41 protein-coding genes and 2 pseudogenes (2 of these 43 only partly in view) are annotated in these 57,671 nt (G+C 72.7%); 21 read left to right on the top strand and 22 right to left on the bottom strand.

The window, feature by feature from the left end; genetic code table 11:
• Both glyA and AB6L24_RS32880 read left to right on the top strand, forming a co-directional pair.
• On the top strand, positions 1-968 hold the 3' portion of the coding sequence (glyA, locus tag AB6L24_RS32885) for a serine hydroxymethyltransferase (protein ID WP_405661431.1). It extends 295 nt beyond the left edge of the window; the window shows 968 of its 1,263 coding nt (coding positions 296-1,263); the start codon falls outside the window, past its left edge; its stop codon occupies positions 966-968.
• A 161-nt stretch (positions 969-1,129) separates the two neighbouring features.
• Positions 1,130-2,500: an L-serine ammonia-lyase gene (locus AB6L24_RS32880; protein WP_405661428.1), complete on the top strand. Its 1,371-nt coding sequence runs from the start codon at positions 1,130-1,132 to the stop codon at positions 2,498-2,500.
• A gap of 20 nt (positions 2,501-2,520) precedes the next feature.
• Here AB6L24_RS32880 and AB6L24_RS32875 read toward each other — a convergent pair whose 3' ends face one another.
• Positions 2,521-3,399, bottom strand: coding sequence for a phosphatidylinositol-specific phospholipase C (locus AB6L24_RS32875; RefSeq protein WP_405661425.1), 879 nt, complete (start codon positions 3,397-3,399; stop codon positions 2,521-2,523).
• Positions 3,400-3,641: 242 nt separating this feature from the next.
• Between AB6L24_RS32875 and AB6L24_RS32870 the strand changes: the two genes are divergently transcribed.
• Positions 3,642-4,193, top strand: coding sequence for a glycoside hydrolase family 25 protein (locus tag AB6L24_RS32870; RefSeq protein ID WP_405661422.1), 552 nt, complete (start codon positions 3,642-3,644; stop codon positions 4,191-4,193).
• Positions 4,194-4,208: 15 nt separating this feature from the next.
• Here the strand turns inward: AB6L24_RS32870 and AB6L24_RS32865 are convergent, their stop codons facing one another.
• Positions 4,209-5,246: a zinc-dependent alcohol dehydrogenase family protein gene (locus AB6L24_RS32865; protein ID WP_405661420.1), complete on the bottom strand. Its 1,038-nt coding sequence runs from the start codon at positions 5,244-5,246 to the stop codon at positions 4,209-4,211.
• 101 nt (positions 5,247-5,347) lie between these two features.
• Between AB6L24_RS32865 and AB6L24_RS32860 the strand changes: the two genes are divergently transcribed.
• Positions 5,348-6,283 carry an AraC family transcriptional regulator gene (locus AB6L24_RS32860; RefSeq protein WP_405661418.1) on the top strand — a complete coding sequence of 312 codons (936 nt, stop codon included), beginning with the start codon at positions 5,348-5,350 and terminating at the stop codon, positions 6,281-6,283.
• 45 nt (positions 6,284-6,328) lie between these two features.
• Here AB6L24_RS32860 and nadE read toward each other — a convergent pair whose 3' ends face one another.
• The 3 genes from nadE to AB6L24_RS32845 all read right to left on the bottom strand — a co-directional run bounded on the left by nadE (position 6,329) and on the right by AB6L24_RS32845 (position 8,994).
• A complete protein-coding gene (gene nadE, locus AB6L24_RS32855) occupies positions 6,329-7,159 on the bottom strand; it encodes an ammonia-dependent NAD(+) synthetase (protein ID WP_405661416.1) in 831 nt (276 codons plus the stop codon).
• A 49-nt stretch (positions 7,160-7,208) separates the two neighbouring features.
• Complete coding sequence (gene bla, locus AB6L24_RS32850) at positions 7,209-8,195, bottom strand: class A beta-lactamase (RefSeq protein ID WP_405661413.1); 987 nt, start codon at positions 8,193-8,195, stop codon at positions 7,209-7,211.
• Positions 8,196-8,283: 88 nt separating this feature from the next.
• Positions 8,284-8,994: a FadR/GntR family transcriptional regulator gene (locus AB6L24_RS32845; RefSeq protein WP_405661411.1), complete on the bottom strand. Its 711-nt coding sequence runs from the start codon at positions 8,992-8,994 to the stop codon at positions 8,284-8,286.
• A gap of 145 nt (positions 8,995-9,139) precedes the next feature.
• On the opposite strand from AB6L24_RS32845, the gene leuA reads away from it, so the two are divergent.
• On the top strand, positions 9,140-10,918 hold the full coding sequence (gene leuA / locus AB6L24_RS32840; protein WP_405661409.1) for a 2-isopropylmalate synthase: 1,779 nt from the start codon (positions 9,140-9,142) through the stop codon (positions 10,916-10,918).
• Complete coding sequence (locus AB6L24_RS32835; RefSeq protein ID WP_405661407.1) at positions 10,915-11,748, top strand: ABC transporter ATP-binding protein; 834 nt, start codon at positions 10,915-10,917, stop codon at positions 11,746-11,748. The genes leuA and AB6L24_RS32835 overlap by 4 nt, the downstream gene beginning before the upstream one ends.
• 78 nt (positions 11,749-11,826) lie before the next feature.
• Here the strand turns inward: AB6L24_RS32835 and AB6L24_RS32830 are convergent, their stop codons facing one another.
• Positions 11,827-12,039: an EF-hand domain-containing protein gene (locus tag AB6L24_RS32830; protein WP_030358919.1), complete on the bottom strand. Its 213-nt coding sequence runs from the start codon at positions 12,037-12,039 to the stop codon at positions 11,827-11,829.
• A 242-nt stretch (positions 12,040-12,281) separates the two neighbouring features.
• On the opposite strand from AB6L24_RS32830, the gene AB6L24_RS32825 reads away from it, so the two are divergent.
• Both AB6L24_RS32825 and AB6L24_RS32820 read left to right on the top strand, forming a co-directional pair.
• Complete coding sequence (locus AB6L24_RS32825) at positions 12,282-13,364, top strand: alkene reductase (RefSeq protein ID WP_405661405.1); 1,083 nt, start codon at positions 12,282-12,284, stop codon at positions 13,362-13,364.
• Between the two features lie 56 nt (positions 13,365-13,420).
• A complete protein-coding gene (locus tag AB6L24_RS32820) occupies positions 13,421-14,185 on the top strand; it encodes an SDR family NAD(P)-dependent oxidoreductase (protein ID WP_405661402.1) in 765 nt (254 codons plus the stop codon).
• 10 nt (positions 14,186-14,195) lie between these two features.
• Here AB6L24_RS32820 and AB6L24_RS32815 read toward each other — a convergent pair whose 3' ends face one another.
• The 7 genes from AB6L24_RS32815 to AB6L24_RS32785 all read right to left on the bottom strand — a co-directional run bounded on the left by AB6L24_RS32815 (position 14,196) and on the right by AB6L24_RS32785 (position 21,915).
• On the bottom strand, positions 14,196-15,131 hold the full coding sequence (locus AB6L24_RS32815; protein ID WP_405661400.1) for a LysR family transcriptional regulator: 936 nt from the start codon (positions 15,129-15,131) through the stop codon (positions 14,196-14,198).
• Between the two features lie 94 nt (positions 15,132-15,225).
• Positions 15,226-16,446, bottom strand: coding sequence for a hypothetical protein (locus tag AB6L24_RS32810; RefSeq protein ID WP_380831913.1), 1,221 nt, complete (start codon positions 16,444-16,446; stop codon positions 15,226-15,228).
• Positions 16,446-17,228, bottom strand: coding sequence for a polysaccharide deacetylase family protein (locus AB6L24_RS32805; RefSeq protein WP_405661397.1), 783 nt, complete (start codon positions 17,226-17,228; stop codon positions 16,446-16,448). Before AB6L24_RS32805 ends, AB6L24_RS32810 begins: the two co-directional genes overlap by 1 nt.
• A gap of 369 nt (positions 17,229-17,597) precedes the next feature.
• Positions 17,598-18,101: an ATP-binding protein gene (locus tag AB6L24_RS32800; protein ID WP_405661394.1), complete on the bottom strand. Its 504-nt coding sequence runs from the start codon at positions 18,099-18,101 to the stop codon at positions 17,598-17,600.
• Between the two features lie 264 nt (positions 18,102-18,365).
• Positions 18,366-19,136, bottom strand: a complete 771-nt coding sequence (locus AB6L24_RS32795; protein ID WP_405661391.1) for an enoyl-CoA hydratase/isomerase family protein — start codon at positions 19,134-19,136, stop codon at positions 18,366-18,368.
• 102 nt (positions 19,137-19,238) lie between these two features.
• Positions 19,239-20,480, bottom strand: a complete 1,242-nt coding sequence (locus AB6L24_RS32790; RefSeq protein ID WP_405661389.1) for an Ig-like domain-containing protein — start codon at positions 20,478-20,480, stop codon at positions 19,239-19,241.
• A 172-nt stretch (positions 20,481-20,652) separates the two neighbouring features.
• Positions 20,653-21,915: an Ig-like domain-containing protein gene (locus AB6L24_RS32785; protein WP_405661387.1), complete on the bottom strand. Its 1,263-nt coding sequence runs from the start codon at positions 21,913-21,915 to the stop codon at positions 20,653-20,655.
• Between the two features lie 156 nt (positions 21,916-22,071).
• Between AB6L24_RS32785 and glgX the strand changes: the two genes are divergently transcribed.
• From glgX to AB6L24_RS32770, 3 genes are all read left to right on the top strand, one after another.
• Positions 22,072-24,462 (top strand): glycogen debranching protein GlgX, encoded by a 2,391-nt coding sequence (glgX, locus tag AB6L24_RS32780; protein WP_405661385.1) that lies wholly within the window; start codon positions 22,072-22,074, stop codon positions 24,460-24,462.
• 61 nt (positions 24,463-24,523) lie between these two features.
• Positions 24,524-25,477: a LysR family transcriptional regulator gene (locus tag AB6L24_RS32775; protein WP_405661382.1), complete on the top strand. Its 954-nt coding sequence runs from the start codon at positions 24,524-24,526 to the stop codon at positions 25,475-25,477.
• 317 nt (positions 25,478-25,794) lie between these two features.
• Positions 25,795-27,207: a carbohydrate-binding protein gene (locus tag AB6L24_RS32770; RefSeq protein ID WP_405661380.1), complete on the top strand. Its 1,413-nt coding sequence runs from the start codon at positions 25,795-25,797 to the stop codon at positions 27,205-27,207.
• A 171-nt stretch (positions 27,208-27,378) separates the two neighbouring features.
• Here AB6L24_RS32770 and AB6L24_RS32765 read toward each other — a convergent pair whose 3' ends face one another.
• From AB6L24_RS32765 to AB6L24_RS32750, 4 genes are all read right to left on the bottom strand, one after another.
• A complete protein-coding gene (locus tag AB6L24_RS32765) occupies positions 27,379-28,011 on the bottom strand; it encodes a response regulator (RefSeq protein ID WP_405661378.1) in 633 nt (210 codons plus the stop codon).
• On the bottom strand, positions 28,001-29,440 hold the full coding sequence (locus AB6L24_RS32760; RefSeq protein WP_405661376.1) for a sensor histidine kinase: 1,440 nt from the start codon (positions 29,438-29,440) through the stop codon (positions 28,001-28,003). The genes AB6L24_RS32765 and AB6L24_RS32760 overlap by 11 nt, the downstream gene beginning before the upstream one ends.
• Before the next feature lie 68 nt (positions 29,441-29,508).
• Positions 29,509-30,396 carry an ABC transporter permease gene (locus AB6L24_RS32755; RefSeq protein WP_405661373.1) on the bottom strand — a complete coding sequence of 296 codons (888 nt, stop codon included), beginning with the start codon at positions 30,394-30,396 and terminating at the stop codon, positions 29,509-29,511.
• Positions 30,393-31,427: an ABC transporter ATP-binding protein gene (locus AB6L24_RS32750; RefSeq protein ID WP_405661370.1), complete on the bottom strand. Its 1,035-nt coding sequence runs from the start codon at positions 31,425-31,427 to the stop codon at positions 30,393-30,395. The genes AB6L24_RS32755 and AB6L24_RS32750 overlap by 4 nt, the downstream gene beginning before the upstream one ends.
• A gap of 207 nt (positions 31,428-31,634) precedes the next feature.
• Here AB6L24_RS32750 and AB6L24_RS32745 point away from each other — a divergent pair, with 207 nt between their 5' ends.
• Positions 31,635-33,500 carry an ABC transporter ATP-binding protein gene (locus tag AB6L24_RS32745; protein WP_405661368.1) on the top strand — a complete coding sequence of 622 codons (1,866 nt, stop codon included), beginning with the start codon at positions 31,635-31,637 and terminating at the stop codon, positions 33,498-33,500.
• Positions 33,497-35,488: an ABC transporter ATP-binding protein gene (locus AB6L24_RS32740; RefSeq protein WP_405661365.1), complete on the top strand. Its 1,992-nt coding sequence runs from the start codon at positions 33,497-33,499 to the stop codon at positions 35,486-35,488. Before AB6L24_RS32745 ends, AB6L24_RS32740 begins: the two co-directional genes overlap by 4 nt.
• 24 nt (positions 35,489-35,512) lie before the next feature.
• Here AB6L24_RS32740 and AB6L24_RS32735 read toward each other — a convergent pair whose 3' ends face one another.
• Both AB6L24_RS32735 and AB6L24_RS32730 read right to left on the bottom strand, forming a co-directional pair.
• A complete protein-coding gene (locus AB6L24_RS32735; protein WP_405661363.1) occupies positions 35,513-37,099 on the bottom strand; it encodes an FAD-dependent monooxygenase in 1,587 nt (528 codons plus the stop codon).
• Positions 37,100-37,223: 124 nt separating this feature from the next.
• Entirely contained in the window at positions 37,224-38,228 is a 1,005-nt protein-coding gene (locus AB6L24_RS32730; RefSeq protein WP_405661361.1) for an MBL fold metallo-hydrolase, read from the bottom strand.
• A gap of 77 nt (positions 38,229-38,305) precedes the next feature.
• Here AB6L24_RS32730 and AB6L24_RS32725 point away from each other — a divergent pair, with 77 nt between their 5' ends.
• The 3 genes and pseudogenes from AB6L24_RS32725 to AB6L24_RS32715 all read left to right on the top strand — a co-directional run bounded on the left by AB6L24_RS32725 (position 38,306) and on the right by AB6L24_RS32715 (position 43,311).
• Positions 38,306-39,055 carry a TetR/AcrR family transcriptional regulator gene (locus AB6L24_RS32725; RefSeq protein ID WP_405661358.1) on the top strand — a complete coding sequence of 250 codons (750 nt, stop codon included), beginning with the start codon at positions 38,306-38,308 and terminating at the stop codon, positions 39,053-39,055.
• Between the two features lie 613 nt (positions 39,056-39,668).
• Positions 39,669-41,348: pseudogene (locus AB6L24_RS32720) on the top strand (M4 family metallopeptidase); the annotation flags it as partial.
• A 319-nt stretch (positions 41,349-41,667) separates the two neighbouring features.
• Complete coding sequence (locus AB6L24_RS32715) at positions 41,668-43,311, top strand: M4 family metallopeptidase (protein ID WP_405661357.1); 1,644 nt, start codon at positions 41,668-41,670, stop codon at positions 43,309-43,311.
• 155 nt (positions 43,312-43,466) lie between these two features.
• Here AB6L24_RS32715 and glgP read toward each other — a convergent pair whose 3' ends face one another.
• Positions 43,467-46,097, bottom strand: coding sequence for an alpha-glucan family phosphorylase (gene glgP, locus AB6L24_RS32710; protein ID WP_405661355.1), 2,631 nt, complete (start codon positions 46,095-46,097; stop codon positions 43,467-43,469).
• Between the two features lie 199 nt (positions 46,098-46,296).
• Here glgP and AB6L24_RS32705 point away from each other — a divergent pair, with 199 nt between their 5' ends.
• Together AB6L24_RS32705 and AB6L24_RS32700 are read left to right on the top strand one after the other, a co-directional pair.
• Positions 46,297-48,894, top strand: a complete 2,598-nt coding sequence (locus AB6L24_RS32705; RefSeq protein ID WP_405661353.1) for a protein kinase domain-containing protein — start codon at positions 46,297-46,299, stop codon at positions 48,892-48,894.
• Between the two features lie 84 nt (positions 48,895-48,978).
• Positions 48,979-51,357: a protein kinase domain-containing protein gene (locus AB6L24_RS32700; RefSeq protein ID WP_405661351.1), complete on the top strand. Its 2,379-nt coding sequence runs from the start codon at positions 48,979-48,981 to the stop codon at positions 51,355-51,357.
• Positions 51,358-51,367: 10 nt separating this feature from the next.
• On the opposite strand, the gene AB6L24_RS32695 is transcribed toward AB6L24_RS32700, so the two are convergent.
• Positions 51,368-51,757: a VOC family protein gene (locus AB6L24_RS32695; protein ID WP_405663497.1), complete on the bottom strand. Its 390-nt coding sequence runs from the start codon at positions 51,755-51,757 to the stop codon at positions 51,368-51,370.
• Positions 51,758-51,841: 84 nt separating this feature from the next.
• Positions 51,842-52,324, bottom strand: a pseudogene (locus AB6L24_RS32690) (hemerythrin domain-containing protein); the annotation flags it as partial.
• A 707-nt stretch (positions 52,325-53,031) separates the two neighbouring features.
• Between AB6L24_RS32690 and AB6L24_RS32685 the strand changes: the two are divergent.
• From AB6L24_RS32685 to treS, 3 genes are all read left to right on the top strand, one after another.
• Positions 53,032-54,231, top strand: a complete 1,200-nt coding sequence (locus AB6L24_RS32685; RefSeq protein ID WP_405661348.1) for a S8 family peptidase — start codon at positions 53,032-53,034, stop codon at positions 54,229-54,231.
• Positions 54,232-54,520: 289 nt separating this feature from the next.
• Positions 54,521-56,635, top strand: coding sequence for an alpha-1,4-glucan--maltose-1-phosphate maltosyltransferase (locus AB6L24_RS32680; RefSeq protein ID WP_405661345.1), 2,115 nt, complete (start codon positions 54,521-54,523; stop codon positions 56,633-56,635).
• A protein-coding gene (gene treS, locus AB6L24_RS32675; RefSeq protein ID WP_380847568.1) for a maltose alpha-D-glucosyltransferase crosses the window boundary here: on the top strand, positions 56,632-57,671 show its 5' portion. The gene runs 679 nt beyond the window's last position; only the first 1,040 of its 1,719 coding nucleotides appear in the window; its start codon is at positions 56,632-56,634; its stop codon lies beyond the right edge, outside the window. The genes AB6L24_RS32680 and treS overlap by 4 nt, the downstream gene beginning before the upstream one ends.

Raw genomic sequence — 57,671 nt, 5'->3', positions numbered from 1 at the left:
CCTCCGCCAACCAGGCCGCCCTCTTCGCGATCGCCCAGCCCGGCGACACGATCCTCGGCCTCGACCTGGCGCACGGCGGGCACCTCACCCACGGCATGCGCCTGAACTTCTCCGGCAAGCAGTTCAACGTGGTCGCCTACCACGTGGACGCGGCCGGTCTGGTCGACATGGCCGAGGTCGAGCGCCTGGCCAAGGAGAACAACCCGAAGGTGATCATCGCGGGCTGGTCCGCCTACCCGCGGCAGCTGGACTTCGCCGAGTTCCGCCGCATCGCCGACGAGGTCGGCGCGAAGCTGTGGGTCGACATGGCGCACTTCGCCGGGCTCGTCGCCGCGGGCCTGCACCCCAACCCGGTGCCGTACGCGGACGTGGTCACCTCCACCACGCACAAGACGCTCGGCGGCCCGCGCGGCGGCATCATCCTGGCCCGCAACAAGGACTTCGCGAAGAAGCTGAACTCCGCGGTCTTCCCCGGCTTCCAGGGCGGCCCCCTGGAGCACGTGATCGCCGCGAAGGCCGTCTCCTTCAAGGTCGCCGCCTCGGACGACTTCAAGGAGCGACAGCAGCGCACCCTGGACGGCGCCCGCATCCTGGCCGAGCGCCTGGTGAGGGACGACGTCAAGGCCGTCGGCGTGGACGTCCTGTCCGGCGGCACGGACGTGCACCTGGTCCTGGTCGACCTCCGCAACAGCGAGCTGGACGGGCAGCAGGCCGAGGACCGCCTCCACGAGGTCGGCATCACGGTCAACCGCAACGCCATCCCGAACGACCCGCGGCCCCCGATGGTCACCTCCGGCCTGCGGATCGGCACCCCTGCCCTGGCCACCCGCGGCTTCCAGGACGAGGACTTCCGCGAGGTCGCGGACGTCATCGCCGAGACCCTGAAGCCCGACTTCGACGCCGAGGCCCTCAAGGCCCGGGTGTCCGCTCTGGCCGCGAAGCACCCGCTGTACCCCGGCCTGAAGTAGTTTCGTACGCTTTAGTTGGTACGGACTTCCGGGGCACCGCGCACACTGGACATGAGGACAGTGCGCGCGGTGCCCCGCACCACGTGCCCACCAGCACGGCAAGCTGCCCCCGCACCACCCGGCGGACAACGGCGTCTACCACCCATCATTGGAGTTCCACCGTGGCCATCTCGGTCTTCGACCTGTTCTCGATCGGCATCGGCCCGTCCAGCTCCCACACGGTCGGCCCGATGCGCGCGGCGCGCATGTTCGCCCGCCGCCTGAAGAACGAGGGCCTGCTGGCCCACACCGTCTCGATACGGGCGGAGCTGTACGGCTCCCTCGGTGCCACCGGCCACGGCCACGGCACCCCCAAGGCCGTCCTGCTCGGCCTGGAGGGCGAGTCCCCGCGCACCGTGAACGTGGAGTCGGCGGACGACCGCGTCGAGGAGATCAAGTCCACGGGCCGCCTGAACGTCCTCGGCATGCACGACATCGCCTTCGACTTCGACGCCGACCTGATCCTGCACCGCCGCAAGGCCCTGCCGTACCACGCGAACGGCATGACCGTCTTCGCGTACGACACCGACGGCGCCCTCGTCCTGGAGAAGACGTACTACTCGGTGGGCGGCGGCTTCGTCGTCGACGAGGACGCAGTGGCCGGGGAGAACCCGATCGTCCCGGACGACACCGTCCTGAAGTACCCCTTCCGCACCGGCGACGAGCTCCTGCGCCTCTCCTCCGAGACGGGCCTGTCCATCTCCGCCCTGATGCTGGAGAACGAGAAGGCCTGGCGCACCGAGGACGAGATCCGCTCCGGCCTCCTCGACATCTGGCGCGTCATGCAGGCCTGCGTGTCCCGCGGCATGTCCCGCGAGGGCATCCTGCCCGGCGGCCTGAAGGTCCGCCGCCGCGCCGCGAACTCGGCCCGGCAGCTGCGCGCCGAGGGCGACCCGCAGGCCCGCGCCATGGAGTGGATCACGCTGTACGCGATGGCGGTGAACGAGGAGAACGCCGCGGGCGGCCGCGTGGTCACCGCCCCGACGAACGGCGCCGCCGGGATCATCCCCGCCGTCCTGCACTACTACATGAACTTCGTGCCCGGCGCCGACGACGAGGGCGTCGTCCGCTTCCTGCTCGCCGCGGGCGCCATCGGCATGCTCTTCAAGGAGAACGCCTCCATCTCCGGCGCCGAGGTCGGCTGCCAGGGCGAGGTCGGCTCCGCCTGCTCGATGGCAGCAGGCGCCCTCGCCGAGGTCCTCGGCGGCTCCCCGGAGCAGGTCGAGAACGCCGCCGAGATCGGCATGGAGCACAACCTCGGCCTGACCTGCGACCCGGTCGGCGGGCTCGTCCAGATCCCGTGCATCGAGCGCAACGGCATGGCCGCCGTGAAGGCCGTGACCGCCGCGAAGATGGCGATGCGCGGCGACGGCAGCCACAAGGTGTCCCTCGACAAGGTCATCAAGACCATGAAGGAGACCGGCGCCGACATGAGCGTGAAGTACAAGGAGACGGCGCGCGGCGGGCTCGCCGTGAACATCATCGAGTGCTGAGGCCCACCGCGCGGCCGCCGCTAGTTGCGCGCGATCAGTGACTCCACCAGGCCGGCGCGGGTGTTGGGATAGTCCATCGGGACGATCCCGAGCCCGCGCCAGGTCCGTCCCTCCGCGCTCTCCAGGAGGGTGTGCGTCCTCGGGTTGAGGTCGTCGGAGTTCCAGCGCGGCGGGATCGCGGCGGCCGTGCTGACGAAGTTGATGTACTGCTTGCCGGGCTGGGCCGCGGCCTTCCTGAAGTGCGCCTCGATCTTCGGGAACTTGGCGGCGGGCACCGCGTTGTAGTCGTCCTGGATGTCGAAGACGCCGCCGTCGCCCCAGCGGATGCCGCCGGGCAGACCACCGTTGTCGGCGATGAGGACGACCTTCCCGCGGACCTCGCCGAGGCGCGGCCAGGCGTCGCCGATGTGGAACAGGGAGCGCCAGCCGCGCCGGTCGAGGTAGTCGTCGAAGATCGCCCGGAAGGCGGCGTCGTTCGCCTCCGAGTACTCCTGCTTGACGCGCATCAGCACGGTCTCGCTCGGCTGCCCGCGCAGAAAGTCCCGGCAGGCGCCGAGCACGTCGTCGAAATTCAGGTTCTGGTAGAACGCGCCGTGGTGGATGGTGAAGGACCCCTCGAAGGCCCGGCACCTGATGTCCAGGAAGCGTATGCCGGAGCCCAGTTGCTGCCCCAGCGTGGTGTTCTGGCACTCCACCCACCAGCCGCCGAAGCGGGCACCCGAGTCGTGCGTCCCGGGAATCGTGAGGCGCTGCAGCGGAGTTCCCGCGTCGATCCCGGCCATCCAGTTCTGCACGCCGAGCGCGCGCGTGCGGGTCCTCGCGGAGGCGGGGGCGGTGAGGAGGGCGGTGGCGGCGGTGGCCGTGACGCCGGTGAGGAAGGCGCGGCGGGTCAGGGGCATGTGGGGTCCCGTATCCGTGAGTGGGGGGTGGTGGTGGACGCGCGTGCCCGTACTCCATACACGCACGGAGGCAAGGAACGCCAGTACGAGGGTGGAACCCGCCCCTCACGGGGAACGGTCAAGTAACAGTCAACCTCTGACCGTTCACCCGTCAGACCTGAAACCAACCACCCGTCACGCGCCGGACCCTGCCACCCCACGGCCCCGGCGCCGGACCCACTCCCCCCACCGCTGGAGGCCCCATGCTGCGCGGCATCGACGTCAGCTCCCACCAGTCGTCCTTCTCCACCGACGGCCTCGCCTTCGTCATCATCAAGGCGACAGAGGGCCGCTCCTACATCAACCCCCGCCTCACCGCCCAGACAAAACTCGCCCGCGACGGCGGCTGCGTCGTCGGCTTCTACCACTTCCTCTGGCCGGGCAACATCACGGCCCAGGCCGAGTACTTCGTGAGCAAGGCACCCGAGAAGGCCGGGGACTTCCTGGCCGTCGACTGGGAGTGGACGGGCGACCACACGGCCGCCACAAACGCGGAGAAGGACCGTTTCATCCGCGAGGTGAAACGCCTGCGCCCGAACCATCGGGTGATGCTCTACTGCAATCGCGACTTTTGGCTCAATAGGGACACAACGTCCTATGCGGGCGACGGCCTCTGGATCGCCGACTACGTGACGGCGGGCAAACCCCGCATCCAGGCCAAGTGGCGCATCCACCAGTACACGTCGACGCCGCTGGACAAGAACGTGGCGGACTTCGCGAGCGAGGACGCGATGCGGGACTGGGCCACGCCGTAGCCCGGCTCCCCGCCCTTAGGGCCGCACCACGATCTTGCCGATGTGGGTGTTCGTCTCCATCAGGCGGTGGGCGTCCGGCATCCGGTCGAGGCCGTCGAAGGTCTGGGCGATCTGGGGGCGCAGGGTGCCGTCCCGTAGGCCCGAGTTGAGGTAGGCGGAGGCGCGGCGGCGGGCGTCGGGGGTGTCGGTGACGAGGGCGTTGTTGTAGCCGTGGACGGTGACGGGCCAGGTCATGGGGACGGTGGCGGGGCGGCCGTCGAGCCAGCCGTAGAGGATGTACGTGGCGTCCTCGGCCGCGGCTTCGCCGAGGGTCCGGAAGGCGGGGCCGCCGATCGCGTCCAGGACGATGTCGGCGCCTCGGCCTTCGGTGAGGCGTTTCGTCTCCTTCGCCACGTCTTCCGTGTCGGTGACTATGACGTGTTCCGCTCCCAGGTCGAGGAGTTGCCGGTGCTTGTCCTCGGTGCGGGTGGTGGCGATGGGGGTCGCGCCCGCGCGGCGTGCGACCTGGAGGGCCGCCGTGCCGACCCCGCTGGACGCGCCGGTGATCAGGACGTGGTCGCCCGGGCGCATGCCCGCGCGCAGGTGCAGGGCGCCGTAGGCGGTGGTGTACGTGAGCCAGACGGCGGCGGCCGTGACCGCGTCGACGTCGGCGGGGCGCCGGGCGACCGCGTGCTGCGGCAGCACGACGCGGTTCGCGTACACGCCGTGGGCGCTCAGCTCGAAGTTGCCGGTGGTGAGGACGGTGTCGCCGGGTGCGAACGCCGTCACGTCCGCGCCCACCGCCTCGATGACGCCCGCGGCCTCGTAGCCGTTGCGGGAGGCGGGCAGGGTGGGCGGGTAGTAGTAGGTGCCGGAGCGGAGGAGGGCCTCGGCGCGGTTGAGGCCGATCGCCTCGACGCGGATGAGGACGTCGTCCGGGCCCGGGGCGGGGAGTTCGACCTCGCGCACCTTCAGGACCTCGGGTCCGCCGATCTCGTCAAAGAGCACTGTCTGAGCGGTAGTTGCGGTAGTTGCAGTCGTTGATGTGTGCGGTGTCGCTTGCTTCGTCGTCATGGTGGACACGCTATGCAGCGGCTGCGAGACGTTCCATGCTCGCTTGTCTTGGTTTTCTGTCTGTACGTCTCGCTGCTCTGCGTGCGCGCTACGGTTCGGACATGGACGTACTCAGTGACGCGATCGCCGCCATGCGGCTCGGGCGGCCGCACTCCGCGATCTGGGACAAGTACGCGCCGTGGGGCGCGCGGTTCGGGGAGTACAGCGGGGCCGGGTTCCATGTGCTGCTGCGGGGGTCGGCCTGGCTGGTGCCGGGGCGGGAGGGTGCGGAGCCGATCGCGCTGGCGCCGGGGGACATCGTGTTCATCGCGCACGGCAGCGGGCACGCCCTGATGAGCGAGCCGGGGGCGCCCCTCGACCGGTTCGATCTTGAGCCGGACGGGTCCTGGCCGAAGCCGCCCGCGCGGTCGGCGGACGGGGAGTCGGGCGAGCCGCCCGCCGCGGTGCTCCTCTGCGGCGCGTACCACCTGGACCGCGTCCGCGCCCACCCGCTCCTGTCCGAGCTGCCCGAGGTGGTCCACCTGCCCGCCCGCGTCGGCGCCCACGGCTCGCTGCGCGGGGTCGTGGAGCTCCTGGGCGCCGAGCTGGACGACCCGAAGCCGGGCTCGGACACGATCGTCTCGTCGCTGCTCGACACACTCCTTGCGTACATCCTGCGGGCCTGGTGGCTGGGTGAGCGGCACGGCACCGGGCATCCGACGGGCTGGGCGGCGGCGCTCGCCGACCCGGCGGTGGCGGCGGCGCTGCGGGCCGTGCACGCCGACCCGGCGCACCCGTGGACGGTGGCGGACCTCGGCGCGCTCGGCGGGCTCTCCCGGGCGCCGTTCGCCCGCAGGTTCGCGGCGACGGTGGGGGCGCCGCCGCTCGCGTACCTGACGTGGTGGCGGATGACGACGGCGGGCCGCCTTCTGCACCAGGAGGACACGCCCCTACGCGTGATCGCGGAACGCTGCGGCTACGCCTCGGAGTTCGCGTTCGCCAAGGCGTTCAAGCGGCAGTTCGGGGTGACGCCGGGGCAGTACCGCAAGGCCGCGTAGTCCGCGTAGCCCCCGTAGTCCGCGTAGCCCGCGTGCGCCGGTCCCTCACGGGGCGACGGGCAGCTGCCGCTTGTGGTCGGTGAGGCGGTAGCGGCGGACGATGGTGTCGAAGGCGCGCGCGTCCACCGGCTTGCCCTCCAGGAAGTCGTCGACGTCGTCGTACGTGACGCCGAGGGCGTCCTCGTCGGCCTTGCCGGGGTCGAGGGTCTCCAGGTCGGCCGTGGGGGTCTTCCACACCAGCTCGGCGGGGGCGCCGAGGGCGTCGGCGACGGCGCGCACCCGGCGCTTGGTGAGGCCGGTGAGCGGGACCAGGTCGGCGGCGCCGTCGCCGAACTTGGTGAAGAAGCCGGAGACGGCCTCGGCGGCGTGGTCGGTGCCGACGACCAGGCCGTCGTGCGCCCCGGCGACCGCGTACTGGGCGATCATGCGCTGCCGGGCCTTGATGTTGCCGTGCACGAAGTCCTGGTGGTGGGCGTCGCGGAAGCGCACCCCGGCGGCCAGCGAGGCCTCCAGGGCGGCGTCGCTCGCGGGCTTGATGTCGACGGTGAGGACGTCGTCGGCCTGGATGAAGGAGAGCGCGAGCTGCGCGTCGTGCTCGTCGGCCTGGACGCCGTAGGGAAGGCGCATCGCGTGGAAGCGGGCCTCGTGCCCGGCGGCGCGGGCCCGCTCGACGGCGAGCTGGCAGAGCCGTCCGGTGGTGGTGGAGTCGACTCCGCCGCTGATGCCGAGCACCAGGGAGCGCAGCCCGGTGGCGGTCAGCCGCTCGGCGAGGAACGCCACCCGGCGCTCGATCTCGCGCTCGGCCTCGAAGACCTCGGCCACCTGGAGTTCCCGGGCGATCTCCTGCTGCAGGGCGACGGCCGCCGACTCGCTCACGTCTGGCTCCTTGTTCCGGTTCACGATGTGCCGTCCACCCTACCGAGCCCTACCGAGAGGGCTTCCCGGGCAGTACGGAGGTCACGTAGGCGGCGGCCTCGGCGAGCAGCGCCTGGTCGTACGGGGCGTCCTTCGCGGCCTTGCTCGTCATGATCGCGAGGAGCACGGGCGGCGCGGACCTCGGGGGCCAGAGGACGGCGATGTCGTTGAGGGTGCCGTGGTCGCCGGTGCCGGTCTTGTCGGCGATGGTCCAGTCGCGGGGCAGTCCGGCCTTGATGCGCTCGGCGCCGGTGGCGTTGCGCTTGAGGAGGTCGAGGAGGAAGGTGCGCTTGCGGCCCGGGAGGGCGTCGCCGATGACGATCTTCCGGTACGTGCCGCCGAAGGCGCGGGGCGAGCTGGTGTCGCGGGGGTCGCCGGGGGTGGCCTGGGTGATCGCGGGTTCGACGCGGTCCATGCGGGTGACCTTGTCGCCGAGGCCGCGGGCGTAGGCGGTCAGGCGGTCGGGGCCGCCGAGGTCGCGGAGCAGCAGGTTCCCCGCGGTGCCGTCGCTGTAGCGGATGGCGGCGTCGCACAGCTGCCGGATGGTCATGCCGTCGTCGACGTGGCGCGAGGTGACCGGCGCGTGCTTCATGAGGTCGGCTCTGCTGTACGTGACGCGCTGGTCGAGGTGGGACAGCGGGTTGCCGTCGAGGACGGCGGCCGCGGCGAGGGCCTTGAAGGCCGAGCAGAAGGCGAAGCGCTCGTCGGCGCGGTGGGCGAGGGTGGCGCCGGTGGCGGTGTCGAGGGCGTAGACGCCGAGGCGGGCGTCGAACTCCCGCTCCAGGTCGGCGAATCGGCGGCGGTGGCGGCGGGCGCCCGGGGCGGGGGACGCCGACGGGGCATCGGATGGGGCATCGGCCGGGGATTCGGTCGGGCCCACGTGCGTGCCGCGTGGGTGCCTGACCGGGTCCTCGTCCGTGGAGCACGCGGCCAGCGGGACGAGCGCCGCCGCCCCCAGGAGTCCGCGGCGCGTCAGGGCCGAGCGCGGCGACGTCATGACCATCCCCCGTCAGGCTTTGCGAACACAACGAGCTGAGGCGAACGATACCTCCGGCCCCGCCCCGCCCGGTGTCCGCCCGGCCCCCTCAGCCCCGGCCGTCCTCGCCGCCGATCCCCGTCAACTTCCCGAAGGTGGCCCGCAGTTCGGCGAGCGCCACCCGCTCCGCCACCTCCGGGTCCCCCGCCTCGACCGCCCGGACCAGCGCCTCGTGGGCCTCGTCGCCGTGGTCCGACTCCGCGCGGTGGATGTCGATGAGGTCGAGCAGGGCGATCAGGCCCTCGCGCAGGGCGGGCACGAACTCGCCGAACAGGTCGGTGAGGACGGGGTTGTGCGCGGCGGCGACGACGGACGCGTGCAGGGCGATGTCGGCGTCGATGAAGGCGGCGTCGGCGGCGGGGGCCGCGGCCCTGCGGGCGGTGAGCGCGGCGTGCATGGCCCGGATGTCGGCGGGGGTGCGGCGGGTGGCCGCGAGCCGGGCCGCCTGCACCTCGACCAGCATCCGCACCTCGTACACGTCGCCGATCTTCGCCCTGCGCAGCCGGGTCGGCCAGTCCTCGGCGGGTGCCGTGGCGATGACGAAGACCCCGGCGCCCTGCCGCGCCTGGACGAGCCCGGCCCCGGCGAGCGCGCGCAGGGCCTCGCGGACCGTGGAGCGGCCGACGCCCAGTTCCCCGGCGAGGGTCGTCTCACCGGGGAGCTTGCTGCCGACCGGCCAGTGGCCGGTGGTGATCTGTTCGCGCAGCCGCTCCGTGGCCTGTTCGACGAGGGGGCTGGGGCGGAGGGAGCCGAGCGGCATGCGGGGGTCACCTGTCTGTCTGCGGCGTCGGGAACGCACGCCTGGTCCGTCTGTTGTCGGCCTGCGGGCGTCAGGAGCGTACGCCGAGTGTACTTGTCTGAGGAGTACTTGTCTGAGGATCTGAGGTGTGTTTAGGGTGCTCCGCATGATCTGGAACCCGCAGCGCCCCGGACCGATGCCCTTCCACCGCTACCGCTCCCACGAGGACCGCGTCACCGTCCTCGCCCCCGACCGCGGCTGGCCGTCGGCGCGGATCGAGAGCGCCCCGCTGTGGGTCCCCGTCGACCTGCGCGACGGCAACCAGGCGCTCGCCGAGCCGATGGACACCGCGCGCAAGCACCGCTTCTTCGAGCTGCTCGTGTCGATGGGCTTCAAGGAGATCGAGGTCGGCTATCCGTCGGCGAGCCGCGCGGACTTCGACTTCGTGCGCCACCTCGTCGAGCGGGTGCGCGCGGGCGCCGTACCCGACGACGTCACGCCGGTCGTCTTCACCCCGGCGCGGACCGACCTGATCGACCGCACCTTCGCGTCGATCGACGGGCTGCCGCGCGCGGTGGTCCACCTGTACGTCCCGACCTCGCCGGTGTGGCGCGACGTCGTCCTCGGCCGGGGCCGCACCGCCGTGCGCGCCACCGTCACGGAGGCCGCCGCCCACATGGCCCGCCTCGCCGACGCCCGCCCCGACGCGCACACCCGCTTCCAGTTCGCCCCGGAGACCTTCAACCTCACCGAGCCCGACTTCGCCCTCGAACTGTGCGACGGGCTCACGGAGTTGTGGGACGCGAGCCCGGACCGCCCGGTGACGCACAACCTCCCGGCGACCGTGGAGATCGCCACGCCCAACGTGTACGCCGACCAGATCGAGTACATGCACCGGAACCTGGCCCGCCGCGACTCCGTCATCCTGTCCGTGCATCCGCACAACGACCGCGGCACCGGCGTCGCCTGCGCCGAACTCGCGGTGCTCGCGGGCGCGCAGCGCGTCGAGGGCTGTCTGTTCGGCAACGGCGAGCGCACGGGCAACGTCGACCTGGTGACGCTGGCCCTGAACCTGTACGCGCAGGGCGTCGACCCGATGCTCGACCTCTCCGACATCGACACGGTCCGCGAGACCGTCGAGCACTGCAACCGCCTCCCGGTGCACCCCCGCCACCCGTACGCGGGCGACCTCGTCCACACCGCGTTCTCCGGCACCCACCAGGACGCCATCGCCAAGGGCCTCGCCCACCACGCCAAGCAGGCCGCCGACCTCGGCGTCGAGCCGCGCGACGCGCCCTGGAGCGTGCCGTACCTGCCGATCGACCCGGCCGACATCGGGCGTTCGTACGAGGCCGTGATCCGCGTCAACTCCCAGTCGGGCAAGGGCGGCACGGCGTATCTGCTGCGCACGCACCACGGCCTCGACCTGCCCGCGGGGCTGCGCCGCGACTTCTCCCGGGCGGTGCAGGAGGCGACCGACGACAGCGGCGGCGAGGCGAGCCCCGACGAGCTGTACGCGCTGTTCCGCACGGCGTATCTGGCGCCGGGGCGGCCGGACTTCGAGGGCGCGGTGTCCGTGCTCTCCTGGGCGACGGACACCGCCGCGGACGGCGCCCACCGCTGCGTCTGCACGCTCCGGGCCGGGGGCGGGACGGGGGACTTCGAGGGCTACGGCAACGGCCCGCTGTCGGCGTTCGTGGACGCGCTGTCCGCCGCCGGGGTCGCGGTGGACGTCCTGGACTACAGCGAGCACGCCCTCACGTCGGGCGGGGCGAGCGAGGCGGTGGCGTACGCGCGGTGCCGGGTCGGCGGGGCCGAGGGGCCTGAGGGGCCTGAGGGGCCTAAGGGGACGGACGTCTGGGGCGTGGGCGTGGACACCTCGCTCCTGGCCGCGTCGGTGCAGGCGGTGGTGTCGGCGGTGAACCGGGCGGGGGCCAGGGGATGACGACCTCCGTCACCCGCACGCCTACTGCCGACCCGGCCACCCCCTCCCCCGTCCTCCACGCCGACTCCGTCTCCGTCGTCCGCGACGGCCGCCGCATCCTCGACGACGTCTCCCTCACCGTCCGCCCCGGCGAGCACTGGGCGCTGCTCGGCGCCAACGGGGCGGGCAAGTCCACCCTGCTCGGCCTGCTGGGCGCGCTCGGCCACCCCACGCACGGCGCGGTGACGGTCCTCGGACGCCGGCTCGGCACCGTCGACCTGCGCGAACTGCGCACGTACCTGGGCCATGTGAACCCCCGCCACCCCCTGCGCTCGCCCCTGTCCGTCCGCGACGTCGTCCTGACCGGCCTCACCAACAGCGTGGCCCGCGTGCCGCACCGGACGCCGACGGCGGCGCAGCGGGACCGGGCCGAGCTCCTGATCGCGACCATGGGCCTGACCGCCCGCGCGGACGCGCCCTGGCCGACGCTCTCGCAGGGGGAGCGCGGCCGGACCCTCGTCGCCCGCGCCCTGCTGCCCGACCCCCGCCTGCTGCTCCTCGACGAGCCCGCGACCGGCCTGGACCTGCCGGGCCGCGAACAGCTCCTGGAGAGCCTCGACGCGCTGCGCGGCGCGCGTCCCGGCCTGGCCACGGTCCTGGTGACCCACCACCTGGAGGAGCTGCCCGCGGGGACCACGCACGCGCTGCTGCTTCGCGCGGGCCGCGCCGTGGCCGCGGGCGCCGCCGCCGACGTCCTCACCACGGAACGGGTCAGCGCGTGCTTCGCGCACCCGGTGCGGGTGGAGCGGCGCGACGGCCGCTGGAGCGCGCGGGCCGGGGCGCGGGGCTGAGGCGGGACGTGCGAAGGGGCCGCACCCCGGACACCGGGTGCGGCCCCTTCAGGGCGCGGGGCGGCCGTGCCGCACGCGCTACTTGTTCAGGCTCGCCCAGAACTCGTCGAAGGACAGCAGCTTGTCGCCGTTCGCGTCCTTGGACTTGATGATGGCCTCGGCGACCGACTCGGTGACGTTCCAGTCCCCCATCTGCGCCATGGCCTGCTTGTACTCCGCGGCCGTGATGAATCCGTCGCCGTCCGCGTCGAACCGCTCGAACTGCTTGCGTGCCTCTTCGATGTCCGCCACCGGGTCCGCCCCTTCGTTCCGCACTACTGCGTTCTGCATTACTGACGGAGGTCAGGGTAACGGCCGGTCCGGGTGGCGACTGCAAGGAGTACGGCCATGGCCAGCGCACTGATGGTGATCATTCAGTCGCGCGCCGGGATTCTTGCGACATCGCGCGTTGTTCCGGCCGCGCCGCACGGCGACCTTTGAGGAGCGCCCCCGCCTCGACCGTGGCGGGGGCCTCTTCATGGAGGAGTGACGTCGTGGCCGGGTACTTCGAACCGTTGAGCATGGGCAAGCTGGAGCTGCCGAACCGTCTGGTGATGGCGCCGATGACGCGCAGTCGCGCGGACGAGCGGGGCGTGCCGTCACGGCTGACCGCCGAGTACTACGCACAGCGCGCGTCGGCGGGCCTGATCATCACCGAGGCGACGCAGGTCAACGAGCTGGGGCAGGGCTACATCCTGACGCCGGGCCTGCACACCGACGAGCAGGTCGAGGCGTGGCGCGTGGTGACGGACGCCGTGCGCGCCGCGGACGGCCGGATGTTCGCCCAGCTCGTGCACTGCGGGCGGATCGGGCACCCGAGCCTGTACGCGGACGGCGTGCTCCCGGTCGGGCCGTCCCCGATCGCGTCCGGCGAGCAGCTGTTCACCGCCGACGGCATGCTCGACCATCCGACGCCGCGCGAGATGACCGTCGACGACATCCGCGCGACGGTCGGGGACTTCGTCACGGCCGCGCGCAACGCGGTGGCGGCGGGCTTCGACGGTGTCGAGCTGCACGCCGCCAACGGGTTCCTGCTCCACCAGTTCCTCGCCGACGGCGCGAACACGCGGACCGACGCGTACGGCGGCTCGATCGAGAACCGCATCCGGCTCACCGCCGAGGTGGTCGCGGCAGTCGCCGACGCGATCGGTCCGGAGCGGGTCGGGGTGCGGGTCTCGCCCGGCATCACCTACAACGGGATCAGCGAGAGCGACACCGCCGAGCTGTACGTCGCCCTCGTGCGCGCGCTCGCGCCGACCCCGCTCGCGTATCTGCACGTCCTGGAGATCCTCACCCGCGACGTCACGCGGCTGATCCGCGCCGAGTGGCCCGGCCTGCTGATCCTGTGCGCGCACCCGGACGCCGAGTCCTTCCCCAGTACGCCGGAGATCGGCGCCGAGGCCCTGCGCGACGGCCTCGCCGACGCCGTCGCGCTCGCCGAGATGTGGCTCGCCAACCCCGACCTGCCCGCCCGCGTCCGGGCCGAAGGGCCGTACAACACGGCCGACAAGGCCACCTTCTACGGCGGTGACGAGCGCGGTTACACCGACTACCCGACGCTCGACGCGCACCGCTGACCCCACCTTTCCCGTCCCACCCGCGCACCATCCCGCGCACAACACAAGGAGAAGTCATGGATCTGCAACTCAAGGGCAAGACCGCCGTGGTGACCGCCGCCAGTGGTGGCATCGGGGGCGCGGTCGTGCGCACGCTGGTCGCCGAGGGCGTCAAGGTGCTCGGCGCGGACCGCACGGTCTCGGACGAGCTGAAGGCCACGGGGGCCGTGACCGTGGAGGCGGACCTCCTCACCCCCGAAGGCGTCGAGGAGCTGCGGCGGGTCGCCGAGAGAGAACTGGGCCAGGTCGACCTGCTGGTCAACGGCGTCGGCGGTCTGGCGGGCCTGGACCTGGGGCCGCTGCCGGACCTGGACGACGCCACCTGGCAGCGGGCGTTCGAGCTGAACTTCTTCGGGTCCGTGCGCATCACCCGTGCGCTGGTGCCGCTGCTGCGCGAGTCCGTGGTCAACGTCTCCACCAGCGTGGCGCACTGGCCCGCGTCGGGCCCGCACTGGTACGGGACGTCCAAGTCCGCGCTGACCGCCTTCGGCAAGGGGCTCGCCGACGAGCTGGGGCCGCGCGGGATCCGGGTCAACACCGTCTCGCCCGCCCTGATCCGCACCCCGCTGTGGGACGAGTACGGCCCGCGCGTGAGCCAGGCCCGTGGCGCGGACTTCCAGCAGGTCATGACCGACCTGCCCGACCAGATCAACGTCACCCTGGGGCGCTGGGGAACCCCGCAGGAGGTCGCCAACGTGATCGTCTTCCTCGGCTCGCCCGCCGCCTCGTACGTCACCGGCAGCGACTACGTCATCGACGGCGGGCTCCTGAAGGTCCTCTGAGTCACGTGAGTCACGCGCCGCCCGGGACGGGAGTCGTGCCGGGCGGCGCCAGCGGGGGCGCGATCTCCAGGACGATGTCGGCGAAGGCCCGCACCCGCTTGTCGGCGTCGTCGCGGGTCCGCCACACCAGGCCCTGCTCGACCGGCGGCATGTCGGGGGCCGGCAGGAAGCGGAGGTCCGGCCGCTGGTACAGCAGCGGCAGTTGCGCGTCGCCGGGCACGACGGCCCGCCCCGCCGCGACCAGGGCCAGGGCCTCGGCATAGGTGGCGCAGGGATCGGCGTGCCTCGCGATCGGCTGCCCGCCGGGCGTCCGCCGGGGCATGTGGAAGTCGATCCACTCGGCGGGGACCGTCCCGTCCACGGAGACGAAGGTCTCGCCCGCCAGGTCCTCGAACCACACCGCCTCGCGCTCCGCGAGGCGGTGGTGCGCGGCCACGGCCATGTATCTGGTGCTGTGCGTGACCACCGCGCCGACCTTCAGGTCCGGCTCGTCCATGGGCAGCGTGATCAGCAGCAGATCGGCGGTGCCGTCGCGCAACTGCGCCACGTGGTGGTGCAGTTGGGTCTCGACGATGCGTACGGCGCACGCCGGGTTCCGCAGCTCGAACACCTCACGGGCGGCCCCCACCCAGCGTCCGCTCTGGCTGCCCATGAACCCGACGGTGAGCGTGCCGGTGATGCCGCGCCCGGCGAGCTCCACGCGGTCGAGCGCCCGCCTGATGCCCTCGTACAGCGGCTGCAGTTCGTCGCGGAGCCCTTCGCCGACGTCGGTCAGCGCGACGCGTCTGCTGGTGCGCGCGAACAGCATCACGCCGAGGCGTCGCTCGGTCTTCTTGATCGTCTGGGTCACCAGGGCGGGCGACACGTGCAGCCGGGCGGCGGTGCGGCCGAAGTGCAGCTCCTCCGCGAGCGTCAGGAATATCTCCATCTCGGCGCGTTCCATCATCCGACTGATCCCCCCTTGATCACACAGCCGATGTACACGATTCTGCCGCATCGTTCACACTTCCTGAACGACGGCTGCCCCCCCCGGTGGCCGGTCAGCGGAAGATGCCGGTGTGCCCCAGTGAGTAGCGGCCCGGCTGCGGATACACGGCCAGGCCGTGCGGGCCGCCGCCGACGGGGATGCGGGCGAGCTGGACGCCGGTGCGGGTGTCGATGGCGTACACCTCGGAGTCGTAGCGCCCGGACAGCCACAGGACCTTGCCGTCCGCGGAGACGCCGCCCATGTCGGGGCTGCCGCCGTCGGGCAGGTGCCACTTCTTGGTGAGCTTGTTCCGGGTGAAGTCGAAGACCGACACCGAGCCCTCGCCGCGGTTGGAGACGTACATCTCACGCGAGTCCCGGCTGACGTACAGGCCGTGGCAGCCCTTTCCGGTGGGCAGCAGCTCGGGCTTGGAGAAGGTGTCGCCGTCCAGGACCCACATGCCGTCGGCCATCATGTCGGCGACGTAGAACTTCTTGCCGTCCGGGGAGACCTTGACGTCCTGCGGCATGGCGCCCTTGAAGGGCAGCTTCTGCTGGCCGACGACCTTCATCTTCTCGGTGTCGACCTTGAGGAGTTCGCCGGAGAACTCGCAGGACACGATGAAGTAGCGGCCGTCGAGGGAGAAGTCGGCGTGGTTGACGCCGTAGCAGCTCACCGGTTCGGTCTTGACGCGCTTCATGGTGTGCGGGTCGCGGAAGACCAGCTCGCGGTCGAGGGACGCCATGACGACGGCGTACTTGCCGTGGGGGGTGAAGTAGAGGTTGTAGGGGTCGTGCACCTCCACGGGCTTGCCCGCCTTGCCGGACTTGGGGTCGATGGGTGTGAGCGTGTGGCCGCGGTTGTTGTTGACCCAGAGCGTCTTCATGTCCCAGGACGGCACGACGTGCTGCGGCTGGACGCCGACCTTGATCGTGTCGATCACTTCGTACGTCTTGGGGTCGATGACGGAGACGGTGTTGGAGTTGGTGTTGGGGACGTAGACGCGCGAGGGGAAGTCCTTGACCACCGGGGAGAGCTTGTTCGGGCGGTCGGCGGCGTAGACGTCCTTGGGGTCGAGGACGGGCGGCATGCCGGGCAGGCCCTGGACCGCCTTCGGCTTGGCGGGCTCGGGCACGGCCTTGGTGGACAGGGCCTTGTTCTGCCGGTCGGCCTGCTCGGTGCCGCAGCCGGCGAGGGCGGCGGCGACGGCGGTCCCGGCGGCGAGCAGCACGGCGGTCCGCCGGGTCAGCGTCAGGGGCAGCGGGGTGCGGGTGCGGGTTCGAGTGCGGGTCATCAGGTCAGCAGCTCCGTGGTCGTGACCGCGCGCAGGCCGCGGCGGTGGAGTTCGTCGAGAACGGCGGGGAGCGCGGCGACCGTGTCCGCGTACCCGAAGTGCAGGCTCACCACGGAGCCCGCGCGGACCTCGGCGGCGACGGTACGGGTGACGGCCGCGGCGCCGGGCGAGGTGAAGTCCAGGGAGTCGACGTCGTACGACAGGACGTGCGGGTAACCGGCGCGGCGCGCGAGGCGGGCGACGAGCGGGCTCGCCCGCTGGGCGCGCGAGGGCCGGAACCAGTTGCCGATGCCGCCGGTGAGCCGCCGCAGCCGGTCGGCGCACCCGGTGATCTCCGCGTACGCCGCCTGCTCGGGCAGCGCGTTGATGTCCCGGTGGTTCAGGGTGTGGTTGCCGAGGTCGTGGCCGCCGTCGAGGATGCGGCGTGCCATCTTCGGGTGGGCGTCGAGCCAGGTGCCGACGGCGAGCACGGTCACGCGGGCGCCCGCGCGTTCGGCCTCGGCGAGCAGGGCGCGGGCGGTCCTGGGGTCGCCCTGGCCGTGGAAGGTGAGGGCGACCTCGGGGCGGCCGCGGGGGCTGTGGGCGATCTGGACGGGCAGGCCGGGGAAGCCGCGGGGGCCGGGGGCGGGGTCGCGGTGGGGGGATCCGGTGGACCGGGGCTTGTCGCGGTGCCCCGTCGTGGAGCAGCCGGCGGTGAGGGCGCCCGCGAGGGCCAGGCCCACCGATGTACGCAGCACTCGGCGGCGGTCGGTCCCGTCTGCACGCTCAGTCACGGGGACCATTTAATGGGGACTGGTGGCGAAAGCTGCTGATTGACCCGGTTCGGGACTTTTGCGGGTCGCTGGCCTGGACCAGGAGGACCCCTTGAACCCTTCCCATCGACTCACACAGCCGCCGTTTAGCCATCGTTTACAAGGCGAGTGCTCTATCTCACCAAGGATTCACCTTTAAACTGTCACGCTCTGACCCGGTATGACCGGCTTGTGACTTTTGGATCGATGGCGGCCGTCTGCCATAGTCGGGGACGAGCGACTCTCCTTGACCCGAGCTATGTCGTCTTCGCGGCCGTGGACACACCCCCTCGTTCACGGTCCCGCTCGAAGGCCCCCGACAGCGCCGCACCCACGGCCCCGGGGGCTTTCGCGTACGCGCTAGCGCTCGGTGATCCGCATCTCGAACCAGGTCGTCTTGCCCCGCGGCAGCAGATCCACGCCCCAGCGGTCCGCGAGCTTGTCGACGAGGAAGAGGCCCCGGCCGCTGATGTCGAGCTCGTGGACGGGCATCAGGCACGGCAGTCCGCGCGAGGGGTCGCGCACCTCGACCCGGATCCAGCCGCGCCGCCGCAGCGTGCGCAGCCCGAAGGCGCGGGCACCGGTGTGCCGCACGGCGTTGCCGACGAGCTCGGACACCAGGAGCACGACGTCCTCGGTGAGCTTCGGCGTCAGGCCCCAGTGCCGCAGGACGACCACCTGCGCGAGGCGGCGGGCAATGGCCGCGGACTCCGGGCGGGAGGGCAGCGAGACCTCGGCGTCGGTCGGGTTGCCGAACAACTCCAGTGCCTTCAGCGCGTGTTCGTCCTCCACCGCCGGAGACCAGCGCGCCGCGGTCGCACCTGTGCGCCGCCGCTGCTGTTCGAAACCCTCCTGCCCCGCCATGCCCCCCATCATGGCCGCACCGCGACCGCATTGGGGCCGTTCCGACGGAATAAGCCCCCCGGAAGCTTCCGTTCCGGGGGGCCGTCCAGGCATATGCCTACGGCAGTTCAGCCTCTGCCGCACCCCCTCTCACCTGCGATGACTTCTTGCTCACAAGTGATCACGGAGCGCCCGCAAGGGCCCTGACTTAAGGTTGTCTTAAGGCTGCCATAATCCGCCCCTTCGGGGGACACTTTGGCTGACGGACCTTCAACTGGCCTGACTTCAGCGGAACTTCGCCTTGCCGGGACCGTCCTCCACGAAGCTGCGCATGCCCCGTTCGCGGTCCTCGGTGGCGAACAGGCCCGCGAACCACGTGCGTTCGATGGCGAGACCGGTGTCGATGTCCGCCTCAAGACCCGCGTCCACGCTCTCCTTGGCGGCCCGCAGCGCGAACGCCGGACCCTGGGCGAGCTTCGCGGCCCACGCGTGCGCCTGCTCGTACACCTCGGCGGCGGGCACGACCCGGTCCACCAGGCCGATGGTCAGCGCCTCGTCGGCCTTGACCATGCGGCCGGTGAAGATGAGGTCCTTGGCCTTGGCCGGGCCGACGAGCCGCGGCAGCCGCTGGGTGCCGCCGGCGCCCGGGATCAGGCCGAGCAGGATCTCGGGCTGGCCCAGCTTGGCGTCGTCGGCGGCGATGCGGAAGTCGGCGCACAGCGCCAGTTCGCAGCCGCCGCCGAGGGCGTAGCCGGTGACGGCGGCCACGACCGGCTTGGGGATGCGGGCGATGGCGGTGAAGGAGTCCTGCAGGGCCCGGGACCGCACGATCATCGCCGCGTGGTCCATGTCCTGCATCTCCTTGATGTCCGCGCCCGCCGCGAACACCTTCTCGCCGCCGTAGAGGACGACGGCCCGGACGTCGTCGCGGGCGGTCGCCTCCGCCGCGAGGTCCTTCAGGCGGTCCTGGAGCGCGATGTCCAGGGCGTTCATCGGGGGGCGGTCGAGGCGGATCGTGCCGACGCCCTCGGCGACTTCGAGATGCACAGTTGTCATGCGGGGCACGTTAGCCGTGCCCCGCACGCGGCGTGCGGAAGGGGGCGGGACCCGTCGGCGACGACAGGTCCCGCCCCCTTCCGGGACGGGCCGGGCGAAGGACTAGGCCTTCCACTTCTCCCAGGACATGTTCCAGCCGCTGTAGCCGTTCTCCGGGGCGATGATCTTGTCGTTCGAGTTCTTCACCACGACGACGTCACCGACCATCGAGTGGTTGAAGAACCAGGCGGACGGCACCTTCTTGTCGTAGCCGCCGCGCACGTCGCGCAGGCCGATGCAGCCGTGCGAGGCGTTGTAGTTGCCGAACGCGCCGCCGCCCCAGTAGTTGCCGTGGATGAACGTGCCGGACGTGGACAGGCGCTGGGCGTGCGGCACGTCCTTGATGTCGTACTCGCCGCCGTAGCCGACGGTCTCGCCGTTCATGCGGGTCACCTTGAGGCGCTCGCTGATGACCATCTGGCCGTTCCACGTCTCGTAGCCGGGCTTGCCGGTGGTGACGGGGATCTTCCTGAGGACCTTGCCGTCGCGCACGACGGTCATCTTCTTGGTCTTCACGTCGACGGTGGAGACCTGGCTGCGGCCGATCTCGAAGGTGATCGTCTTGGCCTGCTTGCCGTAGACCCCGGGGCGGCCCTCGACGCCGTCGAGGTTCATCTTCACGGTGACCTTGGTACCGGGCTTCCAGTACTTCTCCGGGCGGAAGTCCAGGCGGTCGTTGCCGAACCAGTGGCCCTCGACGGGCACCGAAGGCTCGGTCTTGATCTCGATGGCCTTCTCGACCGCGTCCGGCGACGTGATGCCGCGCGAGAAGTTCACCGAGAACGGCATCCCGACGCCGACCTTGGTGCCGTCCTCCGGGTTGAACTGGCCGACGAAGGTGTTCTTCGGCACGAGGGTCGTGAACGCCGAGTCCTTGGCGGACGTGCGGCCCTCGGAGTCCTTGGCGATCGCGTGGACCTTGTACTTGGTCCCGGCGGCGAGGTGCCGCTCGGGCGTCCACTTCGCGCCACCGGCGACGATCCTGCCGGGGACGGTCTTGCCCTTGGGGTCCTTGACCGTCACCTCCGACAGCTTGCCCTTGGCCGCGGATATCCTCAGCGCCCCGCTGGTGGCGACGGCGTCCGCGCCGTCCTTGGGAGCGATGGTGACGACGGCCTGCGAGGGCTTGTTGTCGTCCGCCTTGCCCTTGCCGCCGTCCCCGTCGCCGGAGTCGGAACCGCCGCCGCACGCGGTGACGAGCAGCAGCGTCGCCCCGGACGCCGCCGCGAACAGTGTGTTGGCGCCCCGCCGCCGCCCGCGCTTTCGCGCGTGGGCCGACGCCCCCGATATCGGTCGCCCGTTCAAGATTTTCTCCCCTCGCACGGCCCGATCAGGCCCGCACTCCAGTGCCCCGCGCGGTGGTCGAGAATGAGCCGACTCGCGCACTGCGCTAGATAACCACAGGCCCCGAAGCGATGACTCCCCGCCAATGTCACCGTTCCGTTCCAACTGCGTTCACGGTGCGGACCTGTGGCCGTCAGGGGCGGCCCGAGCGGGGCCTCTTGTCGCCCTTCTTCCCATCTGCGGCTTTCTTTCCCGTCTTCCACTCCTCCCAGTCCATGTTCCAGCCGCCGAGTCCGTTGTCGGGAGCGACCTTCTTGTCGTTGCTGTTGACGACCTCGACGACGTCCCCGATGAGGCTGCGGTCGAAGAACCAGCCCGCGGGCGTCCGCGAACTGCCGCCCTTCACGTCGCGCAGGCCCACACAGCCATGGCTGACGTTGGTGTTGCCGGGCGCGTGCGGCGCCCAGTAGTTGCCGTGCAGGAAGGTGCCCGAGGTGGTCAGGCGCATCGCGTGCGGCACGTCCGGGATGTCGTACTCGCCGCCGAAGCCGACGGTGCGGCTGTTCATGCGGGTCACCTCGAGCATCTCGGTGACGACCATCTTGCCGTTGTACGTCGTGGTCTTCGGGGCGCCCGCGGTGATCGGGACCGTGGAGAGCAGCTCGCCGTCGCGGCGCACCTCCATGGTGTGCGCGGCGGCGTCGACCAGGCTGACCTGGCTGCGGCCGACGGTGAAGGAGAACGTCTTGTCCTGCAGGCCGTAGACGCCGGGCGCGGCCCTCACGTCGCGCAGGTCCAGGTCCACGGTGACCTTCGTGCCGGGCTTCCAGTACCTCTCGGGGCGGAAGTCGAGGCGCGTGGCGCCGAACCAGTGCGGCCGGATCTCCACGGCCGGCTCCGCGGTGACGCGGACGGCGCGCTGGACGGCCTTCTTGTTCGCGACCTCGCGGTTGAACTCCAGGGAGACGATCATGCCGGTGCCGACCGTGGCGCGGTGCTCCGGCGTGACGTACCCGATGAAGCGCTCGTCGGGGACGAACGTCTTGAAGGTGGTGTGCCGCGCGGTGCGCCGCCCGTGGCCGTCGAGGGCGACCGCGTCCACCGTGTACTCGGCGGCGAGCGCGAGCGGTCCGTCGTCCACCGGGCGCCACGTCGTGCGGTCCGCGCCGATGCGCCCGGGCACCTCGGCCTCCTGCGCGTCCTGGGACCGCACCACCCGCACGGACTCCAGGCGCCCGTCCGGCACCCGCACCTCGAGGCGCTCCCCGGCGCGCACGTCCTTGTCGCCGTCGCCCGGCGTGACCCTGATCGCGTCGGCGGGCCGCGGCGGCTTGCCCAGCGCCCCGTCGAGCCCGGAGCCGGAGCAGCCCGTGGCCCCGACTGCCAGTCCTGCCCATGCCACCGCTGCGGCCAGCGCGGCCCCTGCGCGCCGAGCGCGCCTCGTTGCCTGTCTCACGTGGGTCCCAACGACCGTGCCCGCCCGGGGAAACGTGAGTGCGACGCACCGGCTGGGCAGAACAGACAGCAAGGACGTCGTGCGGGCAGCCGCGGCCGGGACGCCGCACGCCCTGAGCGCGCGCGTCGACCGGCCGGAGCCGCGGGAGGCGAGCAGGTGTCGAGCGCAGCCGAGCAGGAGGCAGTCCAGCGGGCGCGGGCCCGGGTCCGCGGCCGGCCGGACGACGGCACGGACACCGCCGCCGGGGCCAACGGCGGGCGCGGGGCGCGGGCCCGGCAGGCGCCCGCGCGGACGGTGTGGCCGGGGGCGCCGACGCCGCTCGGGGCCCGGTTCCGGGTGGGGCCCGACGGGGTCGCGGGCACCAACTTCGCGCTGTGGGCGGGCGGTGCGGAGGCCGTCGAGCTGTGTCTGTTCGACGAGGACGGCGGCCGCGGCGGCCGCGGCGGCAACGTCGTCGAGACGCGCTGCCCGCTCACGGAGCTGACGCACGAGATCTGGCACGGCTTCCTGCCGGGGGTCCTGCCGGGGCAGCGGTACGGCTTTCGCGTGCACGGCCGCTGGGACCCGTGGACGGGCGCCCGGTTCAACGCGGCGAAGCTGCTGCTCGACCCGTACGCCCGCGCGGTCGACGCCGGGGAGGGCAACGACTACGGCGCGCTGCCGCCGGAGGTGTACGGCCACGTCCGGGACTGGCCGCAGCAGCACGTCGCCGACACCGTGCGCGACGACCGCGACTCCGCGCCGTACGTGCCCAAGGGGGTGGTGGTGCACGACGACGCGCCGGACGACGAGTGGTGCGACGACCGGCGCCCGAAGACTCCCTGGGCGGACTCCGTCATCTACGAACTCCACGTCCGGGGCTTCACACGGCTGCACCCGGGGGTCCCGGAACCGCTGCGCGGCACGTACGCGGGGCTCGCGCACCCGGCCGCCGTCGACCATCTCGTGCGCCTCGGGGTGACGGCCGTCGAGCTGCTCCCCGTGCACCAGTTCGCGCACGAGGACCATCTGCTGCGCCGGGGCCTGAGGAACTACTGGGGCTACAACTCGATCGGGTACTTCGCGCCGCACGCGGCGTACGCGGCGTCCGGCACCCGCGGCCAGCAGGTCGGCGAGTTCCGGCGGATGGTGCGGGCGCTGCACGAGGCCGGGATCGAGGTGATCCTGGACGTCGTCTACAACCACACGGCCGAGGCCGGCGAGCTGGGGCCCCAGCTGTCCCTGAAGGGCATCGACAACCGCGGCTACTACCGGCTCCAGGACGACGCGCGCCGGTACGCCGACTACACCGGGTGCGGCAACACCCTGCACGTCGTCCAGCCGCACGTGCTGCGCCTGATCACCGACTCGCTGCGGTACTGGGTGTCGGAGATGGGCGTGGACGGCTTCCGCTTCGACCTCGCGGCGGCGCTCGCGCGCTCCTTCCACGACGTCGACATGCTCTCGCCGTTCCTCGCGGTCATCGCGCAGGACCCGGTGCTCCGGCGCGTGAAGCTGATCGCCGAGCCGTGGGACGTCGGGTCCGGCGGCTATCAGGTGGGGGCGTTCCCGCCGCTGTGGACGGAGTGGAACGACCGGTACCGGGGTGCGGTGCGGGACTTCTGGCGGGGCGCCCTGCCCGATGTGCGGGACCTCGGCTACCGGCTCTCGGGATCGAGCGACCTGTACGCGTGGGGCGGGCGGCGGCCGTACGCGTCGGTGAACTTCGTGACGGCCCACGACGGCTTCACGCTGCGCGACCTGGTGACGTACGAACGCAAGCACAACGAGGCCAACGGCGAGGGCAACAGGGACGGTTCGGACGACAACCGGTCCTGGAACTGCGGGGTCGAGGGCGAGACCGACGACGCGGACATCGCCGCGCTGCGACGGCGCCAGCTGCGGAACCTGATGACCACGCTGCTGCTCTCGACGGGCGTGCCGATGCTCGTCGCGGGCGACGAGATGGGCCGCACGCAGCGCGGCAGCAACAACGCGTACTGCCAGGACAACGAGGTCAGCTGGGTGGACTGGGAGGAGCGCGAACAGCCGGGGTGGCGGCAGCTGTTCGGCCTCACGGCCCGGCTCATCGCGCTGCGGCACCGGCATCCGGTGCTGCGGCGGAGGTCCTTCTTCTCCGGCCGGGCGCACGCGGCGGACGGGCTGCGGGACCTGGCGTGGTTCACGGCGCGCGGCACGGAGATGACGGAGGCCGACTGGTACGCGCCCGCGGCGACGCTCGGCATGTATCTGTCGGGGCGCGACATACCGGGGCGGGACGCGCGCGGCGCCGCGGTCACGGACGACAGCTTCCTCGCGGTCCTGCACACGGCGGAGCGGCCCGTCGACTTCCGGCTGCCGGGGCCGCCGTGGGCCGCCGCGTACGAAGTCCTCGTCGACACCTCCCTGGAGGAGCAGGAGGACGCGCCGGGCGCGCTGCTGGCCGCGGGGGCCGCGGTGCGCGTCGACGCGCGGTCGGTGCTGCTGCTGAGGGCCGTGCCGGGGGACGCGGTGCCCGGGGGCGCCGGGGCCGAGGGCGCTGGGGTGCGGGGGGCGCCCGGGACTTGATGGGCTTTCAGGTCCGTACCAAGGTATTGCCCATGGCGCGGTCCCGGACGAAGCTCACCGCATGGACCTGGAGTTGCGGCACCTGAAGACGATCCGGGCGATCGCCGACGCGGGCAGCCTCACCAAGGCTGCCACCGCCCTCGGCCTCGCGCAGCCCGCGCTCAGCACCCAGCTGAAGCGGATCGAGCGGGCCCTGGGCGGGGAGTTGTTCGAGCGGGGGCGGTCCGGGGTGCGGGCCACCGCGCTCGGCGAGTTCGTGCTCGCCCGGGCCCGGATCGTGCTGCCCGCGGTCACCGGGCTCCAGGAGGAGGCCGAGCGGTTCACACGCGGATGGCAGGACCGGCGCGGGTTCCGGCTCGGCGGTACGCACGGGCCGCTGCTCGGCGGGCTCGTGGACCGGCTCGCCGCCGCGCACCCCGACCAGCCCGTGTCCACGTACACCTCCTGGTCGGAGCGGGAGATCGCCGCCCAGGTGGCCGACGCGCGGCTCGACTTCGCGCTCGTCGGGACGTGCGGGGCGAGCATGCCGCCGGAGAACGAGCGGCTCGTGTGGCGCGAGGTGGCGCGCGATCCGGTGTTCGTCATGCTGACCACCGGGCATCCGCTGGCCGGGGCCACGGAGATCGATCTCGCCGATCTGGCCGGGGAGGCATGGACGGACGTGCCCGGGGACGGGTGCTTCGGGGACTGCTTCACCGCGGCGTGCGCGCGGGCGGGGTTCGCTCCTTCGTCCGTGTACGAGACCGACACCGCGTCGTGCGTGCATCTGGTGCAGGTGGGGCGGGCCGTGGGGTTGTGCCGGGCCACGTTTCCGCCGACCGCGGGGATCGTAACGCGGCCGCTGGCGGGGGCGCCGTTGTACTGGCGGCATTTGCTGGGGTGGCATCCGGAGACATACGCGCACGACACCGCGGCGGAGGTGCTCGCGCTTGCTCGGGCCGTGCATGCGGCTGCCGCCGCGCGGAGTGAGAGTTACTCGGCGTGGCTGGCCTTGCCGGGGGCCGAGGTGGGCTGAGGCCTCGCGGGGCGCCCCAGTCCCGCCCCTTCTCCGGAACCGGGGCTCTGCCCCTGGACCCCAGGGGTGGGTGTTCCGTTGCTGTGGGACGGACCGCCGCCGATCGCGCTGCGCGCTCGTCCTCAAACGCCGGACGGGCTGATCGGTTCCCGGTGCCCCCGGTTTCCCAGGGGTCCATAACATCTCCGCAGGGGGGCAACTGGCATCTATTTACCGCCTGTTGACCCTTCTACGGTGTGGTCGACCGGAGAACGAGCGGATCCCGCTTCCCCGCTTGGGGGTCCGCCGCTCCCCGTCCACACCGAGGAGAGACCCCCATGCAGCTCAGACATTCCTCCCCGACTCAAGACGGCCGGAAAGTGCTCCGCCGCGCCCAGGCGGCGGGTGCCGCGCTCGCCGCCGCCGGTGCGCTCGTCCTCGCCGGCCTGCCCGGCTCGGCGGTCGCTCAGTCCGACTCCCCGTCCCCCTCCCCCACACCCCGCGACGCGGCGGCGGCCGCCGCCGTGGAGCGGACGTCACCCGCGGTCCTGAAGGCGATGCAGCGCGACCTGGGCCTGACCGCCGCGCAGGCCAAGGCGCGGCTGGTCAACGAGGCGGAGGCGGGGGCCGCGGGCGGTGCGCTGCGGTCGGCGCTCGGCCGTGACTTCGCGGGCGCCTGGGTGACCGGCGCCACCTCGGCCACGCTCACCGTCGCCACCACCGACGCCCGGGACGTCGCGGCCATCGAGGCCGAGGGCGCCCGCGCCCTGGTGGTGCGCCACTCGCTGGGCCGGCTGGACGCCGCGAAGGCGAAGCTGGACCGGGCCGCGAAGAGCACCGGGACCGCTGACGCGCCCGTGTGGTTCGTGGACGTGAGGTCCAACGCGGTCGTGGTGAAGGCCGTCAAGGGTGCCGCGGCGCACAAGCTGGTGAAGGCGGCGAAGGTCGACCGCGGGCTCGTCGAGGTCCAGCGGACCGCCGAACGGCCGCGGCCCTTCTACGACATCGTGGGTGGCGAGGCGTACTACATGGGCAGCGGTGGCCGCTGTTCGGTGGGCTTCTCCGTCACGCAGGGCGCCACGCAGGGCTTCGCCACCGCGGGCCACTGCGGGCGCGCGGGCACCACCACGCGTGGCGTCAACCAGCAGGCCCAGGGCACGTTCCGCGGCTCGATCTTCCCGGGCCGGGACATGGCGTGGGTCGCCACGAACGCGCAGTGGACGGCGACGCCGTACGTCAAGGGCTCCGGCGGCCAGCGCGTGAGCGTCGCGGGTTCGACGCAGTCGCCGGTGGGCGGCTCGATCTGCCGCTCCGGATCGACCACCGGTTGGCACTGCGGCACGATCTCGCAGCACAACACCAGCGTCACCTACCCCGAGGGCACCATCAGCGGTGTGACCCGTACGACCGTGTGCGCGGAGCCCGGTGACTCCGGCGGCTCGTACATCTCGGGCAGCCAGGCGCAGGGCGTCACCTCAGGCGGTTCGGGCAACTGCCGTTCCGGTGGCACCACGTTCCACCAGCCGATCAACCCGCTCCTTCAGCAGTACCAGCTGACGCTGAAGACGACGGGCGGCCAGGACCCGGGCCCCGGCCCCGGCGACCCGACCGGCACCTGGGCGGCGGGCTCCGTCTACTCGGCCGGTGACACCGTCACCTACAACGGCGCGACCTACCGCTGCCTGCAGCCGCACCAGGCCCAGCCCGGCTGGGAGCCGCCGAACACTCCCGCCCTGTGGGAGGCCGCCTGACCCTGTCGAGGGCCCGCCCTGACCGGCGGGCCCGTCCGGGTCCCGGGCGGGACCACTGCTCATCCACGCTGGTGGGAGCGTGGATGCGGACCCATGGCCGTCAGGCCGCGACTCCGGGGGGAGGCGTGGCCGCAAGGACCGGATTCCGGCTTCGGCGGACCGCGTGGACGGTCAGTCGAGGATGCCGCGGCGATACGCAGTCGCGACGGCCGCGGCCCGGTCCTTGACGTCCAACTTGCCGTAGATATGGGTGAGATGGGTCTTGACCGTGGCTTCGCTGATGAACAGCCCCTTCGCGATGTCACGGTTCGACGTGCCCCTGGCGACGAGTGCGAGCACTTCCCGTTCGCGGGTGCTCAGCCGCTCGTCGTCAGGGGCACGTACGCGTTGCACCAGGCGGGACGCCACGGCCGGGGAAAGGACCGTGCGGCCCTCGGCGGCGGCGCGGACGGCGCCGAACAGCTCGTCGCGCGGGGCGTCCTTGAGCAGATAGCCCGTCGCCCCGGCCTCGATGGCGGGCAGCGTGTCGGTGTCCGTGTCGTACGTGGTGAGCACCAGGACGCGGGCGCGGGCGCCGCGCCGGGACAGCTCGGCGATGGCGTCGACCCCGCCGCCGCCCGGCATCCGCAGGTCCATCAGGACGACGTCCGGGTCGAGCCGCGCGGTCAGCTCGACGGCCTGGACGCCGTCGGCCGCCTCGCCGAGGACCTGGAATCCGGGCGCCGACTCGAACATGCCGCGCAGCCCGTCGCGCACGACCGGGTGGTCGTCGACGACGAGGAGGGTGATCACTTCAGTGTTCATCGCCCACCAACGGTACGCGCGCCGACACGGCCGTTCCCCCGCCGGGCTCCGACTCGACGGTGAGGGTGCCCGCGATGCGCTCGGCGCGGGCCCGCATGCCGGCGAGGCCGAAGCCGCCGGCGCGGGTGCGGGCGGTCCTGGCGAGCGGGTCGAAGCCGCGGCCGTCGTCGCGGATGTCGAGGGTGACCTCCCCCGCCATGTACGACAGGGTGACGCCGACGCGGGTCGCCGCCGCGTGCCGGGCCGCGTTCGACAGGGCCTCCTCGACGACGCGCAGCAGGGTCGCCTCGATCTCCTCGTGCAGGGGCCCGTCGGTGCCCGTGACCGTGAAGTCGGCGCGCACGCCCGTGCGGTCGCCCCACTCGGCGACCGTCTTGCCGAGGGCCTTGGGCAGGCTGTCGTGCTCCAGGGCGACCGGGGCGAGGTTGTGCACGGAGCGGCGGGCCTCGCCGAGGCTGTGCCGGGCCAGGTCGGTGGCCCGGTCCAGGTGCTCGCGGGCGAGCCGCCGGTCGGGGGTGTTCGCGACGACCTGGAGCTGGGCGATGATGCCGGTGAGGCCTTGCGCGATGGTGTCGTGGATCTCGGCGGCGAGGCGTCTGCGCTCGTCGGCGACGCCCGCTTCGCGCGCCTGGAGCAGGAGTTGGGCGTGCAGCGCGGCGTTCTCGTCCAGGGCCTGCTGGAGCGCGGCGTTGGCCGCTTCGAGCTGGTCGATGGTCCGCTCCTGGAACCGGGTGCGTTCCTCCTCCTTGTTGGCGATGTGCGCGAAGACCGTGAGCAGCCCTACGTTGACGCCGAGCATCGCGCCGAACACCACCCAGCCGATCCGCCCCTGCGGCGGCAGCCCGCCCGCCTGCGCGCCCGCCATCGTCACCGCGGTCACGAAGAGCCCGACCGGGACGAGCCGGTGCTTGAGCAGCCGCTCGGCCCCGAAGTACCCCGTGACGGCGTAGAACACGAAGAACGGGTTCAGCCACGACAGCGTGAACGCGAGCGCCCACCGCAGGAAGTAGTACGCCCCGCCGGAGCGGGAGGGACCCGGCCGGGAGCGCGCCGCCCCGATCCACCAGACCTGCAGCCCCACGGCGGCGACGATGAGCCCCGCCGCCAGGGCCCACGCGTCCCACCCCATGCCGACGAGATCGGCGGTCGCCGCGGACAGCAGGCTGCCGACGGCGAGGAGGGCGAGGGGGCCCCAGCGGTGGAACAGCTCCCAGCGTTCGGTGATGAGGGTGGTGGAGGCCGTGGCCGGGGTGGAGGCGTTGGTGGCGGTGTGGGTGGTGTCTCGCGCTGGGGATCGGCCGGTGTCGGCGGCAGGGTCGGGGCCGTTCGGCGCTGGGGGTCGGCCGGGGGCGCTGATGGCGTCCCGCGCTGAGGGCTCGCCGGAGGCGGTGGTGGTGTCGGGGCCGTCGGGCGTGCCTGGTCGCGCCATGTGCCCAGTCTCGTCCACTCGGCCCACGACCCGCGCTGCGCCCCCGCTCCCCGCCGACGGCCCCGTCCTCACTCCCAGCGGAACCATCGCGCCGCCGCCGCGGTGAGCACCGCCGTCCACAGCACGAGGACGCCGAGGTGGGCCGGTCCCGGCCAGTCCCCGGCCGCCGCCTGGTTCAGCGCTTCCGCGGCCGCGCCGAACGGCAGGGCCTCGACGATCCGGGCGAGGGTGTCCGGCATCGCCTGCACCGGCAGCCAGACGCCCGCGCTGAACATCATCGGGAAGAACACCGCCGAGCCGACCGCCGTCGCCGCCTTGGAGGTGCGCGAGAGCGCCGACACCAGGGCGCCGAGCGCGAGCGCGGAGGCCGTCGCCAGGACCAGCGCGACCGCGTACCCGAATATCTGCCGGGGCAGCGCCACGTCGAAGACGGCCCGGCCCACCGTCAGGGAGAGCAGCGCCGAGCCGAGCGCGGCGGCGCCGTGCAGTCCCGTCTGCGCGCCGAGCACGGCGGCGGGCCGCACGGGGGTGGCCGACATCCGGCGCAGGATGCCGCGCTCGCGGTAGCCCGTGATGACCGGCGGCATGGCCTGGATCCCCGACATGATCATGGAGAGCAGCACGGTCACGGGGACGTACGCGTCGACCAGGCGGATGCCGCCCAGGTCGTCCTGTGCCTCCCGGAAGGACGGGATGGAGCCGAGGACCGCCAGGAGCACCGTGGGGAAGGCGAGGATCCAGAAGAGGGAGCCCGGCTCACGCCGGAACAGCCGCACTTCGGCCTTGAGGACGGCTCGGGCGGCACCGGGGGCGCGGGCCGGGGCGGCGTGCGGGCCTGGCGCGGGCCCGGGGGCGGCGGGGCCGGTGCTCGCGGTGGCCGGGGCAGCCGACGCGGCAGGAGTGGGGCACGCGGAGGAAGCAGCGGAGGAAGCAGGGGAATCGGCGGGAGTGGTCATGCCGGGGCTCCGTGGTGTCCGGGGCGGGTGGGTGCGTGGCCGTCGGTCGGGGTGGAGTCGGTCGGGGTGAGGGGGTGGCCGTCGGCCTGGGTGGCTCCGTGGCCGTCGGTCGGTGCGGGCGCGTCGGTCTCGGTGGTCGTCAGGTCGAGGAAGGCGTCGTCCAAGGTGGCGTCGGTGACGCGGAGTTGGTGGGCCGTGATGCGGTGGCGGGCCAGGAGGGTGAGGAGGGCGTCGACCGTGGCGTCGGTGCCGTTCAGAGTGAGGCGGCCCTCCTTCTCCGTGGCGGAGCTGAGCCGGGGCAGCGCGGCCAGGTCGGCGGGGGCCAGCGGCATCGACGGCGTGAAGGAGATGACTGTGGAGCCGGCGGAGCGGCCGATGAGGCCGGCGGGAGTGTCGAGCGCGGCCACCCGGCCCCGGTCGATCACCGCTATGCGGTCGCAGAGCCGCTGGGCCTCCTCCATGAAGTGGGTGACGAGGAGGACCGTGACACCGCTGTCCCGCACCTCCTCGATCAGCTGCCAGGTGTCCCTGCGGGCCCGTGGGTCGAGGCCGGTGGTCAGCTCGTCCAGGACGACGACGCGGGGGCTGCCGATCAGGGCGAGGGCGATGAACAGGCGCTGCTTCTGGCCGCCGGAGAGCTTGGCGAAGCGGGTGTTCAGCTTGTCGGTGAGGCCGAGGCGCTCGGCGAGCGGGCGCCAGTCGGCCGGGCGGGCGTAGAACGCGGCGTACAGCTCGAGGGCCTCGCGGACCGTGAGCTTGGGCTGCAGCTCGCTCTCCTGGAGCTGCGCGCCGAGGATGCGGGTGACCCGCTCGTGGTCGGCCACCGGGTCGAGTCCGGCGACGCGCACCGCGCCCGCGTCGGGCACGCGCAGGCCCTCGACGCATTCGACGGTGGTCGTCTTGCCCGCGCCGTTCGGCCCGAGGACGCCGAAGATCTCGCCCTGCTCGACGGCGAACGAGACGCCGTCGACCACGGCACGGCCGCCGTAGACCTTGCGCAGGTCCCTGACTTCGATGAGGGGAGGAGACATGCGACCAGCCTCGCCGTCACGGCCCCCGCCCCACATCGCCCATCTCGCCGCGACCGCCATCAACCGATCGGTCGATGGCCCCCTACGACCCCTGGGAGCTGCGCGGAAGCGGCCGGCTCGACGGGCACGGACTAGGACCAGCGACCGACCGGGACCGGACCAAAACTCGGTGGGCGCTGTCAGTGGTGAAACGTAGGCTCGCCCCTGATGTCCACCACACACGCACCTGCCCAGGACCCCGGCCGACGCTCGGCCGTCAGGACGCTCACACGGCTGTGGCCGTACGTGCGCCCCGTACGGACACGCCTGTTCACAGCGGCGTTCGTCGCCATCGTGGCGTCCTGTACGGGCCTGCTGTTCCCGCTCGTCCTGAAGTGGATCGTGGACGGCCCGGTGGCCGACCGGGACACCGGGGGCGTCTGGCTCGGGGCGCTGCTCCTGCTGGGGCTCGGTGTCGTGGAGGCGGTGCTGTTCGGCTTCCGGCGCTGGCTGGTCGCGCGGCCGCTCGCGGGGGTGGAGGCGGAGATGCGGGCGGACCTGTTCCGCCATCTCCAGCGGGTGCCCGTCGCCTTCCACGACCGGTGGGCCTCCGGCCAGTTGCTGTCGCGCGGCACGACCGATCTGATGCTGGTGCGCATGTTCCTCGCGTTCCCGCTGACGTTCCTCGTCGTCAACGGCACGACGATCGCGGTCGGCATGGCCATCCTGCTGGCCCAGGACTGGACGCTCGGCCTGGTGCTCCTTGCGCCCGTGCTGCCGATGGTGGCCTTCCTCGCGTACTTCGAGGGGCGGTACGCCGCCGTGGCGCGGCGCGCGCAGGACCAGGTGGGCGATCTGACGACGGTCGTCGAGGAGAGCGTGCTCGGCGTCCGGATCATCAAGGGCTTCGGGCGGCACCGCAGTCAGGCCCGGGCGTTCCGCGAGCTGTCGGGCACGCTGCGCGGCACGGAGCTGGTCAAGGCCCGCCTCCTCGCCGCGATCTACGGCGTGATCATGACGCTGCCGGAGCTGGCGATCGGCGCCGCGCTCGTGCTCGGTTCGGTCCAGGTGGCCGACGGCGACCTCTCGACGGGCACACTGGTGGCGTTCCTGTCGACGGCGCTCGCGCTGCGCTGGCCGGTGGAGTCGATCGGCTTCCTGCTCGCGATGAGCCAGGAGGCGGCGACGGCCACGGAGCGGTACTTCGAGGTCCTGGACGCGGAGCCGGAGCCGGAGTCGGACACGGGCGCGGAGTCGGACGCAGAGGCAGGCGCGGGCTCGGACGACGCCGACTCCGTGACGGGCGCGGCCAAGACGGCCCCGGTCACCCCCGTCCCCGCACCCCGCACCCCCGCCGACGGCATCCGCTTCGAAGCCGTCGAGTTCCGCTACCCCGACGCCCCGGACACCGCCCCACCCGTCCTGGACCGCATCGACCTGCACATCCGCACCGGCGAGACGCTGGCCCTCGTCGGCGCCACCGGCAGCGGCAAGACCACGCTGACGGCCCTCGTGCCCCGGCTGCACGAGGTGACGGGCGGGCGCATCACGCTGGACGGCGAGGACATCGCGGCGATGGAGCGCGCACGGGTGCGCACGCTGGTGTCCATGGCGTTCGAGGAGCCCACGCTGTTCTCCGCCTCCGTGGGCGAGAACGTGCTCATGGGGGCCGACGGCAGCGCGGGCGACGCGGAGTTGGGGCGGGCCCTCGCGATCGCGCAGGCCGAGTTCGTGCACGGGCTGCCGAAGGGGGCGGACACCCAGGTCGGCGAGCAGGGCCTGAGCCTGTCCGGCGGACAGCGGCAGCGGCTCGCGCTGGCCCGCGCGGTGGTGGGCAGACCGCGCTTCCTCGTCCTCGACGACCCGCTGTCGGCGCTCGACGTCCACACGGAGGCGCTGGTGGAGGCGGCGCTGCGGCGGGTCCTGAAGGACACCACGGCGCTGGTGGTGGCGCACCGCCCGTCGACGGTGCTCCTCGCGGACCGGGTCGCGCTGCTGTCCGGGGGCCGGATCACGGCCGTGGGCACGCACCAGGAACTGCTGCGGGAGAACGCCGAGTACGCATGGCTGATGTCTGGGGGGACGGACGAATGAGCACGGTCGGCGACAAGAAGGCCCAGCCGGGCGACGAGCAGGCGGGCAAACCCACTGAACCCGCTGAACCCGCCCAATCACTGGGCAAGTTGAACAAGGAAGCCCAGGGCACCGGAGAACCCCGAGAACCCCAGGAATCCCGGGAGACCCAAGAAGCCCAAGAAGCCCAGGAAGCCCTGGACGACGCCTTCGACCAGGACACCCTCCCCGCTCCCCCGGGCGCGACCGGCACCCTGCTGCGCTCCCTGCTCGCGCCCCGTCGCGCCCGCGTCACGCTGGCCGCCGTCCTGCTCCTCGTCCAGCAGGCCGTCATCCAGGCCGGGCCGCTGCTCGTCGCGTACGCCATCGACCGCGCCGTGCCCGCGTTCCGCGCGGACGACCACGGCCCGTTGATCGCGGTCGGCGTGGCCTACCTGGTGTGCGCGGCGGCCGCGGGGGCGTTCCAGTACGCCTTCATCGTGGCGTCCGCGCGCGTCAACCAGGACGTGCTGCTCGACCTGCGGGGCCGGATCTTCCGGCACGCGCAGGCGCTGAGCGTGGACTTCCACGAGCGGTACACCTCGGGACGGCTGATCTCCCGCGCCACCACGGACGTGGAGTCGCTGCGGGAGCTGCTCAACGAGGGCCTGCAGGAACTGCTCACGGTGGTGCTGTCGTTCGTCACGATCTCGGCGATGCTGCTCTGGCTCGACCTGGGGCTCGGCGCGGTCGCCGTCCTGTCGTTCGTGCCCCTGTACGCCCTGATCCGGCTCTACCAGCACCGCGCGGGCAAGGTGTTCCGCGTCCGCTCGACCGCCGTCGCCGCCGTCATCGTGAAGTTCACGGAGACGATGAACGGCATCCGCCCGGTGCGCGCGTTCCGCCGCGAGCGGGCCAACGAGGCGCAGTTCGCGACGCTCAACCACCGGCACGAGCGCACCAACGGCGACGCGCTCCTGGAGATGGCGCGGTACGTGGTGGGCTCGCGGCTCGTCGCGAACACGGCGGTCGCGGGCATCGTGCTGTGGGGCGCGTACCGCGTGGCGCAGGACACGCTCGCGCTCGGTGTGCTCGCCGCCGCGGTGCTGTACCTGCGGCGCCTGTACGACCCGATCGACCGGCTCGGCATGTTCCTCAACTCGTACCAGTCGGCGGCGGCGTCGCTCGAGAAGATCGCGGGGCTGCTCGCGCAGACGCCGTCCGTGCCGGAGCCGGAGCCCGGCACCGAGAAGCAGCTGCCGCCGCTGGCGTCCGAGCACCCCGGCCGTACCGTCGAGTTCGACGGCGTGCGGTTCGCGTACCGCACGGGCGGTGAGATCCTGCCGCGCTTCGACCTGACGCTGCCCGCCGGGCAGACCGTGGCCGTCGTCGGCTCGACGGGGGCGGGCAAGTCGACGCTCGCGAAGCTGCTCGCGCGGTTCTACGACCCGTCGCAGGGGCAGGTCCTCCTTGACGGCGTCGACCTGCGCGAGCTCGCGAACGCCGAGCTGCGGCGCGGGGTCGTGATGGTCACGCAGGAGGCGTTCCTGTTCTCCGGCACGGTCGCGGAGAACATCGCGATCGGCCGCCCGGACGCCACCCGCGAGGACATCGAGCGCGCCGCGAAGGCCATCGGCGCCCACGACTTCATCGTGTCGCTGCCCGACGGCTACGACACCGACGTGCGCAAGCGCGGCGGCCGCATCTCGGCGGGCCAGCGCCAGCTGGTCGCGTTCGCCCGCGCCCTGCTCGCCGACCCCGCCGTCCTGATCCTCGACGAGGCCACCAGCTCCCTGGACATCCCGGGCGAGCGGGCCGTGCAGCGGGCGATGGACACGGTGCTGCGGGGCCGCACGGCCGTCGTGATCGCGCACCGCCTGTCGACGGTGGAGATCGCCGACCGGGTCCTGGTGATGGAGCACGGCCGGATCGTGGAGGACGGCACGCCCGCCGAACTCATCGCGGGGACGGGGCCGTTCGCGGAGCTGCACCGGGCGTGGCGGGACAGCGTCGTGGGCAGCGGCGCGTAGCCCGGGCCCGGGAGTCGGCGGGGCTCAGGTGGCCGGGCGGCCGGTCACGGCGGCGAGGGCCTCCCGGAGGGTCGTCCCGGTCGGGGGTCCCGCGGGCCAACGGGCCGCGACGTGCCCGTCGGGCCGCACGAGCAGGGCTCCGCCCGGGCCGAGGCCACAGACGTCGGCGTACTCCCCCGGCAGCGCCTCGACGCGCAGCGGCCAAGGCCCTCCGGCCGACGGCTCCCAGCGCGCGGGCTCCGGGGCGAACACGGTGAACCACTCCCCGCACGCGTCGAGCGTGGAGCGCCCGGGAGCGAGCCAGAGATGGGGCATACGACGCCCCGGCGTGGCCGACGGAAGGTAGTCCGTGCCTTCGTCACCGCAACCACCATCGCCATCGCCATCGCCATCGGGAAGAACGGCACCGGACTCATAACGGACCCCGAGCACGAGCCCGAGCTGGGCGAAGTACCGCTCGGACCAGGGGAGTTCCACCCGCCCCCGCACTGCACCCCCACCGGACCGAATCTGCTCACGACGCCGCTCCTGAACCTCGAACCCCAGCTTCGTGTTGGCGACCGCCTGCCGCAGCGTCCGGTGGGCGACGGGCAGCCGCTCCGCCTCGTACGAATCCAGCAGACCGGGCCCGGCCCGGCCGCGCAGGACGCCCGCGAGTTTCCAGCAGAGGTTGTGGACGTCGGCGAGGCCCGCGTTCATGCCGAGGCCGCCCATGATGGGCAGGGCGTGCGCGGCGTCGCCGGCGAGCAGGGTCCGGCCGTGGCGGAAGCGTTCGGCGACGGCGGCGTTCATGGTCCAGTGCTGGACGCGCAGCACGTCGGCGTCGACGTCGGTGCCGATGGCGTGCGAGACGAGGGCGGACCAGTCGGTGTCCCCGGTGTCCTCGGGGGTGGGGGCGAGCCAGGACCAGCCGCCCTCGGGGTAGAGCGGCAGGAAGGTGCCGTGGGCGGTGAAGTAGACGCCGGCGGGCTGCCGGGCCGCCAGGGCGCTCAGGTCGGCGTCGAACACGACGGTGGTGACGCGGGCGAGTTCGCCGGGGCCGGTCGTGCCGATGCCCAGGTGCCGTCGGACGGTGGAGTGGGCGCCGTCGGCGGCGAGGACGTAGCGGGCCCGTACGCGGGTCTCCTCGCCGCGCCGACGGTCGAGGAGGTGGGCCACGACTCCGTCGACGTCCTCGGTGAGGCCGACGAGTTCGACCCCGAACCGCACGGGCGCGTCCGCCGCGTCCGCCGCGTCCAGGAGGAGGGGTTCGAGCCGGTCCTGCGAGGTGACCGCGCCGGTCACGGGGCTCTCCGGCACGGGCGCGCGCACGCCCACTATCGCCGCGCTCGCGAAGTCGTCGCCGGACAGGGTGTCGCGGAAGCGGATGCGGCCGTACTCCGGCGGGAACGCGGCGTCGGCGACGGGGACGGCGAGGCCGAGCCCCCGAAAGATCTCCATGGAGCGTACGTTGACCAGCCGGGAGCGGGGGAAGGGCGACAGCTCGGTGCGCTTCTCGACCAGGGACGTACGGACACCCCACCGCTCCAGGAGGACGCGGGCGGTGAGCCCGACCGGCCCACCGCCCACGATCAACACGTCCACGTCCATGTCGGCGTTCGCTTCGGGCATGTCGGGCATCTCCCGCTCGCTCGATGGTCGGGGCACGCGGCGACGACCGCGCCGCCGTGACGCCCATCATCCGCACCCGGCGGCCGACCGCAACGCCCACGCGTCGGCGTACACCCGAACGCACTCAGGCGGCACCCCCGGCCGCGTAGAACGCGCGGGCCGCGAGGCCGATCCACTCCGGCCGCTCCCAGGTGGTCCAGCGGGCGCGGGCGGCCTGGTCGACGGCGGCGGCGGTCTCGTCGGCGGAGGCACCTTCGCCCCGCAGCCGGTGGGTCTCGGCCCGGACGTACACCAGGTAGTCGCGGACGTCGCGGATCAGGGCCGCCTCGGTGACCTCGCCGTGTCCGGGGACGACGATCTCCGGGTCGAGGGCGAGGAGTTGGTCGAGGACGGCGATCCAGCCGTCGCCGTCGACATCGGTGTCGTACGGCGGGAAGTACGGGGCGATCGGGAAGATCCGGGTCTCCAGGAGGTCGCCGCCGAAGAGCACCCGGCCGTCGACCAGGACGATCTGGTCGGACGCGGTGTGCGCGGGGCCGACCGACCGCAGCTCGGCGACGCGGCCGCCGAGGTCAAGATCGGCGCGGCCTTCGTAGGTCACGTCGGGTTCGACCAGCGTGACGTCCGCCAGCTCGGCCGCCACGGCGTCGCCGAGGCCCTGGAACAGGTCGAGGTACGCCGCGCCCTTGCGCCGCAGTTCGTCGCGCTGACCCCGGTTGTAGACGATGGTGGCGGCGCCCTTGAACGCCTGCGCCCCGAAGCCGTGTTCGGGGTGGAAGTGGGTGACGGTGAGATAGAGCTTCCGGTCGCCCGCGAGTTCCCTGGCCCGCTCCAGGACGTACGCGCCGTTGCGCGGGCCGATGCCGGTGTCGACGACCAGGGCGGCGTGCGCGCCCACGACGATGCCCACGTTCGGGACCAGTTCCACGCGGCCGTCGGGGATCACGTGGACGCCGTCGGCCACTTCGACGGGCTCTCCTCGCACGATCGGCGGGGGCGTGTCGGTGAGGTCGGGCGCGACTCCCGCGACCGCAGGGCCCGCGACCGCCTCCGCACCCCCCGCCCCCTCCGGCGGCACCTCTCCCCCTACCGCCCGCACCGACTCCCCCTGCGGCCCTCGCCCACTCATGACCCCTCCCGATCTAAGCAGCGTTCAGATTGCAGGGGCACCGTAGCATCAATCTGAGCGCTGTTAAGATCCGAGGCATGGGAAAGGGCACCGAGAAGGGCACGGGGCGAGGGCGCTATCACCACGGGGACCTGCGGGGCGCGCTTCTGGACGCCGCGGAGGCGCTGGTCCGTGAACGTGGTGTCGACGGCTGGTCGTTGCGGGAGGCGTCGACCCGGGTCGGGGTCAGCCCCAGTGCCGCGTACCACCACTTCGCCTCGCGGGACGCGCTGGTCAGGGCGCTGTCGCGGCGGGTGCTCGGGCAGCTCGGGGAGCGCATGGGGCGGGCCGCCGAGGTGCCCGCCGGGGGTGACCCGCACCGGCGGCTCGTGGCCGTCGGCCGGGCCTACGTCCGCGCGGCGCTGGAGGATCCGGCGGTGACGCGGCTTGCGTTCGGGGCGGGGGCCTCGCCGGCCGGGCAGGGGGTGGGCCCCTCTCCCGCCAGCCAAGGGGCGAGGCAGGGCCGGGCGCCCGGCGCCGAGCCCCTGCCCCTCCACCCCCACCACGTCCTCGACGCCGAGCTCGACCTCCTCGTGGAATCCGGCCACTTGGCGCCGTCGGCGCGGCCCGGGGCCGACTTCATCGTCTGGACGGCGGTGCACGGACTGGCCGTCCTCCTCGCCGACGGCCTCGTCACCGTCGACGACCTGGAGGCAGCGGACCGTCAGGCGGAGCGCACGGTCCGCACGACGCTCACCGGCCTCCACCACGAGGCAACCCCGACACCCCCCTGGCCAACACCCCACTCATCCCACACCAACCGCACAGCCGCCGCCCCCCACGCATAACCCCAACCCGACACCACGGCCCCGCCGACCCGAGCCCCCCCCACATCACAGGCACCGTCGACCGGGGCTGTGCCCACCCGTGCCGCCCCTGGCGGCCCAGCTGCCCACAGGGCAGAACAGCAGTCGGACGGGAACCCCCACCGGACCGATCCCCGCCATCCGAACCGGAGGGGACGTGCCGGTATGTCCGCGCGCAGCTCGGCTCACCACGAGGGGCGTACACAAAACGTAGGCGACGACGCACACGCGAGCACGGACATACCGGCGCAGCCCCGCACCCACGAACCGGACAGAGGGCGAAGGGACAGCAACCCCCACACCCCCCGACGCACCCCAACGCGCCCCCGCGAGAAACCGCATACCGGACACAAAAATTCGAACACCGAACGTATTCCAGCCAAAGTGAGTTCACCGACCTGACATGTCCCTGCCCTGAATGGCACCCTTCCCCTCACCAGCCGCACGCGCGCTCACGCGTGCGCGGCGCCCAGCAATCGCACCTCGGCTCAGCCCAGCTCACCGCACCACGTACTGCCTGCTCCGCCCCGGACGGTCACCGCCGTCCGGTCGCCCCCTGGCCGCTCGACCAGCGGCCGCGCAGAAGGAGTCCGTGTTGAGCAACTCCCCCACACCCCGCAGACGCATCGCCCGCAGGCGGGCCACCGCCATCGGCACCTTCACGGCCGTCGCCGCCCTCCTCGGCATGGCCGTACAGGCAGGCACCGCGTCAGCCGACAACCCGGCCTCGGGCACCAAGGTCGACACCGGCGCCCTGCCCCAGAAGCTCTCCCCGTCGCAGCGCGCCGAGCTGATACGCGAGGCGGACACGAGCACGGCCGCCACCGCCGACACCCTCGGCCTCAGCGCCAAGGAGAAGCTCGTCGTCCGCGACGTCGTGAAGGACCGCGACGGCACGACGCACACCCGCTACGAGCGCACCTACGCCGGACTGCCGGTCCTAGGCGGCGACATGGTGGTCGCCACCGACAAGAGCGGCAAGGTGACGGACGTCAACCGCGCGTCCAAGGCCAAGCTCGCGGGCACCGACACCGGCGCCGAGGTGAAGCCGGCCGCCGCCGAGAAGCAGGCGCTCGGCGCGGCCAAGTCGGAGAAGTCCACGAAGACCAAGGCGTCGCAGGAGCCGCGCAAGGTGGTGTGGCTCGTCGATACGAAGGGCGGCGCCCCCGTCATCGCGTACGAGACGGTGATCGGCGGACTGCAGAAGGACGGCACGCCGAACGAGCTGCACGTGATCACGGACGCGGCGACCGGCAAGAAGCTGCGGCAGTGGCAGGCCGTGCACAACGGCACCGGCAACACGATGTACAGCGGCCAGGTGCCCCTCGGCACGGCCCAGTCGGGCTCGCAGTACACGCTGACGGACACCCAGCGCGGCAACCACCGCACGTACAACCTCAACCGCGGCACGTCCGGCACGGGCACCCTGTTCAGCGGCCCGGACGACGTGTGGGGCAACGGCCAGCCGTCCAACGCGGAGACGGCGGGCGCCGACGCGCACTACGGCGCGGCCCTCACCTGGGACTACTACAAGGGCGTGCACGGCCGCAACGGCATCCGCGGCGACGGGGTCGGCGCGTCCTCCCGCGTGCACTACGGCAACAACTACTCCAACGCGTTCTGGCAGAACGGCTGCTTCTGCATGACGTACGGGGACGGCGCGGGCAACGCCAAGCCCCTCACGTCCATCGACGTGGCGGCCCACGAGATGACGCACGGCGTGACGTCGGCGACGGGCAACATGCAGTACAGCCGCGAGCCGGGCGGCCTGAACGAGGCGACGAGCGACATCTTCGCCGCGGCCGTGGAGTTCAACGCCAAGAACCCGAGCGACGTGGGCGACTACCTCGTCGGCGAGAAGATCGACATCCGGGGCAACGGCACACCGCTGCGCTACATGGACAAGCCGTCCAAGGACGGCCGTTCGCTCGACAACTGGAGCAGCAGCGCGGGCAACGTGGACGTGCACTACTCCTCGGGCATCGCCAACCACTTCTTCTACCTGCTCAGCGAGGGCAGCGGGAAGAAGGTCGTGAACGGCGTCTCCTACGACTCGCCGACGTACGACAACAAGCCCGTGACCGGAATTGGCATCGACAAGGCCGCCAAGATCTGGTTCAGGGCACTCACCACGAAGTTCAACACGACGACCAACTACGCGGCGGCACGCACCGGCACGCTGGCGGCGGCGAGTGAGCTGTTCGGCGGCACGGCGAGCGCCGAGTACAAGGCCGTGGCGAACGCCTGGGCGGCGGTGAACGTCGGCACCCGGCCGTAGCACGACACGGCAGCGACGAAGCACACGAAGCCGCGGCCGAACCACCGTGACCACGGCTTCGTGAGACAGAGCCGCCCCGGGCAGCGCTTTCCCGCCAACCGCCCGGGGACGGCACCCCTCTTCACCCACTGTTCGCATTGCGGACCTTGACCTTCGGCCAACGAACTTCTTTTGGCCAACATTCAATCAAGGCCCTGACATGCACCTGCCCCAAATGGCACGCTTCCCCCGCACGGCACACCAGTTACATCCGCACAGCACTTAAGGCCCGGGTGGTCCCCCATGCCACCCGGGCTCCCCCACACAAGGAGCTTGCGTGACCCCCCACATATCGAGGAAGCGTTCCACCCTGGTCATCGCCACCGCAGTCGCCGCCGGAGCGCTGCTCACCGCCGGACTGACCACCGGCGCCTCCGCACAGCCGGACGTCAGCGCCACCAAGGCGGACACCCCCGCCGCCTCCCCCATGCAGCTCTCCGCCTCGGTCCGCACCGGCCTCATCAAGGACGCGGAGACGAAGACCGCGGCGACCGCAGAGAAGATCGGCCTCGGCGCCAAGGAGAAGCTCGTCGTCCGCGACGTGGTCAAGGACAAGGACGGCACGACGCACACCCGCTACGAGCGCACCTACGACGGTCTGCCCGTCCTCGGCGGCGACCTGGTCGTGCACACCGCCAAGAGCGGCGCGGTCAAGGGCGTCAGCAAGGCGACGAAGGCGACCGTGAAGGTCAGGTCGACCAGCGCGAAGCTCGCGCCGAAGGCGGTCGCGAAGGCCGCGGAGTCGACGGCGGCGAAGACCGGTGAGACGAAGAAGGCGGACGCGAACGCGCCGCGCAAGGTCGTCTGGGCGGCCGAGGGCAAGCCGACCCTGGCCTTCGAGACGGTCGTCACCGGCACGCAGAAGGACGGCACGCCGAGCGAGCTGCACGTCATCACGGACGCGGCGACCGGCAAGAAGCTGTTCCAGTACCAGGCCGTCGAGAACGGCAAGGGCCACAGCCAGTACAGCGGCGACGTCGAGGTGGGCTCCACCAAGGCGGGCAGCGGCTTCGAGCTGACCGACGGCGGGCGCGGCAACCACAAGACGCTCGACCTGAACCACGGCTCCAGCGGCGGCAAGCTGTACACCGACGCGGACGACACCTGGGGCACCGGCAAGCCGGCCGACACCCAGACCGCGGCCGTCGACGCCGCCTACGGCGCGGGTCTCACCTGGGACTACTACAAGGACGTGCACGGCCGCAGCGGCATCAAGGGCGACGGCAAGGGCGCCACGTCCCGCGTGCACTACGGCAACAACTACGTCAACGCCTTCTGGCAGGACTCCTGCTTCTGCATGACGTACGGCGACGGCGAGGGCAACGCCAAGCCGCTCACGTCCATCGACGTGGCCGCGCACGAGATGACGCACGGCGTCACCTCGGCCACCGGCAACATGGAGTACAGCGGCGAGTCCGGCGGCCTGAACGAGGCGACCAGCGACATCTTCGCCGCCGCCGTCGAGTTCAAGGCCGACAACGCCCAGGACAAGGGCGACTACCTGGTCGGCGAGAAGATCGACATCAACGGCGACGGCACCCCGCTGCGGTACATGGACAAGCCCTCCAAGGACGGCAACTCCCTGGACTACTGGGACTCCAACGCCGGCAACGTCGACGTGCACTACTCGTCCGGCATCGCCAACCACTTCTTCTACCTGCTGAGCGAGGGCAGCGGCGCGAAGGAGATCAACGGCGTCAAGTACGACAGCCCGACCAAGGACGGGTCCAAGGTCGAGGGCATCGGGCGTGAGAAGGCCGAGAAGATCTGGTTCAAGGCGCTGACCGCGTACTTCACCACCACCACGGACTACGCGCAGGCCCGTAAGGACACCGTGAAGGCCGCGGGTGACCTGTACGGGGCCGGCTCCGCCGAGGTGAAGGCCGTCGAGGCGGCCTGGGCCGGTGTGAACGTCAAGTGATCTGGCCCCTGGGCCTGTAGAGCCGGGCGGCATCCGGGGGAGCTGTCCCCCGGGTGCCGCCCGCACCACGTTGTTTTTGCCTGCGGGCCCGCTGTGGCTGGTCGCGCAGTTCCCCGCGCCCCTTTCAGGGGCGCCAGCTGATCCCGCACATTCTCCTACCGCATCAGCACTCCCGCCGCCTCCCCCGTCGCCTCCGACGGCACCGCCACCAGCCCCAACTCCGCTCCGTCGGCCAGCAGTCGGTGCGACGGGAGGATGCGGACCGTGTAGCCGAACGGCCCCGTGCGGTCCAGGGCCAGTGGGCCCTCGTACAGGAGGCGGCCTTCCTGGTCGGGGCCGCTTGCGGGCTTGAGGGGGACCGGTGTCGCATCGGCAATGTGGTCCTCGGGGTCGACGCGGCCCGCGATGGCCTGGACCTCGACGTCGTCCGGGGTGAGGTCGCCGAGCTGGACGCGGACGCGCAGGGCGAGGGTGGTGCCGAGTTCGGCGGTGGTGCCGACGGCGGAGGCCTCGACGTGGTCGACGGCGACGCGGGGCCACGCGGCGCGGACCCGGGTCTTCCAGGTGGCGAGCGAAGCGGCGGCGTCCGGCGCGAGCACGCGGTGGGCGCGGGCGGCGGGGACGTACAGACGCTCCACGTACTCGCGCACCATGCGGCCCGCGAGGACCTTCGGGCCGAGGCGGGTCAGGGTCCTGCGGACCATCTCGATCCAGCGGTCGGGCAGTCCGCCGGGGCCGTGCTCGTAGAAGCGGGGGGTGACGCGGCGCTCCAGGAGGTCGTAGAGCGCGGCGGCCTCCAGGTCGTCGCGGCGGTGGTCGTCGGTGGCGGCGCCGTCGGCGGTGGGGATGGCCCAGCCGAAGTCGGGCTCGAACCACTCGTCCCACCAGCCGTCGAGTACCGACAGGTTGAGGCAGCCGTTGAGGGCGGCCTTCATCCCTGACGTGCCGCAGGCCTCCAGGGGGCGCAGCGGGTTGTTGAGCCAGACGTCGCAGCCCGCGTACAGCTTCTGGGCCATCGCCATGCCGTAGTCCGGCAGGAAGACGATGCGGTGGCGCACGCGCGGGTCGTCGGTGAAGCGCACCAGGTCCTGGATGAGGCGCTTGCCGCCGTCGTCGGCGGGGTGCGCCTTGCCCGCGACGACGATCTGCACGGGCCGCTCGGGGTGGCACAGGAGTTCCATCAGGCGGTCGCGGTCGCGCAGCATCAGGGTCAGGCGTTTGTACGAGGGGACGCGGCGGGCGAAGCCGATGGTGAGGACGTCGGGGTCGAGGACCTCGTCGATCCAGCCCAACTCGGCGGTGGCGGCGCCGCGCTGGCGCCAGGAGAGGTGCAGGCGCCGCCGGACCTCGTCGACGAGCTGGGCGCGCAGTTCGCGGCGCAGCAGCCAGATGTCGCCGTCCTGGATGTCGGCGACGGCGTCCCAGCGTTCGGAGCCGCCGACGGACAGGGCCTGGTCGGTGCGCCGCCGGCCGATCTGGCGGGCGCCGAGCCGGATCACCTCGGGGGCGACCCAGGTCGGGGCGTGCACGCCGTTGGTGACGGAGGTGATGGGCACCTCCTCGGGGTCGAACCCGGGCCACAGGCCCTGGAACATCTCCCGGCTGACCTTGCCGTGCAGGGTGGAGACGCCGTTGGCGCAGCGGCCGAGGCGCAGGCCCATGACGGCCATGTTGAAGAGGTTGGGCTCGCCGCCGGGGTAGGTCTCCATGCCGAGGCGCAGGATCTGCTCGACGTCGATGCGGGGCAGTTCGGCGTCGGGGCCGAAGTGGTGGGCGACGAGTTCGCGGTCGAAGCGGTCGATGCCGGCGGGCACGGGGGTGTGGGTGGTGAAGACGGTGCCGCCGCGCACGGACTCCAGGGCCGCGTCGAAGCCGAGGCCGTCGCCGACGCGTTCGTGGATGCGCTCCAGGCCGAGGAACCCGGCGTGGCCCTCGTTGGTGTGGAAGACCTCGGGTTCGGCGTGCCCGGCGAGGCGGCAGTAGGCGCGCACGGCCCGCACGCCGCCGATGCCGAGCAGCATCTCCTGGAGGAGGCGGTGTTCGCTGCCGCCGCCGTAGAGCCGGTCGGTCACCTCGCGGGCGGCCGGGTCGTTCTCCTCGACGTCGGAGTCGAGCAGGAGCAGCGGTACCCGGCCGACCTGCGCCTGCCAGACGTGGGCGCGCAGGTCGCGGCCGCCGGGCAGGGCGAGCCGCACCTGGGCGGGGGTGCCGTCGGTGTCGCCGAGGAGGGTGAGGGGCAGCTCGTTGGGGTCGAGGACGGGGTAGTGCTCCTGCTGCCAGCCGTCGCGGGTGAGGGACTGGCGGAAGTAGCCGTGCCGGTAGAGCAGTCCGACGCCGATGAGGGGCACGCCGAGGTCGCTCGCGGCCTTCAGGTGGTCGCCGGCGAGGATGCCGAGCCCGCCGGAGTACTGCGGCAGGGCGGCGGTGACGCCGAACTCGGGCGAGAAGTAGGCGATGGCGGCGGGCAGTTCGCCGCCGGGCTCGCGCTGGCGTTCCTGGTACCAGCGCTCCCCGGTGACGTACTCGCGCAGGTCGTCGGCGGCTTCGCCGAGGCGCCGCAGATAGCCGTCGTCGGTGGCGAGGGCGGTGAGCCGCGCGGACGGCACCGAGCCGAGCAGCCGCACGGGGTCGCCGCCTGCGGCCTCCCACAGGGCCGGGTCGGCGTCGCGGAACAGGTCGCGGGTCGCCGGATGCCAGGACCAGCGCAGATTGCGGGCGAGCTCGGCGAGCGGGCCGAGCGGGGCGGGCAGGACGGGACGTACGGTGAATCGACGGATGGCTTTCACGGGGCACCTCTGTCGGAAAGGCGTACGTGACGTTGTCGGCGTATCGAAGGTAGCGGCGCGGGGGCCCGGCAACCACGGCGCACGGGGCGCGCCCGGAGCACCCACATTGACGTGGACCTGCCGCGCCGGCGGGGCGGTCGTGGGGATAACGTGACCCCCGGTCACGAGAGTTCACGCGGTCACAGGGGGTACGGGGCGAATGATCGGCCAGTTGCGGGAGTCGTCACCACGTCGGATCGGCCCGTACGAGACGCTGGCGCGGCTCGGCGCGGGCGGCATGGGCGAGGTGTTCCTCGCCCGGCCCCTGGAGCTCGCCGCGTACGGGCCCAGCGACCTGGTCGCCGTCAAGGCCATCCGCAACGAGCTGGCGACGGACGCGGTGTTCCGGCGCCGCTTCCGGCGGGAGGCCGAGGTCGCCGCCTCGATCCGCGACCCGTACGTGGCACGCCTGGTCGGCAGCGACACCGACGCCGAACAGCCCTGGCTGGCCACGGAGTACGTGGTCGGCCCCACCCTCGCCGAGGCGGTGCGCGGCCACGGACCGCTGCCCGCGGGCGCCGTCGCCTCCCTCGGCGAGGGCCTGGCGCGGGCCCTGGCCGCGGTGCACGGGGCGGGGGCGCTGCACCGCGACCTCAAGCCCGCGAACGTCCTGCTCGCCCTCGACGGGCCCAAGATGATCGACTTCGGCGTGGCCCGGGTGCAGGCGGCGTCCACCATGACGTCGACGGGGCTCCTCGTGGGCACGCCGGGGTTCATGTCGCCCGAGCACGTGGCGGGCGGCAGACACGTGGTGGCCGCGTCCGACGTCTTCTGCCTCGCGTCCGTGCTCACCTACGCGGTGACCGGGCGCGATCCCTTCGGCGAAGGACCGGTGGCGGCCGTCCTGTACCGGGTCTCGCAGGCCGAGACCGACCTGTCCGGCATGCCCGAGGAGCTGCGGTCGCTGCTCGCGGCCTGCCTCGTGCGCGAGCCCGGCGAACGGCCCGAACCCGCCGGCCTCGTCGAGCGGTTCGGCGCCCTGAGGGAGGCGGCGAGCGCCCCGGAGTGGCCCGAGCCCGTCCGCGCCCGTACGGCCGAGGCCCGCCGGGACGTGGAGCAACTGTGCGCCTCGGGGCGGCCGTTGCTGCCGGTGCCGGTGTGGCCGGAGGCGGCGGGGGCCGGGCATCCGGCGACGGCCCAGGACGGGCCCGCGACGGCGCCGGGGCAGGGCGGGGCCGGGCAGGCCGGTGCGGGGCGCGGGCCGGGCGACACCCCGGGCGGCGCGCACCAGTTGCCGACGATGAGCGGCTCCCCGCCGCCGGTGCCGGGCGCCACCGGACCCGCCCGCTCCCGGCGCCGCCGCGCCGTCCTCGGCATCGTCGCCGTCGGTGTGGTCGCCGCGGCGCTCGGCGGGGCGCTCGCGGTGTGGGGCTCGGGGGCGTCGGACGGGGGCGAGGGCGGCGGCAGCGGCAGCGGCAGCGATGGCGCGAGCTCCGAGGGCCCCGGCCGCGGCGGGCGTTCCGGCTGGGTCGAGGCAGGGCCGAAGGACCCCGCGGCCGTCAAGAAGCTGATCGCGCGGGCCGAGGTGGGTGCCGGCGGCACGGCGGACGCCTCGGGCGCCGTGCCGCAGATCGCGACCCAGCGCCCCAAGGGCTGGAAGGCCTGGCAGGGCAAGCTCGGCCACGCCCCGATGGGTTGCTCCGCCGACACCCGCGCCTTGGTGTGCCTGCTCACCAACGGCACGTACGAGGCCGTGCGCACGAGCGACGGCAAGCGCCTGTGGACGTCCGGGAAGATCGACGCGGAGAGCGGCATGGACGAGGCGTACTACGGCCCGAGCGGATCCTTCTTCATGCCCGGCGACCGCCTCGAACCCGGCGTCAGGGGCGGCAGGGCGGCCATCGCGAGCGACGGCGTCCTGCAACTGCGCGACTCCACGACGGGCAGGGTGCTCTGGGACACCGAACCCCCGGGCGAGCACCGCGCGTTCAGCCAGGCGCCGCTCCTCGACGACCAGGTCGTCGTGGCCATCGAGGGGGTGACGTTCGTCCAGGAGGGCACGCAGGCGTCGGTCCTGCACGCGTACGACGCCGCCACCGGCCGTCCCCTCTGGGAGAAGCCGCTCGGCGAGGCCCCGAAGTCCAAGGCGGAGCTCAATATGTACGCGGTACGGGCCCTGCGCGACGGAGTCGTCTACGCCGACCAGAAGGAGGGCCTGGCCGCGTACGACGCCAGGACCGGTGAACTCCTCAGCCAGTCCGCCGACAGGTGCGGCGCGGTACTCGCGACCGCGAAGGCGGTGCTGTGCGCCACCGACGACGAGAGCGGCGGCGCGGCGCGCACGGCGATGGTGCGCCTGACGCCGCGCACCCTCAAGAGGATGGACGGCAAGCTGCCGTACCCGTCGTCGCAGGGCGACGGCCCCGCGCCCTTCGTGTCCGCCGTGGACAACGCCGTCGCCGTGGTCAAGGACACCCGCGCGGGCCGGGTCCTCGTGCACGACGTGCGCACGGGGAAGTCCCTGTACGCCGAGCGGACGCCGAAGGACAACGTCCCGCCGTCGGCGCCGCTCATCCTCGGCAAGCGCGTCGTCTACGCCAGCAACGAGGCGCTGTACGCGTTCCCGCTCGGCGACGGCGGCGGCAAGGCCACCCGACTCCCGGTGCCGGGCGCGCCCGGCGACCGCCCCGAGCCGCCGCCGAACGCGGCCGCGACGGTCATCTCGGAGACGCTGCGCCCGCCGACCGTCCTGGCCCTCGGGGGCGTGGCGCACATCGTCTACGACGAGGGCAGGATCTCGTCGGTGGCCATTCCCTAGCAGACCCGCCCCCCAGCGGCCCGCCTCCCGACGGAGCCCGTCCCTCCTGCCCCGAACCGCCCCCGAACCGACCCGAGGAGCCCCATGCTCGCCCCCCTCCCCCCGGGCACCCCACGCCGCATCGGCCCGCACACGCTGCTCGCCAGGATCGGCGCGGGCGGCATGGGCGAGGTGTTCCTGGCGCGCCGGGACGGGCAGGGCGACCGGGACGGGCAGCCGGGCCGGGCGGGGCAGGGTGCGTCCGCGCTGGTCGCGGTGAAGGTCGTACGGCAGGACCTGGACCTCGACGACGCGTTCCGGGCGCGCTTCCGGCGGGAGATCGCCGCGGCCCGCGCCGTCACGGGCCCTTTCACCGCCGCCCTGGTGGACGCCGACGCGGACGCCGAACGCCCCTGGCTGGCCACGGAGTACATAGCGGGCCCGTCCCTGGCCGACGTGGTCGAGCGCTGCGGTCCGCTGCCGGTCCCCGCGGTGCGTGCGCTGGGTGCCGCGCTCGCCCGCGCGCTCACCGCCGTGCACGGGGCGCGGGTCCTGCACCGGGACCTGAAGCCGGGCAACGTGCTGCTCGCGCCGGACGGGCCGCGCCTGATCGACTTCGGCATCGCCCAGGCCTTCGAGGCGACGGCCCTGACCATGACGGGCGTCCTGGTGGGCACGCCCGGCTTCCTCGCGCCGGAGCAGATCGAGGGCTCGCACGCGGTCGTGCCCGCGTCGGACGTGTTCTCGCTGGGCGCGGTCCTGTGCCACGCGGCGACGGGCCGCGGCCCCTTCGACGACCCGGAGGCCGCCGCCGTCATCTTCCGCATCGTGCGGGGCGACGCCGACCTGTCCGACGTACCGCCGGAGCTGCGCGACACTCTCGCCGCGTGCCTGCACCCGACCCCGGAGGAACGCCCCACCCCGGAAGCCCTCGCCACCACCCTGTCCGCCCCCGACGACGGCACACCCCCGAGCCCGTCCCCCTCCCCCTCATCCGCCCCCTTCCCGTGGCCCGCCGACGTCCTGTCGCTCTTCGCCGAGTACCGGGAGGCCGTCACGGCCAGTGAACGCGCCCACGGCCAGGGCGGGTTCGCCGACGCCGCGACCACGGCGGGCAGCTCGGGCCCCCGGCTGCGGGCCGAGCCGTCCCCGACGCTGGGCGGGGTTCCGGCGCCCCCGCCGGTCGAGCCGCCGACCGCCACCACGCCCCGGCGCGACCGCCGTCGCCTGTGGGTCCTCGCGGCGGCGCTCACCACGGCCGGGCTCGCGGTGGCGGCCGTGACGCTGCCGGACGCGCTGCGGGACCGCCCCGGCGACGACCCGTCGAAGAAGCCGCCGAGTGCCCCCCGGGCCGTGGCCGACCGGGTGGTCACCGCGTACGGGAACCAGGACCACTCCGGCGAGTTCGGCCCGTCGGCGGCCGACCGGGCGAAGCGCCCGGACGACTGGCGGTTCTGGTCCCGCGAGCGGTCCCGGGGCATGGACGGCATGGGCAAGGGCTGCGTCCTGACCGGGGACACCCTCGTGTGCCGGGACGGGCGCGGCGCCGCCCGGGCCCTGAACGCGGCCACGGGTGCCGACCGCTGGTCGACGCCCGGCTTCTCCGCCGCGCCGAGCGGCTTCCAGGAGGTCCCTCCCGAGGCCGACGCCAAGCGGGTCTTCGTGCCGAGCGAGCGGGGCGTCAGCGCGCTCGGCGTGAAGCGGGGCGAGGTGATCTGGCGCCACAAGGCACCCCGGTACGCGGGCCTGATCGCGATGACGCACGCCGAAGGGGTGGTGTACACCGCCGAGTTCAACCTCGACGGCGCCCCCGACCCGTACACCTCCACCGTGCGCGCCAGGAACGCCGTGACGGGCGACGAGCTGTGGCGGACCACGATCGAGGGCAAAACGCAGGGCACACCTCTTGTCCGGGACGGGGTGCTGTACACCGCCCTGGAGAACGGCGGGGTTGTCGCGCTGTCCACGAAGGACGGCGAGCGGACCGCCCGCGTCGCGAAGCCGCGGTGCGACAGCCTCCTCGGCCACCGCGACGCGGTGGTGTGCTGGTCCCGTACGGAGGACGGGGTGCGGGTCCTCGACGGGGACACCCTCGCCGTGCGCCGGACCATCGGGGAGGGCAAGCCGCTCGCCCCGCCGGTCGTGGGGAGCGCCGACGTCCTCGTCATCTCCCACTCCCCGCGCCCCCGGACCCCCAACCGCCTGACGGGTTACGCCTGGCGGTCGGGGAAGCGGCTGTGGGACGTGATGGCGGGCGGCGACGCCACGGAGCTCGCCCTGTCGAAGGACCGGGTGTTCGTCGTGAACTCGCACGACGTCCGCGGCGTTCCGCTCGACGGCGACGCGGAGCGTGTCACCACCTGGTCGATCCCCTACTCCGCCACGGGCCCGGAACCCAAGACGCTGTACACGCCCCTGTTCCTGGGCGGCACGGTGTTCGCCGAGTCCGGCAAGGGACCGATCGTCTCGGGCCGGGTCCTGTGACGGTCCGCGCTCAGCGGTCCTGCGGATACCAGCGCAGCTCCACGGAGTTCCCGTCCGGGTCCTGTACGTAGATCGACTCGGCGTCGCCCCGGGCGCCGAACCTGCCGACGGGGCCCTCCAGGACGGTGAAGGTGCCGGAGTCGATGACCTGCTGCCAGTCCAGCGGCTCCACGACCAGGCAGATGTGGTCGACGTTCGACTCCTCGGCCTCGCCGCGCTCGCCGGAGACCAGGTCGATGATGGTCACCTCGCTGACGCGCGCCGAGGGGAACGGGACCTTCCCGGCCCGCCACTCCTCGACCCGGACCGGCTCAAGACCGAGGGTGCCGCAGTAGAAGTCCAGGGCCCGCTCGACGTCCCCGACGTTCAGGACGAGGTGGTCGAAGTCCTTGACGCGCACGGCTCTTTGCTCTGTGCTCACTGCTGTTCCTTCCTCAGATGCGGGCGCTACCGGCGGGAACGGTACCTCGGCGAGGACGGGGACGAGCCAGGTCTCCTCGTACTCCAGATGTTCCGTCAGCTCCGCCGCGAGCCGGTCGAACTCCCCGAGGAACTCCTCGGGGTCGGCCGCGGCGAGGTCGGCGAGCAGCCCGACGAGGCTCTCCTTGAGCAGGGCGATGGCGCGGTGTTCCGTGCTCAGCCGGTCCAGGGCGGGCCGCAGGTGCGGGTGGTGCGCGGCGACGCCGGGGAAGACGTGGTCGTCCTCGCCGGTGTGGTGGAAGGTCAGGGCGTCGCAGAACTCCAGGCAGCGCTGCCTGATCTGCAGGCCGAGGCCGGGCGCGGGCGGCTGTCCGGGGCCCTGGTGGGCGGCGCGTTCGGCGAAGTGCGCGGCGGCCTCGGCGCGCAGCTCGACCAGCTGGCCGCGCAGCCAGTCGTGCACTTCGAGGAGCTTGTCGGCGAGGGTGTGGATCTCCCGGGGGGCCTGCGGGGCGGGCGCGGGCGTGGGGGTGGGCGCGGTCGTGGGCATGGGCATGGGCATGCGGAAGGGGTTCTCCAGACAGGTGTGTGCGCGGCATGCGGACCGCGAAAAGGACGCGGAAGGAAGCCGGCAGAGAAGAAAAAGGGGTACGCGGGGCGCGCTCAGGCTCGAAGGGCCCGGCGCGCGGGCACGGTCACGTCGAGGACGTCGTGCCGGTGCGCGGCGAGGTGAAGTGATCAGTACACAAGGTCATGTCCCTTGGTGCGGGTGCTCGCCCGGTCACCGGCCCGCCCACTGCTCTTCGGCCGGTGCCACGCGGCACCCGCCCATTACAGACGGCGTTCGCGCGTGCTGTCAACGCGGACGGGGGCGCAGCGTCCCGCCTCGGGCCGCCCCGGGCTCGTCGCGGGTCGTCCCGGGTCGGGTCGGCACCCGCCCGCTCCCCCGCCGGAGTCCGGACTGCGGCGGGGCGCGGGGCGGGTTGCCGCCCAGGGCCCTGAGGTGATCTTCCCGAACCCCCAAACCCCAAGTCAATCCTCGGAATTACTCGTACGACCCCAAGCTCAGGCTTGGGTTAACGGTACTTTGATCATGGTTCGTGGTGATACCACCCGTTCCACCCGCTGGTGCGGCCTTGTCGCCCTTCTCCCCGCACGAGACGCTGCGGGGGACGGCGCCGCCGCTGCACCGTGCCCGCGGACGCGCGCGCACCCGCGGCGGGACCTGCCGTCGGACCCAGGGGAGGGAATCCAGCCATGGCTGAACCACGGGCAAGACACCTACGTCTCAAGGGAATTCTGGCGGCCGCCGTCACGGCGGCCGCGCTCTCGATCGTCCCGACCACCGCACACGGCGCACCCGCGGCGCCCGACACACCGACCGGCCAGGGGATGGCCCGGAGCGGCTACGTCGTGACGCTCGCGCCGGGGACGGACGCCGCGTCCGACGCGGGCCGCGACCTCGCCGCGCGGTACGGGGCGAGCATCGACCGCACGTACAGCGCGGCGCTCAACGGCTTCGCCGTGCGGGCGGACGCGGCCCAGGCGACCCGTCTCGCCGCCGACCCGGCCGTCGCCTCCCTCGTCCCGGACACCCGGGTGCGCACGGGCGCGCGGCAGCAGAACCCGCCGTCCTGGGGCCTGGACCGCATCGACCAGAAGCGGCTGCCGCTCGACAAGTCGTACACCGCGCCGCGGCGGGCGGGCGCGGGCGTCACGGTGTACGTCATCGACACCGGCGTGCGCACCTCGCACCGCGACTTCGGCGGGCGTGCCCGCTCCGGGCGGGACTTCGTGCAGAACGACGGGGTCGCGCAGGACGGCAACGGCCACGGCACCCACGTGGCCGCGACGGTCGCGGGCACCAAGTACGGCGTCGCGAAGAAGGCGAAGGTCGTGGCCGTGCGGGTCCTCGACGACGAGGGCAGCGGCACCCTCGGCCAGGTCCTCGCGGGCATCGACTGGGTGACCCGGCACGCCCGCAAGCCCGCGGTCGCCAACCTGAGCCTCGGCGGCCCGCCCAACGCCCAACTCGACGCGGCCGTCCGCGCGTCCATAGCGTCGGGCGTGACGTACACGGTCGCCGCGGGCAACGAGAACGAGCCGGTGAGCCAGTCCTCGCCGGCCCGCGTCAAGCAGGCCCTGACGGTCGGCGCCACCGACCGGAACGACGCCCGGGCCACGTTCTCCAACCGGGGCGCGGGCCTCGACCTGTTCGCGCCCGGCGTGGCGATCCGGTCCGCGTCGATCAGGAACGACACCGCGTCCACGCTCTCCTCGGGTACGTCGATGGCGGCGCCGCACGTCGCGGGCGCGGCCGCGCTGTATCTCTCCGGCCATCCCTCGGCGCGGCCCGCCGATGTCGCCAAGAAGCTCGTCGCGCGCTCCGCCAAGGGGCTCGTGTCAAGCCCGGGGGCCGGGTCGCCGAACAGGTTGCTGCAGGTGAGCGGCCTGTAGTCGGCCTTGTCTGATGTCTCGCGCCGATGGCGCGCCGGCACGGGGACCGGCTCCGCCCACCCGGGCGGAGCCGGTTCCGTGCCTTCGGGACGGGGTTCGGGGAGCGGCTGGTCTTGTGCGTGCCGTTACGCGCGAGTAGTTAACAAAGCGCCGGATTGCCCACCCGAGAACCGTGGGAAGGCTCCTCCGGTACGCACTCGCACCCGCCCCTGGCGGGCCCGCAGCGGGTGCGCCGCGGAACCCCTCCACGACTCATCTCCGCCCACTCGCACGCGGAACAGGAGCGGTCATGCCTCAACCACGCAAGGCGCCAAGGGAGTTCACCGTCCGACCCCGGACCGGACGGATCCCCGTCCTGGACGTGGCACCGGTCGTACACGGCGGCCGCGCCCCCGCCAAAGCCGTCGTCGGCGAGACGTTCCAGGTCACCGCCACCCTCTTCCGCGAAGGGCACGACGCGGTGGGCGGCAATGTCGTGCTCAGGGACCCCTCGGGGCGCGAAGGACCCTGGACCCCGATGCGGGAGCTCGCGCCGGGCACCGACCGCTGGGGCGCCCGGGTCACGCCCGACCGGGAGGGCGAGTGGACCTTCGCCGTCGAGGCGTGGGGCGACCCGGTGACGACCTGGCGGCACCACGCGGGGATCAAGATACCCGCGGGCATCGACACCGAACTGGTCCTGGAGGAGGGCGCCCGGCTGTACGAACGGGCCGCCGCGGAGCTGCCCGCGCCCCCGGCCGCCACGACGGCCGCCACCTCCCCAGCCACCTCCACCCCCGCCGCCCCGGCCGCACCGCCCACCCCCGCCGAGATCCTCCGCACCGCCGCCGAAGCCCTCCGCGACCGCGACCGGCCGCCCGCCGCGCGGCTCGCCGCGGCCCTCACGCCCGAGGTGGACGCCGTCCTCGCCCGCCATCCGCTGCGCGAACCCCTCACCTCCAGCGCGGAGTTCCCCCTGCGCGTGGACCGCGAGCGGGCGCTCTTCGGCGCCTGGTACGAGTTCTTCCCGCGCTCGGAGGGCGCGGTCGTGCGCGCGGGCGCCCCGCCCGTGAGCGGCACCTTCCGTACGGCCGCGGGGCGTCTGCCCGCCGTCGCGGACATGGGCTTCGACATCGTGTACCTGCCGCCGATCCACCCCATCGGCAGCACCTTCCGCAAAGGGCCCAACAACTCCCTGTCGGCCGGACCCGACGACGTCGGCGTGCCCTGGGCCATCGGCTCCCCGGAGGGCGGCCACGACGCCGTCCACCCGGACCTCGGCACCCTGGACGACTTCGACGCGTTCGTCGCCGAGGCGGGGCGGCTCGGCCTGGAGGTGGCCCTGGACTTCGCGCTGCAGTGCTCGCCGGACCACCCCTGGGTGGACAAGCACCCCGACTGGTTCGCCCACCGGGCCGACGGCACCATCGCGTACGCGGAGAACCCCCCGAAGAAGTACCAGGACATCTACCCGCTGGCCTTCGACCGGGACCTGCCGGGTCTGGTCGCCGAGACCGTGCGCCTGCTGCGGTTCTGGATGGGCCACGGCGTGCGGGTCTTCCGCGTCGACAACCCGCACACCAAACCCGTCGTGTTCTGGGAGGAGGTGCTCGCCGAGATCCACCGCACCGACCCGGACGTGCTGTTCCTCGCGGAGGCCTTCACCCGCCCCGCGATGCTGCGCACCCTCGCGGCGATCGGCTTCCACCAGTCGTACACGTACTTCACCTGGCGCAACACGAAACAGGAACTCACCGAATATCTGACGGAGCTGGCGGGCGAGACCGCGCACTACCTGCGGCCCAACTTCTTCGTGAACACCCCGGACATCCTGCACGCCTACCTCCAGAACGGCGGGCGGCCCGCGTTCGCGGCGCGGGCGGTGCTCGCCGCGACGCTCTCGCCCACCTGGGGCGTGTACAGCGGCTTCGAGCTGTGCGAGAACACCCCGGCGCGCCCCGGCAGCGAGGAGTACCTGGACTCGGAGAAGTACCAGCTGCGCCCGCGCGACTGGGCGGCCGCCGAGCGCGCGGGCACCACCATCGCGCCTCTGATCGGCACCCTGAACCGGGTCAGGCGCGCCAACCCGGCCCTCGCCACCCTCCGTGACCTGCACTTCCACGACACCGACAACGACTCGGTGCTCGCCTACTCGAAGTCGGCGGCGGGCACCGGCGGTTCGAACACGGTTCTGGTGGTCGTCAACCTCGACCCCCACCACACCCAGGAAGCCACCGTCTCGTTGAACATGCCACAGCTCGGGCTCCAATGGCACGAGTCCGTGCCGGTGCGCGACGAGCTCACCGGCGAGACCTACCACTGGGGCAGGACCAACTACGTGCGCCTCGACCCGGCCCTGGCGCCCGCGCACGTGCTCGTCCTGCGACCGTCCTCACCGCTGATCGGAGGGTCACCCACATCATGATCTTCAACGAGCCCGTCCAGGACACCTTCGAGGACACGCCCACCAAGGACCGCGACCCCGACTGGTTCAAACGCGCCGTCTTCTACGAGGTCCTGGTCCGCTCCTTCCAGGACAGCAACGGCGACGGCGTCGGGGACCTCAAGGGCCTCACCGCGAAGCTGGACTACCTCCAGTGGCTGGGCGTGGACTGCCTGTGGCTGCCGCCGTTCTTCAAGTCGCCGCTGCGCGACGGCGGTTACGACGTGTCGGACTACACGGCGGTGCTTCCCGAGTTCGGCGACCTCGCGGACTTCGTGGAGTTCGTGGACTGCGCCCACCAGCGCGGCATGCGCGTGATCATCGACTTCGTGATGAACCACACCAGCGACCAGCACCCGTGGTTCCAGGCCTCCCGCAGCGACCCCGAAGGGCCCTACGGCGACTACTACGTCTGGGCGGACGACGACAAGCAGTACCAGGACGCCCGCATCATCTTCGTCGACACCGAGGCCTCCAACTGGACCTTCGACCCGGTCCGCAAGCAGTACTACTGGCACCGCTTCTTCTCCCACCAGCCGGACCTCAACTTCGAGAACCCGGCCGTCCAGGAGGAGATCGTCTCCGCCCTGCGGTTCTGGCTCGACCTCGGCATCGACGGCTTCCGCCTCGACGCCGTGCCCTACCTGTACGCGGAGGAGGGCACCAACTGCGAGAACCTGCCGCGCACGCACGAGCTGCTCAAGCGGGTGCGCAAGGAGATCGACGCGCACTACCCCGACACCGTGTTGCTCGCCGAGGCCAACCAGTGGCCCGAGGACGTCGTCGACTACTTCGGCGACTTCGCGCACGGCGGCGACGAGTGCCACATGGCGTTCCACTTCCCGGTGATGCCGCGGATCTTCATGGCGGTGCGCCGCGAGTCCCGCTACCCGGTCTCGGAGATCCTCGCCAAGACCCCGGCCATCCCCTCCGGCTGCCAGTGGGGCATCTTCCTGCGCAACCACGACGAGCTGACCCTGGAGATGGTCACCGACGAGGAGCGCGACTACATGTACGC

This window comes from Streptomyces sp. RK9, from assembly GCF_045070545.1.
GTDB lineage: Bacteria > Actinomycetota > Actinomycetes > Streptomycetales > Streptomycetaceae > Streptomyces > Streptomyces alboflavus.
Note: the sequence above shows the minus strand (reverse complement) of the source record. Positions and strands in the feature narration are given on the sequence as shown.

Bases quoted from the DNA above. Each gene is read 5' to 3' on its own strand.
- AB6L24_RS32775 (WP_405661382.1), top strand. From the start codon at position 24,524: ATGGACCTGGAGTTGCGGCACCTGAAGACGATCCGGGCGATCGCCGAC.
- AB6L24_RS32735 (WP_405661363.1), bottom strand. From the start codon at position 37,099: ATGCCCGAAGCGAACGCCGACATGGACGTGGACGTGTTGATCGTGGGC.
- AB6L24_RS32795 (WP_405661391.1), bottom strand. From the start codon at position 19,136: ATGACAACTGTGCATCTCGAAGTCGCCGAGGGCGTCGGCACGATCCGC.
- AB6L24_RS32805 (WP_405661397.1), bottom strand. From the start codon at position 17,228: ATGGTCCCCGTGACTGAGCGTGCAGACGGGACCGACCGCCGCCGAGTG.
- leuA (WP_405661409.1), top strand. From the start codon at position 9,140: ATGATCTGGAACCCGCAGCGCCCCGGACCGATGCCCTTCCACCGCTAC.
- AB6L24_RS32870 (WP_405661422.1), top strand. From the start codon at position 3,642: ATGCTGCGCGGCATCGACGTCAGCTCCCACCAGTCGTCCTTCTCCACC.
- AB6L24_RS32745 (WP_405661368.1), top strand. From the start codon at position 31,635: ATGTCCACCACACACGCACCTGCCCAGGACCCCGGCCGACGCTCGGCC.
- AB6L24_RS32730 (WP_405661361.1), bottom strand. From the start codon at position 38,228: ATGAGTGGGCGAGGGCCGCAGGGGGAGTCGGTGCGGGCGGTAGGGGGA.
- AB6L24_RS32810 (WP_380831913.1), bottom strand. From the start codon at position 16,446: ATGACCCGCACTCGAACCCGCACCCGCACCCCGCTGCCCCTGACGCTG.
- AB6L24_RS32680 (WP_405661345.1), top strand. From the start codon at position 54,521: ATGCCTCAACCACGCAAGGCGCCAAGGGAGTTCACCGTCCGACCCCGG.
- AB6L24_RS32755 (WP_405661373.1), bottom strand. From the start codon at position 30,396: ATGACCACTCCCGCCGATTCCCCTGCTTCCTCCGCTGCTTCCTCCGCG.
- AB6L24_RS32700 (WP_405661351.1), top strand. From the start codon at position 48,979: ATGCTCGCCCCCCTCCCCCCGGGCACCCCACGCCGCATCGGCCCGCAC.
- AB6L24_RS32770 (WP_405661380.1), top strand. From the start codon at position 25,795: ATGCAGCTCAGACATTCCTCCCCGACTCAAGACGGCCGGAAAGTGCTC.
- AB6L24_RS32705 (WP_405661353.1), top strand. From the start codon at position 46,297: ATGATCGGCCAGTTGCGGGAGTCGTCACCACGTCGGATCGGCCCGTAC.
- AB6L24_RS32860 (WP_405661418.1), top strand. From the start codon at position 5,348: ATGGACGTACTCAGTGACGCGATCGCCGCCATGCGGCTCGGGCGGCCG.
- AB6L24_RS32865 (WP_405661420.1), bottom strand. From the start codon at position 5,246: ATGACGACGAAGCAAGCGACACCGCACACATCAACGACTGCAACTACC.
- AB6L24_RS32800 (WP_405661394.1), bottom strand. From the start codon at position 18,101: ATGGCGGGGCAGGAGGGTTTCGAACAGCAGCGGCGGCGCACAGGTGCG.
- AB6L24_RS32685 (WP_405661348.1), top strand. From the start codon at position 53,032: ATGGCTGAACCACGGGCAAGACACCTACGTCTCAAGGGAATTCTGGCG.
- AB6L24_RS32760 (WP_405661376.1), bottom strand. From the start codon at position 29,440: ATGGCGCGACCAGGCACGCCCGACGGCCCCGACACCACCACCGCCTCC.
- AB6L24_RS32750 (WP_405661370.1), bottom strand. From the start codon at position 31,427: ATGTCTCCTCCCCTCATCGAAGTCAGGGACCTGCGCAAGGTCTACGGC.
- AB6L24_RS32765 (WP_405661378.1), bottom strand. From the start codon at position 28,011: ATGAACACTGAAGTGATCACCCTCCTCGTCGTCGACGACCACCCGGTC.
- AB6L24_RS32725 (WP_405661358.1), top strand. From the start codon at position 38,306: ATGGGAAAGGGCACCGAGAAGGGCACGGGGCGAGGGCGCTATCACCAC.
- AB6L24_RS32845 (WP_405661411.1), bottom strand. From the start codon at position 8,994: ATGCCGCTCGGCTCCCTCCGCCCCAGCCCCCTCGTCGAACAGGCCACG.
- AB6L24_RS32815 (WP_405661400.1), bottom strand. From the start codon at position 15,131: ATGATGGAACGCGCCGAGATGGAGATATTCCTGACGCTCGCGGAGGAG.
- AB6L24_RS32875 (WP_405661425.1), bottom strand. From the start codon at position 3,399: ATGCCCCTGACCCGCCGCGCCTTCCTCACCGGCGTCACGGCCACCGCC.
- bla (WP_405661413.1), bottom strand. From the start codon at position 8,195: ATGACGTCGCCGCGCTCGGCCCTGACGCGCCGCGGACTCCTGGGGGCG.
- AB6L24_RS32740 (WP_405661365.1), top strand. From the start codon at position 33,497: ATGAGCACGGTCGGCGACAAGAAGGCCCAGCCGGGCGACGAGCAGGCG.
- AB6L24_RS32835 (WP_405661407.1), top strand. From the start codon at position 10,915: ATGACGACCTCCGTCACCCGCACGCCTACTGCCGACCCGGCCACCCCC.
- AB6L24_RS32820 (WP_405661402.1), top strand. From the start codon at position 13,421: ATGGATCTGCAACTCAAGGGCAAGACCGCCGTGGTGACCGCCGCCAGT.